Here is a 57,671-nt window from a genome sequence, read left to right as displayed (position 1 = left end):
CCCCGCCGGCCACCTCCGACGTCTCGCAGGTGGACCTGTCGGCCAAGGGCGCCACCACCACCACCGAGCCGGCGGCACCCGAGGGCTACCGGGTGGTCGGCGAGGAGCAGTTCGCGCACTGGCGACGGACCGGGGAGGCGCCACCCGAAGCGGCGGACCAGGTCGACGCCGGCTCGCCGACCGTCACGGACCGGCCGGACGACGACGCGGGTTCCCCGACCGGCACGGACCGGGCGGACGACGCGGGTTCCCCGACCGTCACCGACCGGGCGGACGACGAGGCGGCGACCGCCCGACCGCAGGGTGAGCGCTCCGAAGGGTCGGCTGGCGAGCGCGCCGGGTCGGGCGGTGGGTCCGCCGACGGCGAGCAGGCCGGCTCGGCGGCGGGTTCATCGGCCGGCGGCACCACCACGGAGTCCGCCGCTGCTCGTCCCGCCGACCGCGACAGCTGAGGCCGGGACGGTCATGCGTACCGCGGTGGTGGTTGGCGGCGGGCTCGGCGGCCTGGCGGTCTCCGGTGCGCTCGCCCGTTCGGGCTGGCAGGTGACGCTTCTGGAGCGGGCCGACCGGATCCGCCCCGAGCCGGCCGCCGTGGTGCTCTGGCCCAACGGGGTCCGGGCGTTGCGCGCCCTGGGGCTCGGCGCCGGTCTGGACGCCATCGCCACCACCCTGTCCGACGGCGGTGTACGCCGTCCGGACGGGCACTGGCTGGTGCAGCCCCGACCGACGCCGGCCGAGCGTCTCCCGGTGGTGGTGCACCGGGAGGACCTGCACGACGCGCTGATCGCGGGCCTGGGCGAGCGGGTCGAGCTGCGTACCGGGGTGACGGTGCGGACGGTGCGCGCCGCCGCCGGTGAACGGCCCGCGGTCGGCGACGGCCGGCACACGTACGAGGCGGATCTGGTCGTCGCCGCCGATGGCACGGACAGCGTGGTCCGGCGCCAACTGGCCCCCTCCTCAGGGGTGGTCAGCTCCGGCTGCGCCGCCTGGCGGGCGGTGATCCCCTGGTACCGCGCGCCGAGCCTGCCCGATACGGTCGGCGGTGAGATCCTCGGTGCCGGTTACCGTTTCGTGTCCGCCTCGCTGGGCGAGCGCGGCTCCTCCGGCGCCTCCAGCCGTGGCGGCATCTACTGGATGGCCACCGCGGCGGGCGCGGCCCGTCCCGAGCCGCCGGAGACCCAGTTGGCGCTGCTGCGCCGCTGGTACGCCGGCTGGCCCGCGCCGGTCGACGAACTGCTGGCCGCGACCGACCCGGCCGACCTGGTGCAGCGGGAGATCCGGGAGCTGCGTCCGCTGCCCCGGACGTTCGGCTTCCCGGCCGGGCCGGGCGGGGTGGTGCTGCTCGGCGATGCCGCGCACGCCATGCCGCCGCACCTCGGGCAGGGTGCCTGCCTGGCCTTCGAGGACGCCGCGACCCTCTCCGTGCTGCTCCGCGAGTCGACCCTGCCCGACGCGGTGTTGGCGTACGACCGGGCGCGGCGACCCCGCGCGGCGGCCGTGGTCCGGCAGACCCGCCGGATGTCCGCCGTGCTGCGCACCCGGGGCCGCCTGGCCCTGCGCGCCCGCGACGCGGCCCTGGGCACCATCACCCCCCGCCTGCTCGGCACCGCCGCCACCATCGCCGCCCAATGGCGCCCCCCAACCTGACCCCCACCCCACCCCACGCGACCATTGCTCCGTTGATCATGAGGTTAACGGTCGAAATGATCTCCAAAAGTCCGCCAACCTCATGATCAACGGCAAAGGGTGGGGTGGGGTTTCAGGGGTGCGCGGGGGTGGGGGAGGCGATGCAGGCGGTGCCGATGCGGCGGAAGCCGACGCGCAGGTAGATGCGGGCGATCTCCTCGCTGCCGGCGGAGAGGAACACCAGGTCGGTGCCGGTGTCCAGCAGGGTACGGGCCAGGGTGGCGGTGACTGCCGCGCCGAACCCTCGACGGCGGGCGGTGGGCAGCGTGGCCACCCCGGCGATCTCGGCGACGTCGCCGACCCGCAGGGCCATCCCGCTGGCCAAGGGGCCCTCGGTCGGGGTGCCGGCCAGCGCGGACAGCCGGCTGCCGTCGGCGATGCGGGACCGTTCCTCGTCGACCGCCGCCGCGTCCAGCCCGATCATGGCGGCGTCGCGGTCGGCCGGTCCGGCCTCGCCGCGTCCGGTGCCGGGGGCGGCGAATCCGACCGCCGCCACGGCCCGGCGGGCGGCTACCGCCGAGTCGAAGTCCTCGTCCGCCGGGTCGAGCAACCGCACCGGTGCGCCCAGCTCCGCCGGTTTCGGCAGGGCGGCCGGGTCGAGCACCATCAGCGGCGCTTCGAGGACGCACAGGCCGCCCGAGCGGGCCACCGCCAGCAGCGCGGGGGTGGTGTCGTGCACCCATTCGAGGGCCTCGGGCAGACCGAGTTCGCGCTGGCGCTTCCGTACCGCCGCCACGTCGGCGAGGCTCGGTGACGCGGTGCTGTCCCGCCGTGGCCGGGCGTAGAACGGCCATCCCGGGCCTTCCCGGACGAACAACACCAGACCGCCGTGATCTTCCACACGGGCCGCGTCCCGGGGCACCGCGTCGTAGAACCGTTCCAACCGGTCGAGGAGGTCGGTACGCTCGGAATCCACGGCGCGAGACTACATGTCCCAGACTCTGGACGGTGTGATCAATCTGCACTGGCCTTGCGTGCCGGGCCCTAACGTAGACTCAATAGTCCGATACAGGGCCGACGTCGTCCCGACCATGATCCAGCCTGAGCGACGACAGGAGGCCCGGTGGCCCTTGCGTACCCACACCGCCCCCAGCCGGCGCCGCGAGAAGGCCAGGTAGCGTCCCCTGCCGGCCTCCATGACCCCGCGTACGAGCATGACGCGTGCGGCGTGGCCTTCGTGGCGGACCTGCACGGCCGGCGCTCGCACACGGTGGTCGCCAACGGCCTCGGCGCGCTGTGCCGGCTGGACCACCGTGGTGCCCGGGGCGCCGAACCGAACACCGGTGACGGCGCCGGCATCATGATCCAGGTGCCGGACGCGTTCCTGCGCGCGGTGGTCGAGTTTCCGCTGCCCCCGGCCGGCGAGTACGCCACCGGTCTGGTCTTCCTGCCCGACGACGACGCCGCCGAGGCCCGTGCCCGGCAAGTGGTCGAGAAGTACGCCCTGGTCGAGGGGGCCGAGGTGCTGGGTTGGCGGGACGTCCCGGTCGACCCGAGCGACCTCGGTGAGACGGCGCTGGCGGCGATGCCCCGCATCCGTCAGGTCTTCCTCGCCGCGAAGCGGCTCACCGACACCCCCGCCGGTCCGGCCGGTGCCCCGCTGGCCGGTGTCGAGCTGGAGCGGGTCGCCTTCTGCGTACGCAAGCAGGCCGAACGGGAGACCGCTGAGCGGGGTGTGCCGGCGTACTTCCCGTCGCTGTCCGGCCGGACCATGGTCTACAAGGGGATGCTCACCCCGGACCAGCTGCCCGCGTACTACCCGGATCTCACCGACGAGCGGGTGGCCAGTGCCATCGCCCTGGTGCACTCCCGGTTCTCCACCAACACCTTCCCGTCGTGGCCGCTGGCGCACCCGTACCGCTTCATCGCCCACAACGGCGAGATCAACACCATCCGGGGCAACCGGAACTGGATGCAGGCCCGCGAGGCGCTGCTGCGTACCCCGGATCTGCCCGGCAACATCCGGCGGGTCTTCCCGATCTGCACTCCGGCCGCCTCCGACTCGGCCAACTTCGACGAGGTCCTCGAACTGCTGCACCTGGCCGGGCGCAGCCTGCCGCACGCGGTGCTGATGATGATTCCGGAGGCGTGGGAGAACGACCCGGACATGCGCGCCGACAAGCGTGCCTTCTACCGGTTCCACGCCAGCCTCATGGAGCCGTGGGACGGCCCGGCCTCGGTCGCCTTCACCGACGGTGAGATCGTCGGCGCGGTGCTCGACCGTAATGGTCTGCGTCCGGGCCGCTGGTGGCAGACCACTGACGGTCTGGTGGTGCTGGGCAGCGAGGCGGGCGTCCTCGACCTCGACCCGGCCGCCGTGGTGGCCAAGGGTCGGCTCCAGCCGGGCAGGATGTTCCTGGTCGACACCGTCGCCGGCCGGATCGTGCACGACGACGAGATCAAGACCGAGTTGGCCGCCGCCCAGCCGTACGCCGACTGGCTGCACGCCGGGCTGATCGAGATGGACGACCTGCCGGCCCGCGAGCACGTCGTCTACACCCACGACTCGGTACGCCGCCGCCAGCAGACCTTCGGCTACACCGAGGAGGAGCTGAAGATCCTGCTCGCGCCGATGGCGCGGACCGGCGCGGAACCGATCGGCTCGATGGGCACCGACACCCCGATCTCCCCGTTGTCCACCCGGCCACGGCTGCTCTACGACTACTTCCATCAGTTGTTCGCACAGGTCACCAACCCTCCGCTGGACGCCATCCGGGAGGAGCTGGTGACCAGCCTGGCCACCACCATCGGCCCGGAGGGCAACCTGCTCGATCCCGGCCCGGCGAGCTGCCGGCAGATCGTGCTGCCCTATCCGGTGATCGACAACGACGAGCTGGCGAAGATCCTCTGTATCGACGAGGACGGTGACCTGCCCGGCTTCAAGGCGGTACGGGTCTCCGGGCTCTACCGCATCCGCGACGGTGGGGCCGGGATCCGAGCCCGGCTGACCGAGATCTGCCGGCACGTCTCCGAGGCGATCGAGGACGGCGTACGGATCCTGGTGCTCTCCGACCGGGACTCCAACGCCGACCTCGCCCCGATCCCGTCGCTGCTGCTCACCGCGGCGGTGCACCAGCACCTGGTGCGGGAGCAGACCCGGACCCAGGTCGCGCTGATCGTCGAGTCGGGCGACTGCCGCGAGGTGCACCACGCGGCGGTGCTGATCGGCTACGGGGCGGCGGCGGTCAACCCGTACCTCGCCTTCGAGTCGGTGGAGGACATGATTTCCACGGGCGCGCTGGCCGGGGTCGAGCCGCGGGCCGCGATCCGCAACTACGTCAAGGCGCTCGGCAAGGGCGTCCTGAAGATCATGTCCAAGATGGGCATCTCGACGGTGTCGTCGTACTGCGGCGCACAGGTCTTCGAGGCGGTCGGGCTGGACACCCGACTGGTCGAGCGGTATTTCCGGGGCACACCGAGCACGATCAGCGGCGTCGGCCTCGACGGCATCCACACCGAGGTGGCCGCCCGGCACGCGCTGGCCTGGCCGGCGGCCGGCGCCGAGGCGGTCGACCTGCTGCCGGTGGGCGGCGAGTACCAGTGGCGCCGCGAGGGTGAACTGCACCTGTTCAACCCGGAGACGGTCTTCCTGCTCCAGCACGCCACCCGCAGCCGCCAGTACGACGTCTTCCGCCAGTACACCGCCAAGGTCGACGAGCTGGCCGCGCGGGCCGGTTCGCTGCGCGGGCTGTTCCGGCTTCGTGACGGTGTGCTGCCGCCGGTGCCGATCGAGGAGGTGGAGCCGGCCAGCGAGATCGTCAAGCGGTTCGCCACCGGCGCCATGTCGTACGGGTCGATCTCGGCCGAGTCGCACGAGACCCTCGCCATCGCGATGAACCGGCTCGGTGGCAAGTCCAACACCGGCGAGGGCGGGGAGGACGTCGAGCGGCTGCACGACCCCGCCCGCCGTTCCGCGGTCAAGCAGATCGCCAGCGGCCGGTTCGGTGTCACAAGCGAATATCTGGTCAACGCCGACGATCTCCAGATCAAGATGGCGCAGGGGGCCAAGCCCGGCGAGGGTGGTCAGCTGCCCGGCAACAAGGTCTGGCCGTGGATCGCCCGTACCCGGCACGCCACCCCCGGCGTCGGCCTGATCTCGCCCCCGCCGCACCACGACATCTACTCCATCGAGGACCTCGCCCAGCTGGTGCACGACCTCAAGTGCGTCAACCCGGCCGCCCGGGTGCACGTCAAGCTGGTCAGCGAGGTCGGGGTCGGCACCGTCGCCGCCGGGGTGGCCAAGCTCAAGGCCGACGTGATCCTGATCTCCGGCCACGACGGCGGCACCGGCGCGTCTCCGCTGAACTCGCTCAAGCACGCCGGTACGCCGTGGGAGCTGGGCCTGGCCGAGGCACAGCAGACGCTGCTGCTCAACAAGCTGCGTGACCGGGTGACCGTCCAGGTCGACGGGCAGCTCAAGACCGGCCGGGACGTGATCGTCGCGGCGCTGCTCGGGGCCGAGGAGTTCGGCTTCGCCACCGCCCCGCTGATCGTCTCCGGCTGCATCATGATGCGCGTCTGCCACCTGGACACCTGCCCGGTGGGCATCGCCACCCAGAACCCGGTGCTGCGCGAGCGTTACACCGGCAAGCCCGAGTTCGTGGAGAACTTCTTCCTGTTCCTCGCCGAGGAGATCCGTGGCTACCTGGCCGAGCTGGGTCTGCGCAGCATCGACGAGGCGATCGGGCGTACCGAGCTGCTCGACGTGGCGCCGGCGGTCGAGCACTGGAAGGCCGGTGGGCTCGACCTCGGTCGGGTGCTGCATCTGCCGGAGCTGCCCGAGGGCGCGGCCCGACGCGGCGTACGCGCTCAGGACCACGGCCTTGAGCTGGCCCTGGACAACGAGCTGATCGCCCTCGCCGAGCCGGCGCTGGGCGCCACCGGTTCCGACGAGTCGGTGCCGTTGGTGCGGGCCGAGGTGGCGATCCGCAACGAGCACCGCAGTGTCGGCGCGATGCTCGGCGGTGCGGTCACCCGCCGCCACGGTGGTGCCGGCCTGCCGGCCGACACCATCGAGTTCACCCTGCGCGGCACCGCCGGGCAGTCCTTCGGCGCGTTCCTGCCGCGCGGGGTGACCCTGCGCCTGCACGGCGACGCCAACGACTACGTCGGCAAGGGACTCTCCGGGGGCCGGCTGGTCGTCCGGCCGGACGCGGCGGCACCGTTCGTCTCCGCCGACGCCGAGGCGGGCGGCCGCGCCGAGGATCAGATCATCGCCGGCAACACCATCCTGTACGGCGCCACCGCCGGTGAGGTCTTCCTGCGGGGGCGGGTGGGGGAGCGGTTCGCGGTCCGCAACTCGGGCGCGGTGACGGTCGTCGAGGGTGTCGGTGACCACGGCTGCGAGTACATGACCGGCGGCACCGTGGTGGTGCTCGGTCCGACCGGCCGCAACTTCGCCGCCGGCATGTCCGGCGGGACGGCGTTCGTCTGGAACCTCGACCGACGCCGGGTCAACACCGAGCTGGTCGACCTGTCCGCGCCGAGCGAGGCGGAACGGACCCGCCTGCACGAGCTGGTGCAGCGGCACTTCGCCGAGACCGACTCGGCGATCGCCGAACAGCTGCTCAAGCGTTGGCCGGAGGCGGTGGAGGAGTTCACCGCCGTGGTTCCCCGGGACTACCGCCGGGTGATGGAGATCATGCGGGCCGCCGAAGCCGCCGGCCAGGACGTCGACGACGCGGTGATGAGCGCACTGGCGGCACCGGGGCAGCCGGCCGCCGGCTCGTCCGCGCCGGTAGCCCCCGCCCCGCGGGCGGTCGCCCAGGAGGTGGCTCGTGCCTGACCCGAACGGTTTCCTGCGCTACGGCCGGCGACTGCCGGCCCGCCGGCCGGTGCCGGTGCGCATCAGCGACTGGCGGGAGGTCTACCCGCCGGCCGGCGAGGGGCTGATCCGCGAGCAGGCCACCCGCTGCATGGACTGCGGCATCCCGTTCTGCCACGACGGCTGCCCGTTGGGCAACCGCATCCCGGACTGGAACGACCTGGTCCGCACCGGCAACTGGGACGCGGCCGTGGAGTCGCTGCACGCCACCAACAACTTCCCCGAGTTCACCGGCCGGCTCTGCCCGGCGCCCTGCGAGGCCGCGTGTGTGCTCGGCATCGCCGGTGGCGCGCCGGTCACCATCAAGCAGGTCGAGGTGGAGATCGCCGACGCGGCCGCGGCCCGGGGACTGCCCCCGCGGCCGGCGCCGGCATCCTCCGGCCGGTCGGTCGCCGTGGTCGGATCCGGGCCGGCCGGGCTCGCCGCCGCGCAGCAACTGGCCCGCGCGGGTCACGCGGTGACCGTGTACGAGCGCGACGACGCGATCGGTGGCCTGCTGCGGTACGGCATCCCCGACTTCAAGCTGGAGAAGCGGCACATCGACCTCCGGATGGCGCAACTGCGCGCCGAGGGGGTCGACTTCCGGACCGGGGTGAACGTCGGGGTCGACGTCACCGCCGAGCAGCTGCGCGCCCGACACGACGCGGTGCTGCTGGCCTGTGGCGCGTTGCAGGGCCGGGACACCGACACACCGGGCCGGCAGCTGCGCGGCGTGCACCAGGCGATGGCGCATCTGGTGGCGGCCAACCGGGTGGTCGCGGCGGCCGGCGAGGGCCAGCCGGCGCTGGCCACCCTGGCGGACGGTACGCCGATCGACGCGGCCGGCAAGCACGTGGTCATCATCGGCGGTGGCGACACCGCGGCGGACTGCCTGGGTGTGGCGCACCGGCAGGGCGCGGCCGGCGTGCACCAGCTCGACCTGTATCCGCAGCCGCCGCGCGCCCGGGACGAGGACCGCGACCCGTGGCCGACGTGGCCGTGGGTCCTGCGGGAGTACCCGGCCCACGAGGAGGGCGGCGAGCGGGTCTTCGCGGTGGCGGTGCAGGAGTTCGTCGACGACGGCACCGGTGCGGTGCGGGCGGTGCGGATCGCCGAGGTGACCGTGGAGAAGCGCGACGGCCGACGGATCGTCACGGTGGTGCCGGGCACCGAGCGGGAGCTCCCCGCCGACCTGGTGTTGCTGGCGATCGGCTTCGAGGGCACCGAGGAGCAGCCGTTGCTGGCGCAGCTCGGGGTGGCCCGTAACGCGCGGGGCGCGGTCGACTCCCGGGCGGACTGGCAGACCGAGGCCGACGGGGTCTTCGTCGCCGGTGACATGCACCGGGGTGCGTCGCTGATCGTCTGGGCGATCGCGGAGGGGCGGGCCGCCGCCGCGGCGATCCACACGTACCTCGACGGTGTCGGCGCCCTTCCGGCCCCGGTCCACCCGGCCAGCCAGCCCTTGGCGGCGCGCTGACGGCCAGCTGCCGGAGAGGTCTCCACGAGGCCGCGTCCACGCGGGACGACCGCGCGGACGCGGCCTCGCCTTAACGGCTATTCACTTTATCCAGATGTTTCGATAGCATTACCGACCAGTAACAACCCTTGGCCACGCGCGCGGCTCTCGGGCTCCACCACCACCCCCGTGGAGGTCCGTCATGCCACACCGTCCGTTGGCCCGCGCCCTGACCGCGCTGGTCGCCCTCCTCACCGCCGCCGTCGGCGCGCTGGCCGTCCCCGGCGTCGCCCAGGCCGCCGCCCCGATCCACTACGTCGCCCTGGGCGACTCGTACTCCTCCGGCGTCGGCGCTGGACCGTACGACCTGTCCACCTGCCTGCGCAGCCAGAAGTCGTACGCCCCGCTGTGGGCCGCGGCCAACAACGTGGCCAGCTTCCGGTTCCCCGCCTGCGGCGGTGCGGTCACCGCCGACGTGCTCGACAACCAACTGGGCGCGCTGTCCGCCACCACCACCATGGTCACCATCACCATCGGCGGCAACGACGCCGGTTTCGCCGACGTGATGACCGACTGCCGATTCGGCAGCACCTCCACCTGCACCAACGCCGTCAACGCCGCGAAGGCGTTCGCCACCGGCACGCTGCCGGCCCGGCTGGACCGCACCTACGCCGCCATCCGGGAACGGGCCCCCAACGCCCGACTGATCGTGCTCGGCTATCCACGGCTGTTCGAGACCCGCTACTGCGGACTGCTGGCCATGAGCACCTACAAGCGCACCATCCTCAACGAGGCGGCCGACGTCCTCGCCACCGTGACCGCCGACCGGGCCGCCGCGGCCGGCGCCACCTTCGCCGACACCCGACCCACCTTCGCCGGTCACGGCGTCTGCGGCGCCCAGCCCTGGATCCGGGACGTCACCGGGATCATCGAGGCGTACCACCCGAACGCCGACGGCTACCGCTACGGCTACCTGCCGGCGCTCAACGCGGTCACCGGCTGACCGTGCGCTGCGGCCGACGGTCCGGTTCGGGCCGTCGGCCGCCGTGCGTCCGCACCCGGCTGAGGCAGCGGTCCGACACGTCCGGTTCGGACACGTGCCGGTGTCGCCGCCGTCCGTTAGGGTTTCTGCGACCAGGCGGCGCTCGGCGGCGAAGGGCAGGGGTGTGGGCAGGCTCGCGTCGGCGTACGAGCAGGCGGTCGCCGCTCACCGGGCGGCCCGCGCCCACCTCGAATCCGCCCGCACCGCGCTGAGCGCCACCCCACCATCGGCCACAGTGGTCGACGCCGATCTGCTGGCCCGGCTGGCCCGGGTCGGTGCCGCGCTGGCCACCCCGACGCCGGGCACCCCACTGGCCCGCCGACCCGTTCCGGTACGCGTCGGGGAGGCGGTCACTGCCGGCGGTGGCTTTCCGGTGCTGCTGCCCCTGGGGGCCGGGCACCACCTGGCCATCGACGGCGACGCCCGCCAGCCGACGGTCGCCGGCCTGTTACGCGCCCTGGTGCTGCGGCTGCTGGCGACCGCCGCGCCCGGCGGTGTCCGGGTCGCCGCGCTGGACACCGCCGCCCTCGGCGCCACCTTCGGACCGCTGCGACCGCTGCTCGACGCCGGAGTCGTCGACCCGCCGGCCACCACCGAGGCGGAGGTCGCCGCGCTGCTCGACGCCGCCGAACGGCACGCCCGGGCCGCGCGGCAGGCCGACCGGCCGGACCAGGACCTGCTGCTGCTGGTCGCCGCGTCCATCCCCTCGCCCCGTGAGGCCGCCCGACTGGCCGCGCTCACCCACGCCGGCCCCGCCGCCGCCGTCTGCGTGCTGCTCGCCGGCTGGCCGCCGGCCGGGCCGGGCGAGTCCGCCCCACCGCTGGGCGCCACGACCTCGCTGCGCCTGACCGACGGGTACGCCCGGGTCGGCGACCCGCCCGACACGCCGTTCAGCGCCGACGGCAGCGGACTGGCCGCGCCGGTCGTCCTCGACGGCGACCCCCCGCCGGCCTCCGTCGCCGCGCTCGCCACCCATCTGGGCGAGGCGGCCCGACGCGGCGAGGCGGTCGGCTTCGCCGACCTGCTGCCCGGGCAGCGGTGGGGGCTCTCCGGCCGGGCGGGTCTGCGTACCGTGGTGGGCCGCGCCGGACGCGACCCGTTCCCGATGGCCTTCGACGATGCCACCCCGCACTGGCTGGTCGGTGGGCGTACGGGCGCCGGCAAGACGGTCTTCCTGCTCGACGTCCTGTACGGCCTGGCCGCCCGCTACTCGCCCGCCGAGTTGCAGCTCTACCTCCTGGACTTCAAGGAGGGGGTCAGCTTCACCGAGTTCGTGCCCACCGAACGTGACCCGTCGTGGCTGCCGCACGCCCGCGCCGTCGGCATCGAGAGCGACCGGGAGTACGGCGTGGCGGTGCTGCGCGAGCTGCGCCGCGAACTGAACCGGCGGGCCACCGCACTCAAGCGGCACGGCGTCACCAAACTCGCCGACCTGCCCGCCGACACCCCGGTGCCGCGGATCGTCGCCGTGATCGACGAGTTCCACGTGCTGCTCGCCGGCAACGATCCGCTGGCCCGCGAGTCGGTGGACCTGCTGGAGGAGTTGGCCCGCAAGGGCCGCTCGTACGGCGTACACCTGGTGCTGGCCAGCCAGAGCACCACCGGGATCGAGGCGCTCTACGGCCGCGCCGAGGCGGTCTTCGGGCAGTTCGCCCTGCGGGTGGCGCTGCCCGGCGGCGGGGGAGTGCTCGACCACCTCAACGACGCCGCGGCGACGCTGCCGGTCGGCTCGGCCGTGGTGAACACCGCTGCCGGTGCGCCCGGCGCGAACACCGTGATCCGGTTCCCCGACGCGCACGCCGCAGCCGACGAGTTGACCCGGCTGCGTCACGAGCTGTGGCAGGCCCGCCCGGCGGGGGCCCGCCCACCGTCGGTGTTCCGCGGCTACGACACCGCCCGCGTCGAGGAGGACGCCACCTTCACCGGGTTGCGCCCCGGCGGCCGGCGTCCCCTGGCGTTGGTCGGCCGGACGGTCGACGTGGACGGCACCACCGCCCTGTTCATCATGGACACCGCGCCCGGTCGGCACCTGGCCGTGGTCGGCACCTCGCCCGCCGGGGCCGAGGTGCTGCGGGCAGCCACCCTGAGCCTGGCCCGACAGCATGCCCCCGGCGAGGCGGTGTTCGTGCTTGCTCCGCTGGTCGCCGCCGCCGACCCGGCGGCCGACGACACGGCCGCCACGTTGGCCGCCGCCGGGCACCGGGTCGAGCGGCTCGACGCCACCGCCCTGCGCGAGCGGATCCGCGCCCTCGCTGCCGGCGGAAGCGGTGACCGACCGGAGCGCGCCTACCTGGTGGTGTTCGGGATGGACGCCGCCGCCGGCCTGCTCGGCGAGAGCGACCCCACCACGTTCCGCTCGGGCCACGACGACCTGCGGGTGCTGCTGCGGCAGGGGCCCGGCCACGGGGTGCACCTGCTCGGCTGGTGGCGCGGCCTGCGCCGGCTCGCCGACGACCTCGGCGGTACGCAGAACCGCGACGACGTCGCCTGCCTGGTCGCGCTGAACGTGACCGGCTCGGATCTCGGCCTGCACCTCGGCGTGCACGACCTCGCGTACGTCCCCCGCCCGGATCGGGCGCTGCTGGTGGACCGGCACGACCAGCGGGTCCGGTTGATCGTGCCGTTCATCCGCGACGGTCACCCGTCCGACGGGCAGGAGTGAGGCGTGTCCACCTTCGACGAGTACGCGGCGCTGGCCCGCCACCTCGCCGTGCAGCAGCGCGCCGGGGAGCAGGGTGCCGCCGCCGAAGCCGAACGGCAGCGGGATCTCGGCGCCGCCGTGGAGTACCTGGACCGGCGGCTGATCGCCCAGGGGCAGCGCCTCGACCACCTCGGCCGCACCATCGGCGTCGCACCGGGCGGCCCGAGCGGCACCGCACCGACCGGTGCCACGCCAGGCGGAGTCATGCCCGGTGGCCCGCCTCCCGGTCGGCCACCGGGACCGCCCGGGTACCCGGGCGGCGGACGGGGACCGGGGACGGGGTCGGACGGCGGCGCAGCCGCCGCCCCGGGGCGGCCGGATGTCGGGGCGTACTCCCCGGTCGGGGTGGGCCAGGCGGGCCCGGCGCTGCCGGTGGCGGTGAGCGCGACGGCGGCGGGGGTGCCGGCCCCGCGTGCCGGTGAGGTCGATCCGGCGACGGAGCTGGAGCTGGCCCGGCGCTGGGCCGACGAGGCCGACCGGCACGGACAGCAGGCGGAGCTGCTCGCCCAGCAACCGGCGCTGCTGCCGACCTGGTCGCCGATGGCCCGGGCGGTAGCCGTCTACCTCGGCTTCGCGGGCGTCGCCGTGCTGCTCATGCTGGTGATGGTGCTCGCCTCCGGTGTCGGCGTGGTCGGCACCAGCACTCTGGTCGCCTGGATGTGCGCCGGCCTGCCCGCGGTGGCGCTGATCGGCGGCTGGCTGGTGCTCGGTCGCTGGGGCCGGCCCGCCGTCGGTGCGGCCACCCCACCCCGCTATCCGGTGCTCGGTTTCGTGCTCTGCTTCCTCGCGGTCCCTCTCGCCTACTGCGGCTACCTGCTGCTCTTTCGAGCCATGCGCTGACCCGACGCGGTCGAGTCTCCGCTGCACCGTCGAGCGGGATTCACGGCGGCGCGGCGGGCGGCCGTGGTTCGGGTGCTGTCGAGCTGAGAGCGTGCAGGATCTCACCGGTGCCGGGCACGCGGTCGGGTGGTCGCGGCGGGTGTGTGGATCTCGTACGCTCCTCTGTGGTCGCTCGGGCGTACGAGGCGACGACGGGGTGGCGCGATCGTGGGGAGGGCGTGTGAGCGCAGCGGAGATGATCGCCAGACTGGCGGCGGCAGCTCAGAAGCTGGACGAGGCGAAGGCGAAGACAGCGGCGGCGGCGCAGGACGCGGCCGAGGCCCGTCAACTCGTCGCCGGGGCCCTGCAGGGCGTGGCCGCCGGGCCGTTGATCAACATGATCGACTCGTACCGACAGGCGCTCGCCCAGGCGGCCCAGGGGCACGAGCCCGCCCGGCAGCACGTCCAGGAGACGATCGCCAAGGTGCGGGCGCTGGGCAACTGAGTCGGAAACCGATCGAGGCGGTGGGATGAGCAGCGGCGAGACGCGCGACGGTGGAGTGCTCGACGGTTTCCACATCGGGCAGGTGCCGGCCGGTGTCGGCGACGAGGTGTCGGACTTCGCCACCGAGTGGGACGACGTACGCTTCGCCAGCCGGGTCTGGGAGCGGCAGACGCCCGAGGGACATCGCGTGGACCTGCGGGTCCACGTGCTGCGCGGCGACCGGCTGGTCGACCTGACCGCGCTACGGGACTTCCTGCGGGATTATCACGAGCGCGACCCCGCCGAGTGGCACCTGAGTGAGTTCCCACAGGGGGACACCGTCGGTCTGCGCGACGGCGTCCAGGCGTTCTGGCTGGTCGAGCCCGGTGTCGCGATCAACGTGCTGACCCTCCCGGAATTCAGCGATGCGCTGCTGCCGACCGCCCGGTCCATTCAGGCCGGTGACAGCGGCGCAGAGGAGTGACGAGGCCGGCTGCTCAGCGCAGCCACCGTACGCGTTTCTCGACGGCCCGGATCACCCTGCGCCACGCGGTGGTCGCCGGCCCCGCATTCATGGCGTCGAGCCGACGCCGTGCGCCCCATCCGGCGAATGGTCGGTCGGCGACCCGTATCAGATCGTCGAGCGTGTCGATCGCCGAGCCGGCGCGCAACAGGTCCAACGCCTCGGCGATCTCGAACGCCAACGCGATGTCCACCATGAGATCGCGGTTGGTGATGAAGAGCCGGGGAACCCAGTCGGTGACCGGGCGCCTGATGCTGTAGAGGATCAGCCCGAAGTCGTACGACCGATCGTCGTCGACGCTGATTCCGGCCTTGAGGATCGAGTTCATGAACTCGTCCCAACCGGGAACGGCGGCCAACCCGTGACTGTTGGTCTCGGTCAGGTACCGGTGCAGCGTCTCCTTGGCGCGGAACAGGAGCAGCTCGCCGTCGGCGCCGGGAAAGAAGACCACAGACCCCTCGCCTTCGGATCGAGCCAACAGCGTGTAACCCTCGGCGCCATCCGACAACGAGATGGTTATCGGTTCGATGGTCAGCGGTTCCGGTAGGTTCGCCGGCTCGTACCGGGGATGCGTCCACCGGGCGTGGGGATGCTGATGCTCGCGTGCCTCCCGCTCGCGTATCCGCGCCAGACGTTCGGCTTCCGCCCGCTCGCGTACCTCGCGTTCGCGGGCTTCCTGCTCCCGGGCCTCGCGCGCCGCGCGCTCGCGGGCGCGCCGTTCCTGTGCCGCACGCTCCCGCGCCTCCTGTTCACGCGCCTCGCGTTGCTGTGCTGCCCAGTCGCTGGCCCGCTGCCCACTGCCCGCCCGCTGGTGCGTCGCGCGTTCGTCGGTTTGGCGCTTCGCGCGTTCCTGTGTCTCGGCCTGGCGTTCGCGCGTCTCGCGTTCCCGAACGTCGGTGAGCAGTTTGTACGCGTGGTTGATCTGCTGCATCTGCCGGGTGGCTTCGGCGCGCACATTCTCCGGGCTTGATTGATGCTTGTCCGGGTGCCAGACCTGCACCAGGATCAGGTAGCGCTCACGAATCTGCGCCGGTGACGCATCCCGACTGACGCCGAGAAGCACATACGGATCCTGCTCGTTCCGAGACATCGATTCGCCGGATCCTCAAGAGTGCTGGCCGCGTCCGCCGGTGATGCTAACAGCACCCGTCGATGCGGTGGATCAGGCCGCCGCCGCAAGAGTGAGGCGCTCCATCATGGACCAAAGCCAAAGGATCACAGAGGCTGACGTCTGTGGAAACACCGGTTGATGAGGCGTCCAGATCAACGCTGTAGTGCGGCGACAAGCTCACCAACTGAGGTGGAGGGATTTCCAGCGGGTGGTGGATCGAGTCGCGCTGCCCGGCGGCATGCGTCGGTGACGCCGCTGCGGAAGCTGTCGAAGTCGAGCAGCGTCTTGTCCCAGTGGGGGAGGTGCTTACGGAGCAGGTCCCGGGCCTTCTTGGCGTTCTCGACATAGCCGGCGTGGTGACACAGATGAAGTAGCAGCCACACCTCGAAGCAGGGGTTGGACCAGGCAAGCCGTACCCCCGACCGCTGTGCCTCGGCTGAGGCTTCCTCGGGTGGGTAGTGGTCGACGTCGCACACGGCCCATGCCTCGTCGTAGTCGTTGTCCCGCTGCCGGCGGCCCGCGCCGCGTACCAGGTCGGTGGGGGAGCCGCGCTCGACGGCGACTGCCACTTTGGCGCTGATCCACGGTTCGCGCTTCAGCGCGTCGAAGTACGTCCGCTCGGTCGATTCACCGTTCGTGGTGATCAGCACGGTTCGCCGTTGTTCCCGGGAAGCCGGCTGCCTGCGTAGGTCGGTTTCCCGCCGGCCGGTGTCGACCGTGCGGCCTGTTCGGTGTTCAACGCGTCGAGGTGTCATCCACGTCTCCACGGGTGGCGAGTGCCTGCTCGAACAAGTGGCTGGACAGGTCGGGGACCGCCCCGTAGTTGCCGTTGAGGTAGCGGCGTTGGCGGTTCTCACCCTCCTTGCGGGGTTTGAAGTCGGTCAGCGGGTAGAGCGAGGACGTTCCCTGGTCATCCTTTTCCACAAACCAGATCTCATCGCGGCGCAGGATCTCCTCAGCGTCGATGGTGCCGAGCAGCGCCGCGTCGTGGCTGGTAAAGATGAGTTGGCTGCCCAGGGGGTTGGCCTGCGGGCTGCGGAACAGGCTGATGAGCTTGGCGGTCAGGATCGGATGCAGGCTGGCGTCGATCTCATCGATCAACATCGTGGCACCGGTGCGGAGCATCGCAGCGGCGTGCAGCCCCAGGGTGAGCAACTGCCGGGTGCCGCTGGACTGGTCGTGAAGATCGAGCAGCGCGGTGCCGTTGGGGCCTTGGTGCGCGAACTGGATCCGGGGGAGGCGCATCGAGGCCACCGCTGTTCTCAGCCACTTCCTGAGCGCATTCTGCGCGGGTTGCTCCTCGGGGTCTGCGTCAGGTCGGACCACGATGTCGACGATGCCCACGTCAGCGGCCTGCAACAGGTCGACGACGAGTTGGCGTACCTTCTCCGCGTCCGAACTGCCGGCACGCATCAGGGCGGAGAGCCCGGAGGCAGGATCGGTGCGCTGGCTCATCAGGTAGAACCATCGGTAGGTGTCGTGCAGCGGCTGTGGGTTTGCCGGATCCGGCTCCGAGCGGCTGTGGCCGAAACGGGCGACGGTGCTGAGGAAGAGCGCGGTCGGGGCGGTGATTTCGGCGATCTGCTCCAAGGGACGGCGGCCCGACTCTTCGCCCCAGGAGAATTCGCTTCCATCTCGTTCGAAGATGCGCCGCCTGCGACCCAGCGGATAGTGGTAGAGCCATTCGTCGAGCACCCGGTCGTCATCGATCGTGAACCCGTAGGTGTGCCGGACCCCGCCGAGCATGAGGTCCACGACGTACTGCGAGGGCTGCGTGGCGATGTCGGGATCCAGCCGGAATTGCTCCCGAGACAGTCCCACCCCGGGCTCGACCGCCCGGTCTGACTCCACGACCATCTGTCGCATGAAACCCAGGGCACCCAGACAGTTGGACTTGCCGGATGCGTTGGCTCCGAAAATGCCAACGACCTGGACCGCCTGCGGAGCTAGCTCGTCCGCCTCGGCACCGTCGCCGTAGACGGGCATGAGGTTGAGCTGACGCTCGTCGCGAAACGAACGATGGTTGGCGAAGCGGAAACTTAGCAACATCGGCGGTGTGCCCCTACCCAGTAGGCGGTTACGAGCCCATCCTTGCGAGTAAACCACGGGAACGACACCCAAGCCCGTGAATGGGTCGTCCTGTTTCCGTGTCGGAGCTGACTGCATCATCCGCAGGACCCGCCCCCGGACGCGGCAGGGGATTACCGCGCTCCGGGGCGGGTGGCCTTCAGCGGGAGCGGGCCGGTATCCAGTCGGTGAAGCGCCGGTGCAGGTCCGGCAGGCGGGTACCGGGATCGCGTGCGGCGAGCTGGGCGATGGCCTCCTCGCGCAAGGTCACGAGGTAGATCATGAGGCCGGGGATGTTGCCCCGGTACTCGGCGAGTAGGCGCAGCTTCGCCGCAGAGCAGGGCCAGGCGATCCCGCAGGCCCGACAGCGCCACGTCGGGCGGGACGGTGCGTGCTCACGGGCGGGCGTGCTCATCCAGCGGCCCTCGCCGCAGCACGTCGGGCCGGTGGGCTGTGTGGGTGCGGCGGCGCGGGGCGCATCCCGTCGGGGCGTACGTACAACTCGCGGCGGTCGGTCGCCTCGCCACGGGGATCGAGCTGATACACCTCGATCCACGCCCAGCCGTCGTAGGTGCTCCGGTCGGTCCGCTCGCGGATCACCCGCACTGTGATCGGTGTGGCGAACTGCGGGGATGCCTCGCGGGTCAGCAGGTACACGCCGGCAGCGACCAGGGGCGTCCCATCCTCGCGGGTGCCGTCCGGCGCGATGGCGGTGCGGGCGGCGCGGCGGGTCGACCAGCGTGATGTCGGAACGGCGTTGGCGTGCCTCGTCACGGACACGACGCACCTCCTTCGTCGGTGGCTGGGGGCGGGGGTCGCTGCGGTTGCTCGCCCGGCAGCGACCCCCGGCACGGTCGCGCCGACCGGTCCGGGGGATGGACCGTCACCAGGTGCGCCGTGCTCCTTCCACCCTGGACGTACGCCCCCTACGCTCGGAACTGTCATCGCCCAATCGCGGAACGTGACGACCGGTTTCGAGGTGGCACGGAACGGTGTGGACCGTCCTGGAAGGGTGTGGAAGCCGTGGGAATCTCGCCGTCGGAGTACCTGCTTCGCGAACTGAGGCGACGTCGGGCGACCGCCGGGCTGACCCAGGCCCAACTCGGCGAGCGGGTCTTCTGCTCGGACTCGCAGGTAAGCGCGATCGAGACCGGCACCAAGCCGCCGACGCTGCCGTACCTGACCGCCGTCGACAAGGCGCTTGACACGGGTGGCTACTTCGCGACGCTCTGGAACGAGCTGGTCAAGGGCGAGGCCGCGCCGATCTGGCTGCGCGAGTTGATCCAGATCGAGCGGGAGGCGACGGCGCTGCGCTGGTACGAGCACTCCTTCGTGCCGGGATTGCTCCAGACGGAGGCGTATGCCCGCGCGGTCTTCCGGGCGGCCGGTACGCCGCTCACCGAGCTGGACCAGCGAGTCGCGGCGCGGCTGGAGCGGCAGGCGGTGCTCGCACGTGACCCGGCCCCGCAGCTCTTCGTGGTGCTTGACGAGATGGTCCTGCGCCGGGCATGCGGTGGCCCCGACGTGATGGGTGAGCAGGTTGAGCACCTGTTGAGCTGCGCTGAGCAGCCGCATATCCGGTTGCAGGTCGTGCCGCTGTCCGCTGGCATCTACCCAGGTCTGGCCGGCGCGTTCATCTTGGCCGACCTGCCGGACGGGATGCGGGCCGGCTATGTGGACAATCAGTTGGCGGCACAGATTGCAGGGGAGCCGGATTCGCTGGCTAGCTTGGGATTGGCATGGGACGCGGTCCGAGGCGAAGCCCTTCCGCTGGGGCAGACCCTCGACCTGCTCAAGGAGGCGGCGAAGACATGGACCACCTGACCGACGCGCGGTGGCGCACGTCGTCCCGCTCGTCCACGAACGGCGGTGCCTGTGTCGAGGTCGCCGACAACCTGCCCGGCGTGGTCGGCGTGCGGGACTCGAAGGACCCCACCGGCCCGGTGCTTACCTTCCCCCCAACCGCCTGGCAAGCGTTCCTCACTCGACTCGCTGACCGGCCCTGACCCGGCGAGCCGTCGGAACGACGGTCACCGCCTGGCACACCTGACTCGGCCGGCTGCCACGGCGGTCGCGGGATGCGGCATGACGGCGTCTCCGGGGCACGTGATGCCGCTACATGCCGCAAGTCGCTTCCGTGCCGTCCCCGTAAACCTGAGGGGGCGCGGCGTGTCCGTTCCTGCTGGGGCTCGCGGGATGCGGCATGTCGGCCTTTCCGGAGCGCGTGATAGTGCGACATGCCGCAATTCGTGCCGGCGTCGGTCTGACAGGTGGCGGGGCTACGGGTCGGTGAGCAGGAGCCAGTCGGCGTCGAGGGGTTCGACCTGGGTGCCCTCGGGCCAGGTATGGGTCGCCGACGTGGTGGCGCGGGCCTGGTCGAACAGGGGGCGGTGGGCCGTGGTGACGCCCTCGAAGGTGACCGGGCCGTGGAAGCGGGCGCGGCCGAAGGTCGCTGCCCCGGCGAAGCGGGCGTCGGCGAACGAGACTTCGCCCGCGAACGTGGCCCAGCGGAACAGGGCCAGGTCGGCGAAGTGGGCCCGTCGGAAGCTGGCGTCCCCGCCGAACGTGGTGTGCTCCAGGGACAGGCCGCCCTGGAACGCGGCGTCGCGGAAGCTGGCGCTGCCGCCGAAGCTGGTGTGATCGAAGGTGACCGTCCGGCGGAATGTGGTGCTCCGCCAGGACGTCTCGCCGATGGTGGCCCGCTGGCAGGACAGCTGGCCGCCGATCTCGGCACCGTCCGCGCTGAACTCACCGGTCACCCGGGCGTCGTCCAAAACGATCGTGGCGTCGCCGCCGACACCGTCGAGCACCAGCGCGTCGAAGCTCGCCCCGAGGGCCAGCCGCCCGGTCAGCGTCGCACCGGTGAACCGGGTGGTGCCGGTGCAGGTGGCACCGGTGAGGTCGGCGTCGTCGAGGGAACAGCCGGTGGCGTCGAAGTCGTCCAGCCGCGCACCGGTGAGGTCCAGGCGCATGCCGGGCCAGAAGACGTCACCGTCCGCGCGCAGGTGCCGGGTCAGCATCCGCTGCGCGCTGCGGCGTACCTCCGTCTCTCGCGCGTCGTCCGGCGACGGCATCCGCAGGTACGCGCAGAGCACCCCCACGATCGTCGTACGCTGCGCCGGGTTGTCCTGAGCGAGCCGTTCCAGGGCGTGCAGGCCGCCGAGGCGTACGGCCGCGTTGTCGTTGCCGAGCAGTTCGACGGCCCGGGTGTACAGCTCGGTCAGCCGGCGTTCGGCGGCGTCGTGCGCGGCGGTCTCGGCCTGGTGTTCCTGGTGTCGCTGCCCGGCCTCGGCAACCGCCTCGACGTGCGCCTGCACCCGGTCACGGTGCGACTGGTCGGCGGCGGCGACGACCTCCTGGTGTCGCTGCGCCCGCTCGCTGATCCACTGTCGCCGGGCGGCGAGCAGCAGCGCCAACCCGCCGCCGGTGCCGGCGACCACTGTCAACCCGGTGCGAATGGCGTCGATGCGCAGCGTGGCCCGGGTGTCCGGCGCGGCGGCGCGGTCGGCCTCGCCGAGCAGCCAGTACAGCACCCACCAGCCGAGCAGGGCGGCCAGCAGCAGCCCGATGAGTACCAGCCACCACGGCATGACCCGCAGTCGTTCGTCGGGGGGTGAGGTGCCGGGCACGGCCACAGCATGCCATCGATCCGTCCGTGGCGGAGGGCCCGGGCTCGGCCGCCCGAAGGGGCTGCCGGCACCGCCGCCGTGGCGCGCGACCGAGACCGGCTGGGGCGCCGTGGCGGCGCGGGTTCGAGACCGGCCGGCGCGGTCTCGTGGCGCGCGGCGGCCGGAGGGCTGGCGGGGATGCTGTCGCGGGATGCGGCATGTCGCGGCTTCCCGGCTCCCGTGAAGGACCATGATGCCGCAAACGGTGCCGGTGGTCCGGTGCTGGGCCCGGGTGGGTGCCGGTGGTCCGGTGCTGGGCCCGGGTGGGTGCCGGTGGTCCGGTGGTGGGCCCGGGTGGGTGCCGGTGGTCCGGTGGTGGGCTCGGGCGTTGAGTGGTGGCCGGGAGCCTGTGGCGGCATCGCGGCCGGCACCTGCCGTGAAGCCTGTCGCGGGTTGCGGTATGTCGCGGGTTCCCGTCTGCGGGAGGGGCCAACATGCCGCAAGTCGTGCGACCGGTCCCATGCTGGCCGGGGGCGCTGTGAGGCGGGCGGGGTTGCGAAGCGGTTGGCGGCCCGGTAGGTCATCATGATGCAGATCAGCCGATGGTCCGGGTGCCGACCCGGCGGCCGGTCGTGAGAGTCGAGGATGGCATGGAGTTCCTGACCAGTCCCGAGCTGTGGATCGCGTTCGCGACCCTGCTCCTGCTGGAGATCGTGCTGGGCATCGACAACGTCGTGTTCATCTCGATCCTGTCCGGGCGGTTGCCCGAGCACCAGCAGGCCCGGGCGCGGACGATCGGCATCTCGCTCGCCCTGATCACCCGACTGCTGTTGCTGGCGTCGTTGTCCTGGATCATCGGTCTGACCGCGCCGCTGTTCACCGTGCTCGGACAGGAGATATCCGGGCGCGATCTGATCCTGCTGCTCGGCGGGATATTCCTGGTGGGCAAGGCGACGTACGAGATCCACGAGCATCTGGAGGGCTCCGACCACGAGCGCGAGGGCCGCAAGGTGGTCTCGTTCGGCGCGGTCATCGCGCAGATCCTGGTGCTGGACGTGGTCTTCTCGCTCGACTCGGTGATCACCGCGGTCGGCATGGTCGACGAACTCGCCATCATGGTCGCCGCCGTGATCATCGCCATGATCATCATGCTGGTCTCGGCCGGTGCGGTCAGCAGGTTCGTCAACCAGCACCCGACGGTCAAGATGCTGGCCCTGTCGTTCCTGCTGCTCATCGGGGCGAGCCTCATCGCGGAGAGCTTCGACCAGCACATCCCGAAGGGCTACGTGTACGGCCCGATCGCCTTCTCGATCTTCGTGGAGTTCCTCAACCTGCGGGTCCGGGCGCGGCAGCGCCGCCAGCAGGAGCGTCAGCCGGTGCAGCTGCACCCGACGTACGTGAAGCAGGGTCAGGCCCGTCCCGAGCCGGAGTCGGAGCCGGAGACGACGCCAGCCAGCTGAACAACGTCGAACTCGACGCCGCACGCACCCATCCGGTGCGTGCGGCGTTCGTCGTACGTGGACGGCTCTGCCGGCTCCGCTCACGGAACGCCCGGTGGGCCAATCGCTACCCGCGCGTAACTTTTCATTGACGTTTCTGGATCGTTACCCGCATCATCAGTGCACGGTCGATCGGACATCCCACCGCCTCCACCCGGTAACCCCGGGATCCCCTTGGGAGGTGCAGCGATGCTGCTCCGAAAGGCTGTCCCCGTCCTGACGCTCACGGTCGCCGCCGTCCTCACGGCTCCCGCCGCCACCGCCGCTCCGCCCGACAGGGCAGCGCCCACTCCCGTCGCCGCCACCGGCACCACCGCCACCACTGGCACTGCCTTCACGGGCGTCGGCACCACCGGCACCACCGGCACCGGCACCACCGGCACCGGCACCGGCACCGGCACCGGCACCGGCATCCCTACCACGAGTGGTGCGACCGCAGCGGCCGGTGTGCTCCCTGCGCCCGGTACCGCCGCCGCGCCTGCCCGCGAGGCCGGGTCCGCCCGCAGGGCCGGGTCTGCCCACGTCACGACCACCGGCGAGGCCGCAGCCGACGACCTGCGGGCGCTGGCCGGCGCCAATCCGGTCATCGTGGTGGGTGGGCTCAGCGGTATCACCGCCGTCTACGAGCCACTCGCCGCCCGGCTGCGCGCCGACGGCTACCGGGTCTGGATCTACCAGCTGCCCAACCTCGGACTCGGCGACATCACCGCGTCCGCCGCCGGGCTGCGCGGGTACGTCGGGCAGGTCCGCGCCACCGCCGGAGGTGCCAAGGTCGACCTGGTCGCACACTCCGAAGGCGGCCTCGTCAGCCGCTACTACATCAAGAACCTCGGTGGCGGCGATTCCGTCGAGCGCTACGTCAGCCTGGGCACCCCGCAGTACGGCACGTACGTGGCCAACATCGTGTCGTTCCTCGGTCTGGGCAGCTGCGCCGGCGTGGTCGCCTGTCAGCAGATGACCATCGGGTCGTCGTTCCTCACCGCCCTCAACGCGGGCGACGACACCCCGGCCCCGGTGCGCTGGACCGCGGTGCGGACCTGGCAGGACGAACTGGTCCGACCGGTCGACAACGCGAAGCTGGCCGACGGCGCGACAAACGTACTGATCCAGTCCTGGTGTCCGTTGCGCGTGGTCGGCCACCTCGGCCTGGTGCTCGACGGCACCACCTACACCGTCATCCGGCAGGTTCTCCGCGACACCGCGATCAAACCCAACTGCCTCGCCCTGTGACCCACCCGGCCCGGCGGCTCCACGGAGTCGCCGGGCCGCAGCCCACCGCCAGCCCACCTGCCCGTTGACAAAGCCCGACCCAGACAACACCCTCGGTGCCAGGCGGGCCGCGCAGGCAGCAGCTTCCCCGAAGTTGTCGGGTCCAGGCGGGCGGAGGCTGCAGCTTCCCCGAAGTTGTCGGGTCCAGGCGGGCGGAGGCTGCAGTTTCCCCGAAGTTGCAGGCGCACGGCACGCACGGCGCACGGCACGCACGGCGCGCGGGGCACGGCGCACGGCACGCACGGGGCACGGCGCGCGGGGCACGGCGCGCGGGGCACGGCGCGCGGGGCACGGCGCGCGGGGCACGGCGCACGGCGCGCGGGGCACGGCGCGCGGGGCACGGCGCACGGCGCGGCGCGGGGCGCGGCGCGGGAGGCACGGCGCGGGGCGGGGCATGGCGCGGGGCGGGCCTCGGCGCGGCGCGCAGGGCATGGCGCGGGGGCGACGCGGCGTGGGCGGGAGGTGAAGTATCGCGTGGGGGTGTCAGGCGGTGGCGGCGGAGAGCCTTTCGTACTCGGCGTCGGTCAGCTTCACCTGGGCCGCGGCCACGTTCTCCTCCAGGTGCGCCACCGACGACGTACCGGGAATCGGCAGCATGACCGGCGACCGGCGCAGCAGCCAGGCGAGGGCCAGTTGCGCGGGCGTCGCGTCGTGCTCGGCGGCGACGGCGTCCAGCGGGCCGCCCGGCCGGGCCAGGTCACCGGTCGCGATCGGGAACCACGGGATGAACGCGAGATCGTGCCGTTCGCAGTGGTCGAGCACGTCCTCCGCGTCGCGGTTGGCCAGGTTGTACAGGTTCTGCACGGACACGATCGGCACGATGCGGCGGGCCGCCTCGATCTGGTCGACTGTCACCTCGGAGAGCCCGATGTGCCGGATCTTGCCCTCTTCCCGCAAGAGTGCCAGCTCACCGAGCTGGTCGGCCAGCGGCACCGCCGGATCGATGCGGTGCAGCTGGTAGAGGCCGATGGTTTCCAGCCCGAGATGGCGCAGGCTCAGCTCGCACTGCTGACGCAGGTACTCCGGCCGGCCCACCGGCCGCCAGTCACCCGGGCCGCTGCGGGTCAGCCCGGCCTTCGTCGCGATGAGCAGGTCGTCGGCGTACGGGTGCAGCGCCTCGCGGATCAGCAGTTCGGAGACGAACGGACCGTACGAGTCGGCGGTGTCGATGAACGTCACCCCCAGCTCGTACGCGCGACGCAGCACCCGGACCGCCTCGGCCGGGTCCTTCGGGTCACCCCAGACCCCGGGGCCGGTGATCTGCATCGCGCCGTAGCCGAGCCGGTCGATGCGAAGATCACCCCCGATGCGGTAGCTGCCGGACTCCTTCGCAGGCCGGGTGCCGGCTTCGAGCGCCATGGGCTCACCTTTCCGATCGTTGCCTGTCGGAGCCCCAAGTTACCCGGTCGGCTTTGGGACAGCGGCCGTTCACCGCAGCTGCTACCCCTGGGCGGACGGTGCCTGCGACGGGAGGGCTGGCATGTGGCAGCGATTCAGGTCCGACCCGGTGCGGCGGCTGCGGAAGCGGCTCGACGACTTCGGCACCACCATGGAGCCCCGGTGGGTGCTGGAACCCGCAGCCCTCCAGGAGGCCCGACCGGTGTACGAACTGCTCGACGGGGTGGCCGGGCGCGATTCACTCGCCGAGCACGAGGCTGAGGCCCTGTTCCTGCTGGCCTGCCTGCACTGGTACCGGTACCAGAGTCTGCCGGCCGGGCAGAACGCCGCCGATCTCGTGCAGGCGGTCGGGTTGACCCAGATGTTGCTGTACCTGGCACCGCAGCGGGTACCGCCGTCGTTGCTGGCCCTGCTCCACGCCCACGCGCCCACCAGCGCTGGTTCCGCCCAGACCGGTGGCCGGATCCCGGCGGCCCGCTCCGCGCCCGGCCGATCCGGCGGCGACGCGCCGGCCGAACTGTTCCGCCAGGCGGTCGCGCTGATGGGCGGGGCCGAACGTTCCGGGGACTACCGGGTGGCTGGTCAGGCGCAAGCCCTGCTGGAACGGGCGCTGGCCGGCACACCGTCGGGCGTACCCGAGCGCCTGCACTATCTTTCCGCCCTCGGACGGGTGCACCGCGATCAGTACCTGCACCTGGGTCGGCAGCGGTCGCTTCCGGCGGCGATCGACGCGCACCGGGAGAGTCTGGAGTCGACTTCGGCCGGTGACCCGGAGCGCCCCACTCGGCTGTTCAACCTCGGCAACGTTCTCGGCGACCGGTTCGAGCAGGCAGGTGACGTGGCGGCGCTGGACGAGTCGATCCGACTGCTCGGCGACGCGGCCCGGGCCGCGTCCGCCGACTCGCCGGTCTGGATGATCGCCCGCGTCAACCTCGGCGAACGGCTGCGTGAACGCTGGCAGCGACGCGGTGAGCCGGCCGACCTCGACCGGGCGGTCGACGCGCTGGCGCAGGCGGTGTCGGCCCGGGCTGATCCGCTGGTGGTCTTCACGTACGCCACGCTGGCCAGTAGGCGGTTCGTGGTCAGCGGCACCGACGGCGACCTGGACACGGCGATCGCCGCCAACCGTGCCGCGCTGGCGGCCGGGCTCGGCGAGCAACGGGAAGGTCTGGCCCGGGCCACCCTGGCCGGGCTGGTCGGTGAGCGTCACCAGCGGCGACAGACCTCGGCCGACCTGGACGCGGCGATCGAGGCGTATCGGACGGCGGCGGCCGGACCTCGGCTCGACGGGCTGGACATTGGCGGGCTGTGGCAGGCCGAGGGCAAGCTGCGGGAGGCGCGCTACGCGCGGCACCGCCGGGCTGAGGATCTCCACGAGGCGGAGCGACTGCTGCGGGCGGCGGCCGACGGGACGAGCGACCCGGCGGAGCGGGCCCAACGGCTCGGCGACCTCGGTCACGCGCTGGGCCGCTGGTACGCCGACCTGGCCGGGTTGGCGACCCTGCGGGAGGCCCGCGACGTGCTCACCGAGGGGGAGCGGCTGCTGCCGGCGGATCATCCGGATCGGCCCGACCTGCTCAACAACCTGGGCACCACCCTGCGTGAGCTGACCAACCTGGCGGGAGAACCCGACCTGCTGGAACCGGCCGTGGCGCGGCTGCGGGAGGCGGTCGCCGCCACCGCGAGTTCCGCGAAACTGCCGCTCCGCCTGTCGAATCTGGGTCTGGTCCTCCAGGAACTCTTCGGCCGCACCCAGGACCTGGGCATCCTCACCGAGGCGATCGACGTGCTGCGGCGGTCGGTGGCGGCTGCCCCACCCGGGCACCCGGACCGGATGCTCGGCCTGCTCAACCTGGGCTCGGCGTTGAACCGGCGCACCGAACTGGTCGTCAACGCCGCGCTGCCGGCCGATGGCCGCACCGCGCCGGAGCAGGCCCGGGCCGCCGCGCTGACCGACGCCGAACAGGCGGTCGCGCTGCTGCGGGAGGCGGCGGAGCTGGCGCAGCGGGAGGCCGAGCCCGTCGACCGCGTACGGATCGCCGGCACGCTCGCCCTCAGTCACCTGCTGCGGCACCAACTCTCCGAGGATCCCGCCGCGCTCGACGAGGCGGTCACGCTGCTGCGCCAGATCGACCAGGCGAGCCCCGCGTCGGCCCCGGAACGGCACCAGCTGCTGACCAACCTCGGTAACGCGTTGCTGATCAGGTTCCGGGCCGGCCGGGCCGGCCGCGACGCCCACGAGATGCTGACCGTGTACCGGGCGGCGGTCGCGGCCCTGCCCGTCGACCATCCAGAGCGGACGATGTGCCTGAACAACCTGGCCGCCGCCATCGAGACGATCGCGCACGCCAGCGGGGACGCCCCGTCCCCGCCGGGTGCCGCCGCGTCGGAGCCCGAGATCGCGCACGCTCCCGGGGACGCCTCGTCTCCGGTTGGGGATGCCGCCGCGCCGGACCCGGCCACCGGCGGCCCGGGCAGCACGGTGCCGCCCGCCGCGCCGACCGGCATCGCTCCGGCCGTCTCCGGCGACCTGCCGCCGGTCGACCTCTCCGAGGCGATCACCGCGTTACGTGAGTCCGCCGCGACCGAGGCGGCGCCCTCGCTGTTGCGGGCCGGCGCCGCCCGGACGTACGCCGGTCTCGCCGCCGAGGCCGGCGACCTGCCGGCGGCGTTGGAGGGCTACACCACGGCGATCGAGCTGCTCGACCTGGTGGCCTGGCACGGCATGGACCTCGACGATCAGGGTCGGCTGCTCGGGCAGTTCCCGGGCCTGGCCGGCGACGCCGCGGCGGTGGCGCTCGCGCTCGACCGGCCGGAGCGCGCGGTGGAGCTGCTGGAGTACGGCCGGGGGGTGCTGCTCACCCGGGCCCACGACGCCGGTGCCGACCTGGCCGCGCTGCGTGCGCGGGAACCCCGGTTGGCCGAGCGGTTGGCCGACACACAGGCCGCCCTCGACCGCCTCGATCCCCGGCCCGGCCCGTCGTCGATCGCCGGGCTGACGGCCCCGATGGTCGCCGGGACGCACGCCGACCAGGTGGGCTCGGAACGCCGGCACGAGCTGGCCCGCCAGCGACGCGAGGTGCTGGCGCAGATCCGACGGCTGCCCGGCTTCGACGGCTTCCTGCGCCCACCCCCCTTCGCCGACCTGGTCCAGGCGGCCGGCAACGGCCCGGTGGTGCTGGTAAACGTCGCCGCCCGGCGCTGCGACGCGCTGGTGGTCAACGAGGGGCGGGTGACGGTGGTGCCGCTGCCCGAGCTGACTCTCGGCGAACTGCACCTGCGGGCCGCGTACTTCCTGACCGGGCTGGCCGAGGTCACCGCGTCCGGTGGTGACCCGGGACCGGAGGCGCAGCGTCGCCGGGAGGCGTTCCGACGGCGGATCCCGGAGACCCTGGACTGGTTGTGGCGGGTGGTCGCCGCTCCGGTGCTCGACGCGCTGGGCTCGCCCGCCGGGCCACCGGACCCCGGCGTCGTCCCGGCCCGCCTGTGGTGGTGCCCCACGGGAGTGCTCACCCTGCTGCCGTTGCACGCCGCCGCCCCGCTGGGTGGGGGGACCGGCGTTCTCGACCGGGTCGTCCCGTCGTACACGGCCTCGTTGCGGGCGCTCATCCGGGCCCGGCGGGGGCCGGCGGGCAGGGCCCTGCCGGTCAGCTCGGCCCTGGTGGTCGGGATGCCGCGGACGCCGGGGTTGGCGGACCTGCCCGGCGCGGCGGGGGAGGAGGCCGTGGTGCGCCGGTACGTGACCGGCGTGACGTCGCTGACCGGGCCGGCGGCCACCCCGTCGGCGGTGCTCGGCGCACTGCCGGGAACGTCGGTGGTCCACCTGTGCTGTCACGGCACGCAGGATCTCGCCGCACCGGCCCGGGGGCGGCTCGCGTTGGCCGGCGGCCCGTTGCACGTCCGGGATCTGTGGCGGCCGGCGGGCACCACGGCCGCGCTCGCGGTGCTGTCCGCCTGCGACACGGTACGCGGCGGCGCGGCCCTGCCCGACGAGGCGCTGACCCTGGGCACCGCGTTCCAGTTGGCGGGTTTCCGACACGTCATCGGCGCGCTCTGGGCCATCTCCGACGCGTTGACCGTGCAGCTGTGCGAGGACCTGTACGCGGCGCTGGCGGTGCCCGGCGGGCTCGACCCGGAGCGGGCCGCGTCCGCCCTGCACCACGCCGTCCGGCAGGTGCGTGCCGCCCTGCCCGACCTGCCGGAACTCTGGGCCGGCTACGCCCATATCGGCCCCTGACCGGGAGCGTCCCGCCGGGCGCTGATCACCGGCGCGACCCGCAGCGAACCCGGCCCATGACGCCCGGCCGTGCGCCGAGCCCCGGTCCGGTACGGGGGCGGCGCTGGTCAGGGTTGGCCGGGCGCGTACCAGGTGACTCCCACGGCGGCGACCAGCAACGCGGTGCAGAGCAGCACCAGCAGCACCCCGAGGCGCAGTGCCCGGGCCGCGACGAGGGCCTCCCGGTGCTCTCCGAGCGGAGCCGGAGGCACCTCGGCGACCGGCGTCACCGACAGTGGCCCGTGCGCGGCCCGCAGCAACGCCAACGCCCCGGCGACCCCGGCGATGATCGCGGCCAGCAGCAGTACGCCGACCAGCGCGCCCCAGCCCGGGGCGAGAGTGCTGACGTCGGAGCGACCCCGGATCAGGCTGAAGCCGACCAGCGCGACGAGCAGGCCGCCCAGCCCGTTGCGCCAGGCCAGCGCGGCGGCCCGGACCCGGTCCAGTTCACCGCGCAGCAACGCGGCCAGCTCCTGCGCCCGGCGCAGGTCGGTGAGGGTCGCCGCCGGACCCGGCCGCACTCGGATCACGACTCGACCTCCAGCGTCACCGTCCAGTACGCGCCGCAACCGGCCAGCCCGTCCGGGCGGGCCGGGTGGTCGGCTGCGCAGCTGCACAGCAGCGTCCGGTAGCCAGGATCGACGGACGTCGGCGGCGCCTCCCGCCGATACACCTCGCCGACGATCGGGCAGGTGATCGGGTGCTGGCAGCGGGGGCAGTCACCGCTGAGCAACACCGCCGGACCGTACCGGCGCACCGAGAACGTCTCCGCGACCCGGCTGCCGTACCCCTCGTCGGTGACCTCCGCGTACGGCAGCGGCTGCGCCGCCGGCTCACCCTCCCGCACCGATGCACCCTCCCCACCGTCCCCGCACGACATCGACCACACGGTAGCGACCGCCCGCCCGCCGGTCACCCGGCGCGCGGGCGGACCCGGCGACGGGCACCGGGGGGAGCGGGAGCCCTCGGGAGGATCGGCGGAGCGCCGGTGCGGCCGGACCGTCCGTGGGAGGCTGGACGGTACCGCCGCGTGCACCGCCCGGCGTCGGCGGGCCGTGCGAAAGGGAAGCCATGTCAGGGGAGCCGCAGGTCGACTTCGCGCTCGACACGTACGAGTGCATCGTGCTGTATCCCGGCGTCGCCGGACGGGCGTTGCCGGCCGAGACCGTCCAGCGGTTGCAGGCGGAGCATGCCCGGCACATGCAGGCGATGCAGGAGCGGGGGATCATCCTCGTCGCCGGCGCGGTGGACGGCCAGGCCCGGGATCCGGACCCGCCGCTCGGCTTCGGGCTGGCGCGGACCGGCTCGGTCGACGATGTCCGCAGTGTGATGGAAGCCGACCCGGCGGTGCAGGCCGGCCTCTACCGGGTGGACGTGATGACCTTCCTCTGCCCGGCCGGATCGTTGGAGTTTCCGCTGGTCAAGACGGAGAGCTGAGCCCACCCGACCGCGCTCACTCCAGGTGGCCGAATGGTAGCGGACAGTTGTCGCCCCGGAGCGCCCCGACGTGCCCTGGCGCCGGGGGCGTACCATTCCGGCGCGCGGTCGCCGTTGCCCGCCATCGACGTCCGGAGCGGTGCACGCTCGCCGGCTACGTGCGTGAGCCGCGCGCCGTTGGACAACTGTTCCACATTGCGCAAGGGGTCGGCCGGTGGTCCGACCCGGAGGAGAGACTAGCCTGATGGGCGTGACACGCCGCGCGAAGATCGTCTGCACTCTTGGCCCCGCCACCTCGTCGCCCGAGCGCATCCGTGGGCTCGTCGAAGCCGGCATGAACGTGGCGAGGCTCAACTTCAGCCACGGCAGCCACGCCGACCACGAGTCGGTCTACCGGCTCGTCCGGGAGGCGGCTGAGGCGGCGGGCCAGCCGGTGGCGATTCTGGCCGACCTCCAGGGGCCCAAGATCCGACTCGGCAGGTTCGCCGACGGGCCGCACGAGTGGCGTACCGGTGACTCCGTGGTGATCACCGGCGACGACATCGTGGGCAGCAAGGAGCGGGTCTCCTGCACGTACCGCAAGCTTCCCCAGGAGGTCAAGCCCGGTGACCGGCTGCTGATCGACGACGGCCGGGTCGCCGTCGAGGTCACCGACGTCACCGGCAACGACATCCGGGTGCTGGTCACCGAGGGTGGGCCGGTCAGCAACAACAAGGGCGTCTCGCTGCCCAACGTGGCGGTCAGCGTGCCCGCCCTGTCGGAGAAGGACGCCGCTGACCTGCGCTTCGCGCTCGGCCTCGGTGTCGACCTGATCGCCCTGTCGTTCGTCCGCTCCGCCGACGACATCAAGCTGTGCCACGCGATCATGAGCGAGGTCGGCGTGCACCGCCCGGTGCTGGCCAAGGTCGAGAAGCCGGAGGCGGTCGATCACCTCGAAGCGATCGTGCTGGCCTTCGACGGCGTGATGGTGGCCCGCGGCGACCTCGGCGTGGAACTGCCGCTCGACGAGGTGCCGCTGGTGCAGAAGCGCGCGGTGCAGTTGTGCCGGGAGAACGCCAAGCCGGTCATCGTGGCCACCCAGATGCTCGACTCCATGATCGAGAATTCCCGGCCCACCCGCGCCGAGGCCTCCGACGTCGCCAACGCGGTGCTCGACGGCGCCGACGCCGTGATGCTCTCCGGTGAGACCAGCGTCGGCAAGTATCCGGTGCTCACCGTCAGCACCATGTCCAAGATCGTGAGTACCACCGAGGCCGGATCCATCCTGGTGCCCCGCCTCCAGCACGACCCGCGTACGCACGGCGGGGCGCTCACCGTGGCCGCCTCCTCGATCGCCCGGGCCATCGGCGCCAAGGCGCTCGTCGCGTTCTCGCAGACCGGTGACACCGTGCGTCGGCTCAGCCGGCTGCACTGCGACCTGCCGCTGCTGGCCTTCACCCCGGTGCCCGAGGTGCGCGCGCAGCTCGCCCTCTCCTGGGGGGTGGAGACCTTCCTGATGCCGTTCGTGCAACACACCGACGACATGTTCCGCCAGGTCGACCAGGCACTGCTCGGGCTGAACCGGGGCAACCCCGGCGACTACGTGGTGATCGTGGCGGGCAGCCCGCCCGGCAGCCCCGGCTCGACCAACACGCTGCGGGTACACCAGCTTGGTTCGCTTGTCGACGCCGCCACCGCGCGGGCGTTGCAGTGACCGACGGCTCGCTCGTCGGTCAGGCCGCCGTCGACCAGCTGTTGGAGGTCCTGGACCTCGCGCCGACCGGCACCATGTCGTTCCGCGGGATGAGCCCGCCGGTCGGTCCGCAGCGGGTGTACGGCGGCCAGGTCGCCGGCCAGGCCCTGGTCGCCGCCGGCCGCACCGTCGACCCGGAGCGGGTGGTCCACTCGCTGCACGGCTACTTCGTGCGTGCCGGCGACCCGGTGGAGCCGATCGAGTACGAGGTGGAGAACATCCGGGACGGCCGCTCGTTCTCGGTGCGCCGCTCGGTCGCGCTCCAACACGGCAAGCCCATCTTCTTCATGTCCGCCTCGTTCCAGCGGCCGGAGGAGGGGCTGGACCACCACGCCCCGCTGCCGCCGGACGTGCCCGGGCCGGAGTCGGTCCCGACCATGACCGACCGGCTTTCCCGCTACCCGGAGCGGCTGGGCATCTGGGGGCAGATTCCCCGCCCGATCGACGTGCGCTACGTCGGCGAGCCGGGTTGGGTCCGGCCGGGCGACCGGCCGGCCGACCCGCACCAGCGGGTGTGGATGCGCATCGACGGCAAGCTGCCCGACGATCCGCTGTTGCACGCCTGCGCCCTGACGTACGCCTCCGACCTGACCCTGCTCGACTCGGTGCTCTCGGTGCACGGCGAGGTGTGGGGGCCGGGTGGCGTGGTGGGTGCGAGCCTCGACCACGCCCTGTGGTTCCACCGGCCGTTCCGGGCCGACGAGTGGTTCCTCTACGACTGCTGGAGCCCGTCGGCCTCCGGTGCGCGCGGGCTGGCCACCGGCCGCATGTTCACCGTGGCCGGCAGCCAGATCGCCAGCGCCGTGCAGGAGGGCCTGCTGCGCCGGGTCGGCGGCTGAGACACCGTTCGGCGTCCTCGGTCAGCGACCGACGGTGACCACCGTACGACGTGCCGGACCTTGGTCGGCCGTTGGTCGGGCCGCCGGGCAATGTCCAGGTACCCGACAGTTAACCTTTCCGACATGCGTCTCTCAGCCCGGGTGGACTACGCCCTTCGAGCGGTCGCCGAACTGGCCTCGGTGACCGGGGCTGGACGTGGTCGCCCGGTCACCGCCGATCAGATCGCGCGGGCCCAGCAGATCCCACCGAAGTTCCTGGAGAGCATCCTGCTGCAACTGCGCCGTGCCGGCGTGGTGCAGGCCCAACGCGGGCCCGAGGGTGGCTACTGGCTGGCCCGGCCGGCGGAGGAGATCTGCCTCGCCGACGTGATCCGGGTGATCGACGGGCCGTTGGCCCACGTTCGAGGCCAACGCCCCGAGCATCTCGGATACCAGGGTGCCGCCCGGGCGTTGCAGGAGGTCTGGATCGCGTTGCGGGCCAGCGAGCGGCAGATCCTCGAACTGGTCACCGTCGCCGACGTGGCGCGGGGCACCCTGCCCGAGCCGGTCACCAAGTTGGTCGCCGACCCCGGCGCCTGGACCTGACCACCCGCGCCACCGCCCGACGGCCGCCACGCGTCGGCGTGTCGTCTCACTGACTGATTCCAGGGTTGACCGGAGGCCGACCATGCCGCATTCTCGACCAAGCCGATAGGAGATATCGAATAGCCAGGAGGCGTCGTGCGCAAGCTGCTCGTCATCGCGTTGGTGGGGCTCGCCGCGCAACTGGTCGATGGTTCACTCGGCATGGCGTACGGGCTGACCTCCTCCACGCTGTTGCTCCTGGCCGGCGTCGCACCGGCCGCCGCGTCCGCCTCGGTGCACCTGGCCGAGATCGGCACCACGCTCGCCGCAGGCACGGCGCACTGGCGGTTCGGCAATGTCGACTGGCCTGTGGTGCGCCGCATCGCGCTGCCGGGCGCGCTCGGCGCCTTCGCCGGCGCCACCTTCCTCAGCGCGCTCTCCACCGAGTCGGCCGCACCCTGGATGGCCGCGATCCTGTTCACGCTCGGCGCGTACCTGCTCATCCGGTTCTCCCGGCCGCTGCGCCGAAACCCGGCCGCCGGTCGGCTGCGCGGGCGTTTCCTCGGCCCGCTCGGCCTCGTCGCCGGCTTCGTCGACGCCACCGGCGGCGGTGGCTGGGGCCCGGTGGCCACCCCGGCCCTGCTGGTCAGCGGCCGGATGGAGCCCCGCAAGGTGATCGGCTCGGTGGACACCTCCGAGTTCGTCGTGGCCGCCGCCGCCAGCCTCGGCTTCCTGATCGGTCTGGGCACCGAGGGCTTCCTGCTGCCGATCGTGCTCGCGCTGCTCGCCGGTGGCCTGATCGCCGCACCGATCGCGGCCTGGCTGGTGCGCATCGTGCCGGCCCAACTGCTCGGCGCGGCCGTCGGTGGCGTGATCGTGCTGACCAACGCCCGCGTCCTGATCCGCGCCGGTGACCTGGGTGGTCCCCTGCCGGTGCTCGTCTACCTGCTGCTGGCCGCGGGCTGGATCACGGCCCTGACGCTGGCGGTCCGGGTGCTGCTGCGGACCCGCCGTGAGCGGGCCCTCGCCGCGACCCACGCCACCGACGTGGCGCCCCCCACCGCCGAGCCGGTCGGCGCAGGCGCACCCGCTCACCCCGATCCCCGTTGACCATCAGGTTGTTGTCGCGCCACGCCGGACGGGACGACAACAACCTCATGATCAACGAGGTGGTCGTGCGGGGGTCAGGTCGGGAGGGCCTCCGCCGTGTGGGAGATCAGCTCCCAGGCCTCGTCGACGTGCGTCTGCGTGGTCTGCGGGGCGCCGACGGCCAGGCGTAGCGTGTGTCGACCGGCGACCCGGGTGTGGGTCAGGTACACCTTGCCGGTGGCGTTCACCGCCGCCAGCAGCCGCTCGTTCGGCCCGTCCGGGCCGCGCAGCCGGAAACACACCAGAGCGTACGGGTGGTCGGCGACCAGTTCGAACCGGTCGTCGGCGCGGACCCGGTCGGCGAACCCGGCGGCCAGCGCCACCCCTCGTCGGATGTGCTCGCGCAGGCCCTCGACGCCGTACCAGCGCAGCACGAACCACAGCTTCAAGGCTCGGAACCGCCGACCCAGCGGCACCTGCCAATCCCGGTAGTCGATCACCGCGCCGGACTCGGTGGCGGCGTTGCGCAGGTACTCCGGCAGTACGGTCAGTGCCTCGACCAACTCGCCCGCGTCGGCGACCCAGAACGCGTCGCAGTCGAAGCCGGTGAGCAGCCACTTGTGCGGGTCGAAGCAGTACGAGTCGGCGTACTCCAGACCCGCGTGGCCGAACCGCAACTCCGGGCAGACCGCCGCCGCGCCCGCGTACGCGGCGTCGACGTGCAGGAAGACACCGTGCTCGGCGCAGATCGGGCCGATGGCCGGCAGCGGATCCACCGCCGTGGTGCTGGTGGTGCCGACGGTCGCCACCACCAGGGCGGGCGTCACCCCGGCGGCCCGGTCCGCCTCGATCGCGGCGCGCAGCGCCACCGGCGACATCGCCCGGGTCGCCGGGTCAACCTCGATCAGGCGTACGCCGTCGGCGCCCAGCCCGGCGATCCGGGCGGCTTTCTCCACCGACGAATGCGCCTCCGTCGAGGCGTACACCCGATAGCGGCGGTCGACGCCGGCCTGACGCCACCGCCCGCCGGCGGCCCGGTGCAGCGCGACCAGGGTGGCCACCAGGGTGGCCGAGGAGGCCGAGTCCTGGATGACCCCGCCGCCGCTGCCGGTGGAGCGGAACCGGGCCGGCAGGTCCAGCAGGTCGGCCAGCCAGTCGAGCAGCACCGTCTCCAACTCGGTGCAGGCCGGACCGGTGGCCCAGAGCATCCCCTGCACGCCCAGCCCGGCGCTGACCAGGTCACCGAGCACGCTGGGACCCGAGGTGTTGGCCGGGAAGTACCCGAAGAAGCCCGGATGCTGCCAGTGGGTGAGCCCGGGTGCGACCAGCTTGTCCAGGTCGGCGAGGACCGCCTCGACCGGTTCACCGTGGGCCGGTGGCCCGGCCGGCAGCCCGGCGGCCACCGTGCCGGGCGGGTCCTGGGAGGTCACCGGGCGCTGCGGCAGGGTCGCCCAGTAGTCGGCGATCCAGTCGACCACCGCGTACCCGGCCCGGCGGAACTCCTCGGGCGTCATGTGTGCAGCCACCCGGCGAGTGGATCAAAGGAGCGGCTCCGGAGCAAGGCGACGGATCGATTGTGCGCAGAAAACGCTTGTCCTAGCATCGCAGATGCGCGGGAACCCAATCACTGCCATCGATCAGGTGGACTCTTTCCGCTAGCGCGGCACGGCCGCCGGCCCGGGCACGGCCGGTGGACGAACACTCGTCGGCCCTGGGCACGGCCGGCGGATCACCGGACGTCGCGCGCCCGACCTCCATCGGAGGAACCATGCTTCGCACCGCCCCCCGGGCGGCCCTGCTCGCCGCGGCCACCGCCACCGCGGTCGCCGCCGCCGGCGCGCTGACCACCCTGACCGCCTCGGCCGCCGCCGCCGGATGCCGCGTCGACTACCGCGTCACCAACCAGTGGACCGGCGGCTTCGGCGCCGACGTCACCGTCACCAACCTCGGCGACCCGGTCAACGGCTGGACGCTCGTCTGGTCCTACGCCGCCGGGCAGCAGGTCACCCAGGCCTGGAACACCACAGTCAACCAGTCCGGCGCCCAGGTGAGCGCCCGCAACGTCGACTACAACGCCGCCATCGGCACCAACGGCAGCGTCAACTTCGGTTTCAACGGCTCGTGGAACGGCAGCAACCCGGCCCCCACCAGCTTCGCGCTGAACGGCACCACCTGCACCGGCGCCACCACCCCGACCGCCACCCCGACCACCGCATCACCCAGCCCGCCGCGCCCGTCACCCACCGTGGCGCCGTCGACGACTCCATCGCCGCCCACCCCACCGCCCACCCCACCGCCCGGGGCGATGCAGGCGGAGAACCTCGAACGTGGCCTGATCAGCGTCCGCTCCGGGTCGGCCAACCTGGTCTCCTGGCGGCTGCTGGGCACCGAGACCAGCGGCGTCGCGTTCAACCTCTACCGGGGCACGAACCGGGTGAACGCCAGCCCGATCACCGGCGCGACCAACTACCTGGACAGTGGCGCGCCAGCCGGAGCGAACTACACCGTGCGGGCCGTGGTGGGCGGCGTCGAACAGACCCAATCCGTGCAGGCCCTGCAGTTCCCCGCCGGTTACCTCGACGTGCCGTTGCAGGTCCCGCCGGGCGGCACCACACCCAGCGGCGAGGCGTACACCTACTCGGCGAACGACGCCAGCGTCGCCGACCTCGACGGTGACGGCGACTACGACTTCGTGGTCAAGTGGGAGCCGTCCAACGCCAAGGACAACTCGCAGTCCGGCTACACCGGCAACGTCTACATCGACGCGTACACCCTGCCCGGCTACCGGCTGTGGCGCATCGACCTGGGCCGCAACATCCGGGCCGGTGCCCACTACACCCAGTTCCAGGTGTACGACTACGACGGTGACGGCCGTGCCGAGGTGGCCATGAAGACCGCCGACGGCACCCGCTCCGGCACCGGCCAGGTGATCGGCAACGCCAACGCCGACCACCGCAACTCCGCCGGCTACGTCCTCGCCGGCCCGGAGTACCTGACCATGTTCGACGGCGGCACCGGTGCCGCCCTCTCCACCGTCAACTACGACCCGCCGCGCGGCACCGTCTCCTCCTGGGGCGACAACTACGGCAACCGGGTCGACCGGTTCCTCGCCGGCACCGCCTACCTCGACGGACAACGCCCGTCACTGATCATGGCCCGTGGCTACTACACCCGCGCGGTCATCGCCGCCTGGGACTTCCGCAACGGCGCGCTCACCAGGCGGTGGACCTTCGACTCCAACGCCGCCGGCAACGGCGCCGCCGCCGGGCAGGGCAACCACAGCCTCTCCGTCGCCGACGTCGACGGCGACGGCCGGCAGGAGATCGTCTACGGTGCGGCCACCATCGACGACAACGGCCGCCTGCTGTGGTCCACCGGCCACGGCCACGGCGACGCCGGGCACGTCGGCGACCTCGACCCGTCCCGCCCGGGTCTGGAGTACTTCAAGGTGAGCGAGGACGGCAGCAAGCCCAGCTCCTGGTTCGCCGACGCCCGTACCGGCCAGATCCTTTGGTCCACCCCGACCGGCGGCGACAACGGCCGGGGTGTCTCGGGCGACATCTGGGCCGGCAGCCCCGGTGCCGAATCCTGGTCGTCCGCGGTGAGCGGCCTGGCCAACACCCGGGGCCAGAACATCGGCCGCAAGCCGTCCTCGACGAACTTCCTGATCTGGTGGGACGGCGACCCGGTCCGCGAACTGCTCGACGCCACCCGCATCGACAAGTACGGCACGGGTGGCGACACCCGCCTGCTCACCGGCAGTGGCGTCGCGTCCAACAACGGCACCAAGGCCACCCCCGCGCTTTCGGCCGACCTGTTCGGTGACTGGCGGGAGGAGGTGGTGTGGCGCACCACCGACAGCCGGGCGTTGCGCATCTACAGCACCCCGACCCCGACCAGCATCCGGCTCCACACCCTGATGCACGACCTGCAGTACCGGGTCGCCGTCGCCTGGCAGAACACCGCCTACAACCAGCCCCCGCACCCGAGCTTCTTCATCGGCGACGGCATGACCACGCCACCCGCGCCCGACATCTACCTGCGTTGACCGCCGGGGTGCACAAGCGGTAGAAGAAACGGGAGAAGGCACCGGGCCGCAATCGCGGAATCCGCACAACTGCGGCCCGGTGCCCCACACCGCGGCACCCCCGACCCGTCCCGACCGGGGAGTGCCGTACCACCACCGGATACAAAGTTAGGCGGGCTCCGCGTCGCGAGGGTGACGCTGTCGTGAAGATCGTGTTTCGCGGCCCCGGAAACGCTGTGACCTGGGCCACCATGCCGATCCGGCCAGCGAAGCCGGCCGGGCGGTTTCCATCGCGTCAGCGGCGCAGGCCGCCGGCCACCTCGGTCGCAATCAGCTCGAACGAACGCACCCGGTCGGCGACGTCGTACACCATCGTGGTCAGCATCAGCTCGTCCGCGCCGGTGCTGGCCAGCAGCTCACCCAACTGTCGGCGTACCGTCTCCGGAGAACCGCTCGCCTGACCCTGCCGGCGCTGCGCCAGGAACTCCCGCTCGAACTCGGTGTACGGGTACGCCGCCGCCTCGTCGGGCGTCGCCAGCGGCTGCGGCCGACCCGACCGCAGCCGCAGGAACGACAACCCGGCCGGCCCGGCCAACCACTCGGCGCGCTCGTCGGACTCCGCACAGACGGCGTTCACCGCCACCATCGCGTACGGCCGCTCCAGCCACCGCGACGGGCGGAAACTCTGCCGGTACAGCGCCAACGCCGGCAACGTGTTCTGCGCGCTGAAGTGGTGCGCGAAGGAGAACGGCAGACCCAGCGCGCCGGCCAGCTGGGCGCTGAAACCACTGGAACCCAACAACCACACCGCCGGCCGCTGCCCACGCCCCGGAGTGGCGGTGATCCGGCCCGACCCGTCCTCGTCGAAATAGCCCATCAGGTCGTTCAGCTCGCGGGGAAAACCCTCGGCCGACAGGCCCTCCATGGTCCGGCGCAGCGCCAACGCGGTCACCTGATCCGTGCCCGGAGCACGGCCGATGCCCAGGTCGATCCGCCCCGGATGCAACGCGTCGAGGGTGCCGAACTGCTCGGCGACCACCAGCGGCGGGTGGTTGGGCAACATCACCCCACCCGAACCGACCCGGATGTCGGTGGTGTGCGCGGCCAGGTGCGCGATCAGCACCGCCGGCGCCGAGGACGCGATGGCCGGCATGTTGTGGTGCTCGGCCACCCAGAACCGGTGGTAGCCCAACTCGTCGGCGCGTCGCGCCAACTCGGTGGTGTGCCGCAACGCCTCACCGGCGGAGGCGCCGGCGGCGACGGGAGCGAGGTCAAGGACAGACAACGGTACGTCGATCACGCGCCTGGCCAACCCGGCGCCCACCCGTTCTGTTCCCGAACCGCACGACGACGTGATCAACCTGACCCGCGGGCCTGCTCGAAGATCAGGCTGGTCTGCGTGTGCTGCACCGCCGGATCCACCGCCAGATGGTCCAGCACGAAATCGCGCAGCGCCTCCGCCGAGGCCGCCCGCACGTGCAGCACGTAATCCTCCGCCCCGGCCACGTGGAACACCGACACCACACCCGGCAGACGCACCGAGCGGGCCCGGAACGCGTCCACCGCCGCCCGCGCGTGCTCGGTCAGCCGCACCGACACCAGCGCCTGCAACGGCAGCCCCAACGCCGCCGGATGCACCTCGGCGTGGAAACCCCGGATAGCCCCGCACTCCCGCAGTGCCCGGGTGCGCGCCAGGCAGGTCGACGGCGCCACCCCCACCCGTTCGGCCAGGGCATTGTTCGGCAACCGGCCGTCGCCGGCCAGCTCGGTCAGGATGGCGCGGTCGGTGTCGTCGAGGGCCACGAACGGCCGAACATCGTTCGATACGGGGGGCATGCCGCCATCCTCCATCGAACAGCACCGGCTTCGAAAGCGATTATGACGAATAATATTCGGAACTATTGCCCCAGATGGGCGAGATGTTCGATCCTCTCGACATGACGACCGTGGACACCCGAGCCGTGCACGCCGGCCGCGACGACCTCGCCGCGCTCGGCGTCCACGTGCCGCCGATCGACCTGTCCACCACCAACCCCCTGCCCTCGGTGGACGCCGGCGGCGACGCCTACGAAACCCTCGCCACCGGCGGCACCCTCCCCGCCGACGCCAGCGCCGTCTACCAACGGCTGTGGAACCCGACCGTCGCCCGCTTCGAAACCGCCCTCGCCGAACTGGAAGGCACCGCCGAGGCCGTCGCCTACGCCAGCGGCATGGCCGCGCTCACGGCAGCCCTGCTCGCCGCCACCCGCGACGGCCGACGACACCTGGTCGCCGTCCGCCCCCTCTACGGCGGCACCGACCACGTCCTCGCCACCGGCCTGCTCGGCACCGACGTCACCTGGGCCCGCCCCGACACCGTCGCCGCCGCCATCCGCCCCGACACCGCGCTCGTGATCGCCGAAACCCCCGCCAACCCCACCCTCGACCTGATCGACATCGCCGCCCTCGCCGACGCCGCCGGCCAGGTGCCCCTGCTGATCGACAACACCGTCGCCACCCCGGTCCTTCAGCAACCCACCCGACACGGTGCCCAGCTGGTGCTGCACAGCGCCACCAAGAGCATCGGCGGCCACGGCGACGTCCTCGCCGGAGTGATCGCCTGCGACGCCGAGTGGGCCACCCGGCTGCGTCAGGTCCGCGCCCTCACCGGCGCGATCCTGCACCCACTCGGGGCTTACCTGCTGCACCGCGGCCTGCAAACGTTGCCGCTGCGGGTCCGCGCCCAGCAGGCCGGCGCGGAGAAACTCGCCCTCTGGCTCGCCGCGCACCCGGCGGTCGCGCGGGTCCACCACCCCGGCGCCAACGACCCGGCCGGGCTCGTCGGCCGGCAGATGTCCGGCCCCGGCAGCCTCCTCGCCTTCGAGGTACGCGGCGGCGCGCCCGCCGCCGCCACGGTCGCCGGCGCCTGCCGGCTGATCACCCACGCCGTCTCCCTCGGTGGCGTCGACACGCTCATCCAACACCCGGCGTCCCTCACCCATCGCCCCGTCGAGGCGGCGGCCAAACCCGACGGCGGACTGCTGCGCCTCTCCGTCGGTTTGGAGGACCCGGAGGACCTGCGCGCCGACCTGGAGAACGCGCTCGCCACGAGCTGACCCGGTCGAACCTTCGGCGTGCGGACAGTCGTCGGTCGGTGGTGTCCGCGTGATTCACGACTTCGGGCCGACGTGGCGATCGAGCGCGGCCACCGCCTCCCGGCGCGCGACCGAGAGGCTGTTGGGACGGTTCATCCGCCAGGCGATGTCGAGCAGGTCCAGGCCCCATTGGCAGAGCCCCATGATGTCGGTGGACTCGTTGACGAACATGTAACGCGGGTAGACGTACGTCTTTGCGCGCACGGTGACGCGGTTCGCGATCCGGCAGCCGTCGGAGTGGAAGAGGCCGCGCAGAAAGTCACCGGGGACCGTCCGGACAATGCGCTCCTGCCAGTCGGCGAGAACTATCCGCCGCTCGTGCTTCTTGCCGGGCCCGTGTTGCGGCAGCAGGCAGGGCCAGTGTGTGCCGTAGCTCTGCACGCTGACGCAACCTTGCTGCTGGACCCGTTGGACCTTGCCCGCGAGCACCGCTCGCATGGCAGCCTCGCATGCGTCGATCAGGGCGGGCCAGGCGTTGCTGCATGAGATCCGGAGCACCGGAACCCGCGCGGAGGTCACCAGATGCCCGTCGCCGAGGTAGAGACCGAGCAGGTAGGCGTAGGCGGCACCGATTGTCGGGTTGTCGACGTCGGTGCGACATCGGAAGCAGCGAAAGGCGGTGGTCCGCATCTTTGGCATCGGCCGATCCCTGCACCAGTGGCGCACGGTCGCATAGGGCAGGCCGATGCGCCTGGCAACCTCTGCGACAGTCGCACCAGCCAGGTACAAGCTTCGTGCGCGTTCCCGCACCTCGGGTGGATGCATGGCAGTATCGTCGAACGTCCGTACGACACTTTCGGTGTCCCCGGTGGGATTCGAACCCACACTGTCGGAGGTTTGAGCTCCGTTTCTCTACCGGTTGGAATACGGGGACTTTCTCGCTGAACGCCTGTCGCGTCGCTCCATAGGTTACCCACTACGCTAGGAGCGGCGACACCCGGTACCGCGGGTGTCACGGCACAGACTGGGTGGGAGTGGCTCGTGGCCGAGACGCAGACGGATGCCGCGCGCAGGCGGGTACTGATCGCCGAAGACGAGGCGCTGATCCGGCTGGACCTGGCCGAGATGCTGGCCGAGGAGGGCTACGAGGTGGTCGGCGAGGCCGGTGACGGGGAGACCGCCATCCGGCTGGCCGAGGAACTCAAGCCCGACCTGGTGATTCTCGACATCAAAATGCCGATCATGGATGGGCTGGCGGCCGCCGAGCGGATCGCCGGTGCCCGGATCGCGCCGGTGATCATTCTGACTGCCTTCAGCCAGCGTGATCTGGTGGAGCGGGCTCGCGCGGCGGGTGCGATGGCGTACCTGGTCAAGCCCTTCCAGAAGAGCGACCTGGTGCCGGCGGTGGAGATCGCCCTCTCCCGCTACTCGGAGATTGCCGCGCTCGAGGCCGAGGTGGCCGGGCTGACCGATCGGCTGGAGGTCCGCAAGACCGTCGAGCGGGCCAAGGGCGCGCTGATGACCACGTACAACATGAGCGAGCCGCAGGCGTTCAAGTGGATCCAGCGCACCGCGATGGACCACCGGATGACCATGAAGGAGGTCTCCGAGCGGATCCTCGCCGAGACCGCCGGCGGTGAGGTGGCCGAGCCGGCCTCCTGACCGGTTGTCGACCGGGTCGCCGTAACCGGTGGCCACAACGGGGCTGTCGTGGTTGCGCCCCATCGCCGAGGCTCGTAGTCACCGCTAGCATCTGGCCGTATGGGCGTTCGGTGCTTCGCGCGTACCCGGCGCTCTGGTGGTCGTCGCTTCTTCCTCGTGGTGTGCGGCCTGCTCGCGGCGCTGCTGGCTGGCTGTCCCGCACCCGGGGGCGAGACCGACGAACCGGAGCCGGCGTCGTTGGTGTGGCAGCGGGTCCAACTGCCGTCGCCCGACGGGCCGGGGCGCATCGTGGTGCGGGATCTGGCTGTCTGCGCGGACCAGTGGTATGCGGCGGGTGCGGTTGCCGACGGGGCCGGCGGCGCCCGACCGGCAGCATGGTCCAGCCGGGACGGTGCGCTGTGGACGCCGGTGCCGGTGGTTGCCGACTCCTATTACGGGCAGCGGAGCGTGTTGTTCTCGATCGCCTGCCGCGACGGGCGCGCGGCTGCCGTCGGGGGCAAGGTGGGTGGCGCGCACGGCAATCCGCGGGTGGGCACCTGGTGGCAGCGGGGGGACGGCACGCTGGTCGAGGTGGCGGCGTCGTTCGAGCTGTACGGCGGGCCGAAGGCGGTGAACGTGTCCCGGTTGACCGCCGGTCCCGCCGGTTGGCTGATCGTCGGCAACCGGGCCAGCGGTGCGGCGGCCTGGGTCTCGCCGGACGCTGCGGAGTTCACGCTGATCGAGGGCGCGCCGGAGCTGTCCACCGACGAGCAGGGCGTGACCTGGGCGTTCGACGCGGTGGCCGGGTCGTCGGGGTGGTTGGCGGTGGGGGGACTGTTGGTCCCGGGCCGCATCGACCGGGATCCGGCGGCGTGGACGTCGGCGGACGGGCGTGACTGGCGTCGCACCGTGCTGGCGGGCACCGAGGCGTACGAGGAGATGCAGCGGGTGGTCCTGGTCGACGGCGCGCCGGTGGGGGTGGGGCTGCGGGGCCGGGGGTTCGGCGCGTGGCGTCAGGAGCCGACGGGTTGGACGGCGGCCGGTGGGTTCGGTGGGGTGGCCGGCGGGGTGCCCTCGGTCGGTGGGCTGGCCGCCGCGGCCGGCCGGATCGTGGCGGTGGTTTCCGACGGGGAGCGGTACGGCGGGTGGCTGTCGGACGATCGGGGCGACCGTTGGCGGGTGGTCGAGTTGCCGGTGGCGGCGCCGGTGGGGGCGGACCGGAGCGTCAGCCTGGCGGCGGACGGCCAACGGTGGTTGCTGGCGGTGGACGACGGCTCGGCCACGTCGCTCTGGGTCGCTCGGTTTCCGGCGACGCCGCAGTGAGTCCATTCGGCTACTTTCTGTAGCTGCTTCGGTTGATCGTACGGCGACGTCCGATTGTGGTGCCCGGCGATCGGTGCAGGTCCGTTTGGGTGATCGATCATGTCCCGAGTGGCGGACGGGCAGCCGCTCAACGACCGGTCAGCGGATTGACCTGTTACGGGAGTGGCGGCATTCGGGGTCGTCTTCGTAACGGTTTCGCAGACCCCGCCCCTGACTCTTCCGAGACCGTAGGAGTGTGGGTACGCTCCGCCATCACGAGCCGTAATGCAGGGGGTGTCCTTGCTGGGCCGGTGGTGCCGCGCCACAGCCGTCGCCGCCGCCCGGATCAGGTACCTGTCCTGCTTCTGGAGGAGGTCAGGAAGCCGTGAGGCGAAGCTATTCAAGGGCGCTGGGTACTGCCGCGCTCGCCGCGGTGCTGGTGGCCGCCGCGGGTTGCCAGGACACCGGTGGCAGCAACGGCGATGACACCGCGTCCGGGGACTGCGGTGGCAAGATCGCCATTTTCGGCGCGTTCAGTGGTGACAACGCGGGTCTGGTGCTGCCGTCGCTGAACGGCGCCAAGCTCGCGATCAAGCAGCACAACGACGCGAACGCCGACTGCCAGATCGAGATGGTCGAGTTCGACACGCAGGGTGACCCGGCGCAGGCCACTCCGGTGGCGAACCAGGTTGCGGGTGACGCCTCGTTCCTCGGTGTCATCGGCGGTCACTTCTCCGGTGAGTCGGACGCCACGATGCCGGTCTACGAGGCCGCCGGTCTGGTGATGGTCGCCCCGTCGGCGACCCGGACCGACCTGACCCAGAAGGGCAACAAGTCCTTCTTCCGGGTGGTCGGCAACGACGGCACCCAGGCGGGCGCCGTGGCGACCTACCTGAAGTCGCAGAACGCGCAGCGGGTCTTCCTGATCGACGACGCCAGCGCCTACGGTGCCGGCATCACCGCCGAGCTGACCAAGAACCTGGGCGCCACGGTCGCCGCCAGCGACAAGATCCAGGAGCGGCAGGCGCAGTTCGACGCCACCATCTCGAAGATCAGGGCGGCGAACGCCGACTTCGTCTTCTACGGCGGGTACACCCGTGAGGCCGCGCCGCTGGTCCGCCAGATGCGTGCCGCCGGTGTCGAGGCGAAGTTCATCGGCCCGGACGGTCTCTACGACCCGGCCTTCCCGGCTGGTGCCTCCGGCGGTGCCGAGGGCTCCATCATCACCTGCCCGTGCCTCCCGGCCGACAAGGCCGGCGGTACCTTCACCGCCGACTACCAGGCCGCGTACGGCCAGGCGCCGGGTTCCTACGGTGCTGAGGGCTTCGACGCCGCGCAGATCTTCGTGGACGCCTTCAAGGACGGCAAGAAGAGCCGCGCCGAGATCCTGGAGTACGTGAAGAACTACGACAAGCAGGGCGTGTCGAAGTACATCAAGTTCGACGCCAACGGTGACGTTGACCCGTCGCGGGTTGTCATCTGGTCGTACGAGATCAAGGGCACGGCGTTCGAGCCGCTGCAGGAGCTCAAGCTCAGCTGACGACCGGCACCGAGTGCGGCCGGGGTTGTTCGTTGCCCCGGCCGCGCTCCATGCAAGGAGACCTTGGTGAATTTCGACGATCTCTTCGGCCACATCGGCCAGCACACCGTCGATGGGTTGTCCAAGGGGGCGATCTATGCCCTGATCGCCCTGGGCTACACCCTGGTGTACGGCGTCCTGCGTCTGATCAACTTTGCTCACTCCGAGGTGTTCATGGTCGGCACCTTCGCGGTGCTCGGCCTGTGGACCGCCTTCGGGGTGGAGAACAACCCGCCGATCGGCCAGGCGGTGCTGCTCCTGGTGCTCGGCCTGATAGTCGCGGCGCTCGCCTCCGGCGGCACCGCGCTGGCGATCGAGCGGATCGCCTACCGCCCGCTGCGGCGCAAGAACGCGCCGCCACTGATCTTCCTGATCACCGCCATCGGCCTGTCGCTGGTGCTGGTGGAGATCTTCGGCCTGGTGCTGCCGAAGCTGCTGGGCGAGGCGGTGCCCTCGATCTTCGGTCGGGCCCGGATCATCCTCGGCATGCCGACGATCATCGAGCAGAAGACGCTCTTCACGATCTTCGGCACGTCGATCACCAACATCCAGATGATCGTGTTCGTTTCCGCCGTGGTGATGATGGCGCTGCTGGACTGGTTCATCAACCGCACCCGGTACGGCCGGGGCGTGCGGGCGGTGGCGCAGAACCCGGAGACGGCGGCGCTGATGGGCGTCAACCAGGAGCGCGTGATCATGCTGATCTTCGTGCTGGGCGGCATCATGGCCGGCGCGGCGGCGCTGTTGTGGAGCATGCGATTCGGCTTCACGCAGAACAGCATCGGGTTCGTGCTCGGTCTCAAGGCGTTCACCGCGGCCGTGCTCGGTGGCATCGGTAACCTGCGTGGCGCGCTGGTGGGCGGGCTGTTCCTCGGCATCGTCGAGGTCTACGGCGCCACCCTCTTCCAGTCCAGCTGGGAGGACGTCATCGCCTTCGTGGTGCTGGTGGTGGTGCTGATGTTCCGGCCCACCGGCATTCTGGGCGAATCGCTGGGGAGGGCCCGAGCATGATCAACAAGATGCGAGAGCTGGACCGCAGCCGGGTCAACGCCCTGCACGCGGTCGGCGACCGGTGGCGCGCGCTGCCGAAGTGGCAGCGGTCCCTGGCGTTCGTCGCCTTCGTGGTGTTCCTCTACTACCTGCCGCTGCTCGGCATCCCCGGCCTCACCTGGTTGCGTACCGACTCGATCTCGGGCGGCAGCAACTGGGCGGGTGTGCTCTTCACCTGCGCCGTCTACGTGCTGGTGGCGATCGGCCTCAACGTGGTCATCGGCCTGGCCGGTCTGCTCGACCTCGGCTACATCGGCTTCTTCGCCATCGGCGCGTACGCGGTGGCGTTGTTCGGCTCGGTGAACTCGCCGGTGGTGCAGTGGTTCCAGCGGGAGTTCGACCTGCCGCCCACCTGGGCGGTGACCTGGGCGATCTGTGCCTTCATCGCACTGGTGCTGGCGCTGATCTCCGGGGTGCTGCTGGGCTGGCCGACGCTGCGGCTGCGCGGTGACTACCTGGCCATCGTGACGCTCGGCTTCGGTGAGATCATCCGCATCGTGGCCCGCAACCTGGAGGGCGTCACCCGGGGCCCGCAGGGCATCTCGGCGATTCCCGGGCCGGAGGGTCCGCCCTCGCCGGACAACCAGATCTTCGGCCTGATCGACATCAAGCCGTGGTACTGGCTGGCGATCACCGTCGTGCTTCTCATGGTCTTCGCGGTGCGGCGGCTGGAGCACAGCCGGGTCGGTCGTTCCTGGCTGGCCATCCGGGAGGACGAGGACGCCGCCGCGGTGATGGGCGTCTACCCGTTCAAGTTCAAGCTCTGGGCCTTCGCCATCGGCGCGGCGCTCGGCGGCTTCGCCGGGTTCCTGTTCGCCAGCCGGTACGCCTTCATCGACCCGACCCAGTTCAACGTGAACCTCTCCATCCTGTTCGTGGCGATGGTGGTGGTCGGCGGCTCGGGCAACATGGTCGGCGTGTCGGTGGGTGCGGTGCTGCTGGCGTACCTGCCGGAGCGGTTCCGGGAGATCGCCGACTACCGCTGGCTGGCCTTCGGTCTGGCCATGGTGCTGGTGATGATCCTGCGTCCGCAGGGCCTGATCCCGAGCCGGCGGCGGGCCCGTGAGCTGAAGGACCGCGCGGCGGAGGCAGAGGAGGCGCCCGCTCATGTCTGATGAGACGAAGACCCCGGCGGCGCCGAAGATCCCGGCCCAACCGAAACCGGCCAGGAACCTGCTGGAGGTCGACAACGTCACGCTCCGGTTCGGTGGCGTGGTCGCGCTCAACGAGGTCAACTTCGAGATCAAGGAAGGCGAGATCCTCGGCCTGATCGGGCCCAACGGTGCCGGCAAGACCACCTGCTTCAACGTGATGACAGGGGTCTACAAGCCGACCTCGGGTGCGGTCCGGTTCGGCGGCGAGCGGGTCACCGGTCGCAAGCCGCACCAGATCAGCCGGCTGGGCATCTCCCGGACGTTCCAGAACATCCGGCTGTTCCCGGAGATGTCGGCGCTGGAGAACGTCATGGTCGGGACGGACTCCCGGCACAAGACGAGCGTGCCCGGCGCGCTGTTCCGGCTCTACCGGGTGCGGCCCACGCCGGAGCAGTTGCCGGAGGTCACCGCCGCCGGCGGTGTCGCACGTACCTGGCAGCAGTTGCGGCGGTCCTTCGCCAAGACCTTCGGCCTGTCCCGCTACGTTCTGGAGGAGCGGGAGGCCGAGGAGAAAGCGATGGAGTTGCTGCGCTTCGTCGGCATCGCCGACCGGGCCAACGACGCGGCGCGCAACCTCCCGTACGGCTACCAGCGGCGGCTGGAGATCGCCCGGGCGCTCGGCACCGAGCCGAAGCTGCTCTGCCTGGACGAGCCGGCGGCCGGGTTCAACCCGGCCGAGAAGGAGGAACTGCTGGGGCTGATCCGCCGGATCCGCGACAACGGCGTCACCGTGCTGCTGATCGAGCACGACATGCGGCTGGTGATGGGTGTCACCGACCGGATCGTGGTGCTGGAGTTCGGCAGCAAGATCGCCGACGGCCTGCCGGACGAGGTCAGCCGAGACCCGCGGGTGATCGCGGCATACCTGGGGGAGTCCGCCGATGCTGCTTGAGTTGGACAACGTCAGCGTCTCGTACGGCCGGATCGAGGCATTGCACGGCATCAGCCTCACCGTCAACGAGGGGGAGGTGGTGGCCCTGATCGGTGCCAACGGCGCCGGCAAGACCACCACCATGCGGGCGATCTCCGGGATCAGGTCGCTGTCCGGCGGCCGGATCACCTTCAACGGTGAGGACATCAGCAAGCTCCGCGCCGACCTGCGGGTGGTCCGGGGCCTGTGCCAGTCGCCCGAGGGTCGGCAGATCTTCCCCGGCATGACCGTGCTGGAAAATCTGGACATGGGGGCGTACACCCGGCGCGACCACGCCGGCATCGCCGCCGACCTGGAGCGGGTGCTGGAGATGTTCCCCCGGCTGCGCGAGCGGCGTAAGCAGGCCGGTGGCACCCTCTCCGGCGGTGAGCAGCAGATGCTCGCCGTCGGCCGGGCGCTGATGAGCCGGCCGAAACTGCTGCTGCTGGACGAGCCGTCGATGGGTCTCGCCCCGATGATCATCCAGCAGATCTTCGACATCATCGTGGAGATCAACCAGCAGGGCACCACGGTGCTGCTGGTGGAGCAGAACGCCCAGCAGGCGCTCTCCCGGGCCCACCGGGCCTACGTGCTGGAGACCGGTCGGATCGTCAAGGAGGGCACCGGTCAGGAACTCCTGCACGACCCGTCGATCAAGGAGGCGTACCTGGGCGTGGCCTGAGGTGTGTCGTACCGGCGTCGGCCGTCCGTCCCTCGTGGGTGGGCGGCCGGCGGCGTTCCGGTGCTGCCGCGCCAGCCTTGTCGGCGGTACGGACTAGAGTCGCAGCCGTGACAGCTACGACCCCGCGCCTGCTCCTCGTCGACGGACACTCCCTGGCCTACCGGGCGTTCTTCGCCCTGCCGGTGGAAAACTTCTCCACCACGACCGGGCAGCCGACGAACGCGGTCTACGGCTTCACCTCAATGTTGATCAACGTGTTGCGCGACGAGCAACCGACCCACATCGTTGTCGCCTTCGACGTCTCCCGCCGGTCCTTCCGCACCGACCGCTACGCGGAGTACAAGGCGGGCCGCAGCGAGACCCCGACCGACTTCAAGGGCCAGGTCAGCCTGGTGAAGGAGATCCTGGCGGCGCTGCGCGTCCCGGTGGTGGAGAAGGAGGGCTACGAGGCTGACGACGTCATCGCCACGCTGGCCTGCCAGGCCCGCGACCAGGGCATGCCGGTGCTGATCTGCACCGGCGACCGGGACGCCTTTCAACTCGTCGACGAGCAGATCACTGTGCTCTACCCGCGTAAGGGCGTCTCCGACCTGGCGCGGATGGACCCGGCTGCGGTCGAGGCGAAGTACGGCGTCACCCCCGGCCGCTACCGCGACCTGGCCGCACTCGTCGGCGAGACCAGCGACAACCTTCCCGGCATCCCCGGCGTCGGCCCGAAGACGGCCGCGAAGTGGATCAACGCGTACGGCGGGGTGGAGGGCGTCATCGCCCGCGCCGACGAGATCAAGGGCAAGGCGGGCGACAGTCTCCGGGAACGGCTTGCCGATGTGATCCGCAACTACGAGATCAACCAGCTGGTCGCCGACCTGGAGTTGCCGCTGCGGCCCGAGGACACCCGCTGGCAGGGATGGGACCGCGAGGCGGTGCACCAGGTCTTCGACACTCTTCAGTTCCGCATCCTGCGCGACCGTCTCTATCAGTACCTCGAAGCGGTCGAGCCGGAGGCTGAGTCGGGCTTCGACCTGGTCGGCGAGGTGCTGGCCGCGCCCGGGGCGCTGGTGGGCTGGTTGGAATCGCACGCGCCGGCCGGCACCGGCGTCGGCGTCGCGGTAAAGCTCGACACCGGTCCGAACCGCCGGCACACCGCCACCGTCACCGGCATGGCGCTGGCCACCGCCGACGGCGCGGCGGCCTGGTTCGACCCGGGCCAGCTGGAGGCCGGCGACGAGGCGGCGCTGGCGGCGTGGCTGGCCGACGAGACCCGCCCCAAGGTGCTGCACGACAGCAAGCCGGCCGTGCTCGCCTTCGCCGCGCACGGCTGGGCGCTGGCCGGCATCGCGCGTGACACCCAGATCGCCGCGTACCTGGCGCGCCCGGACCAGCGCTCCTACGACCTCACCGATCTGGCGCTGCGCTACCTGCACCGGGAGTTGCGGGTCGACGCCCCGGAGACCGGGCAGCTGACCCTCGACGGGCTCGGCGGCGACAGCGAGGCCGAGCAGAACCTGATGCTGCACGCCCGGGCCACCCTCGACCTGGCCGACGCGATCGACGCGGAGCTGTCCCGCGACGGGGAGCAGTCGGCCCGGCTGATGGCCGGGGTGGAGCTGCCGCTGATGCGGGTGCTGGCGCAGCTGGAGCGCACCGGCATCGCCGCCGACACGGATTACCTGACCGAGTTGGAGGCGCACTTCGCCGCCGAGGTGAAGGCCGCCGCGCAGGGCGCGTACGAGGCGGTGGGGCGGGAGTTCAACCTCGGCTCACCCAAGCAGTTGCAGGAGATCCTCTTCGGCGAGCTGAACCTGCCCAAGACCAAGCGGATCAAGACGGGTTACACCACCGACGCGGACGCGTTGCAGTGGCTCTACGCGCAGAACCCGCACCCGGTGCTGGCCCACCTGCTGCGGCACCGCGACGTGGCAAAGCTCAAGTCGACGGTGGACGGGCTGCTCAAGTCGGTCTCCGACGACGGGCGCATCCACACCACCTTCAACCAGACGGTGGCCGCCACCGGCCGGCTCTCCTCCACCGAACCCAACCTGCAGAACATCCCCATCCGCACCGAGGAGGGGCGACGGATCCGCCGCGCCTTCGTGGTGGGGGAGGGCTTCGAGTGCCTGCTCACCGCCGACTACAGCCAGATCGAAATGCGGATCATGGCGCACCTGTCGGCAGACGACGCGCTGATCCAGGCGTTCAACTCCGGCGCCGACTTCCACGCCGCGACGGCCTCGTCGGTCTTCACGGTGCCGCTCGCCGAGGTCACCCCGGACCAGCGGCGCAAGATCAAGGCGATGAACTACGGCCTGGCGTACGGGCTCAGCGCCTTCGGCCTTTCCCAGCAGCTCGGCATCAGCGCCGAGGAAGCACGCGGGTTGATGGAGAACTACTTCGCCGGTTTCGGCGGGGTACGCGACTACCTGCAGGAGGTGGTTGCCCGGGCTCGCCAGGACGGCTACACCTCCACCATCCTCGGCCGTCGGCGTTACCTGCCCGACCTGGTCAGCGACAACCGGCAGCGGCGGGAGATGGCCGAGCGGATGGCGCTCAACGCCCCGATCCAGGGCTCCGCGGCGGACATCATCAAGGTCGCCATGCTGCACGTCGACACCGCGTTGCGGGACGCCGGCCTGCGCTCCCGGATGCTGTTGCAGGTGCATGACGAGCTGGTCTTCGAGGTCGCGCCGGGAGAACGGACGGTGCTTGAGGAACTGGTCCGGCGCGAGATGGGTGGGGCGTACCCGCTGTCGGTGCCGTTGGAGGTGTCGGTGGGCGACGGCCGCGACTGGAACAGCGCCGACCACTGACCCGTTTCCTTGGGAGTTTCGGGGAAGTTGCTGCCTCGCGGGCCGGCTGACACAGCAACTTCGCCGAAGTTGTCGCCTGCTGGGGGCGCGTCCGCAGTCCGGCGCGGATCTCAGCGGCCGGGGCCTCGGCGGGACTTGGGTGGGGTGCCGTGCCGGTCGAGGGCCTTGCGGGAGGGGCCGCCGGGCGGTGGCAGCGGCGCCTTGACCGGGTCGTGGCCCCAGTTCATCAGCGAGTACCGCCACCGGGTGTCGCGGACGTCGCCGCTGGGACGCTGCGCCATGTGTCGTCGGACGTACCCGACGACCTTGCGCATGTGCTTGTAGTCGGCCTCGGTCAGCTGGCCGCGTTTGCGACGCAACAGGTCGATGATCTTTCGGCCGGACTCGTGGCCGACCGTCTCGCCGCCCCCGCTGCCCTTTCTCCGCCAGCCGACATGCTTGGACTCTTCGGTGTTCAGCCACTTCGACAACTCGCCGGGCTTCATGTTCACCGCCTCGGTGAACTCCCGGTAGGTCTGATCCGGATCGTCACGACTGCTCACGGCGCAGCACCTCCGGACGGTGGGCCACATCACGACCCGAGTCGTCGTTGCGGATGCGGTACTGCGGCTGCTCCGGTGACGCGTTCACGGCGTGCCCGCGTACGTGGGTCCGTTCGGTCAGCTTCTCCTTGACCACACCGTGGGCCCGGCCGCTGTGGCTGGCCCAGGAGACGTGGTCGCCCTTGCGGAACTCCTGGTCGGCCATGGGGTTCGGGTACCCGGGGGCCGTCGGTGAAAACGCCGCCGCCCGGTTACGGGCCGGCCGGAGCTATGGAGTGAGGTCGTGGACCGGAAGTTTGATCTCGAAAGGTTCGGTCAGCTCCGCGCTGTCGGCGACACGTTCGTACTGCCGCTCCCCGCCCGGCCCGATCCGGTCGCCGAGGCGGTACGCGTACACGTGCACCGGGTCCTGCTCGACGCGCCAGGAGAAGGGGATGCCGGCGGCGGCGTACTCGCCCGGCTTGGCGAACCGGTCGACGCGGCGGGTGCCCGGCGAGACGACCTCGACGGCCAGCACCACGTCTGCCGGTCGCAGCCGGGACCGGTCGGCGGGCAGTCCGGCGCGGCAGAGCAGCACGTCCGGTTGCCGGCGTAACGCCACCCGGGGACGGTGGCGTCGCACTGACCGTCCGGCACGGCGCCGTCGCGGACAGCAGGCTCAGTGGTCCGGTTTCTCGGTGACGAAGATGGCGGTGCCGGGGAAGAGTCGGCCGCGCAACGGGCTCCACTGCCCCCAGATCCCCTCGTGTCCCTCGGGCCACTCCGGTTCCACCAGGTCCAGCAGTCGGAACCCGGCACCTACCAGCTCGCGTACCCGGTCGCCGAGGGTGCGGTGCTGCTCGACGTAGCTGGCTCGCCCGTGTTCGTCCAGTTCCACGTACGGCCGGGTGTCGAAGTACGAGTGCACAGCGGTCAACCCGCCCTCCCCGGGATCGTCCAGGAAGATCCAGCGCATCGGGTGGGTGACCGAGAAGACCCACCGGCCGCCGGGACGCAGCACCCGGTGTACCTGGCGCATCAGTGCCGCCGAGTCCTCGACGAACGGGACCGCGCCGAACGCCGTGCAGGCGATGTCGAAGGTCTGGTCGGCGAAGGGCAACGCGAGCGCGTCGGCCTGCGCCAGCGGCACGCGTACCCCGCTGCGGGCGTTGGCCTGTGTCGCGTGCCGCAACATGCCGGCGGACAGGTCCACCGCCACCGGCCGGGCCCCCTGGGCGGCCAGCCAACGGGAGCAGGAGGCGGCGCCGCAGCCGACCTCCAGCACCTGCCGCCCGGTCACCTCGCCGAGCAGCCGGGCGTCGGCCTCGCGCAGCCCCTCCGGGCACCAGACGAAGTCCACGTCGCCCAGGAAGCTGCCGTGTTCGGCCTGGTACGCGTCGGCGTCGGCGTCCCACCAGCGCCGGTTGGCGGTGCGCGCCTCGGCGTCACCGACCCGACGCCGGGTCACCCGGTCCTCGTCGTCCACCAGGCCACGCTAGGCCCTCACGACGGTGGGGTCGGCGGCGGCCCGTCGCGCCCGCGGCACCTCTGGTCGAAATCTCCGCTTTCGCGGCTGGTGCGTCGATGAGTAGACGGGAGGGCTTGCACGCTGTGGTAATGCAGCAGGTAGGGTAGACGATGCGCTCGCGGATCGTGTGCCTCGGCAGGGAGCAGGTGCGCGGTCGACGGAGTCACATCAAGATCTCGTTCAGCGATTTCCAGGTGGGCCCGCCGACGGATCCGTTGGCGCGTACAGGTCACCGCGACACCAGCCTGCTGTGACACACCATCCGACCGGAGCAACCGCCCACATGACGAGCAGCATCGAGGCCCCCTCGAGCGCCACCAAGGTCACCGTCGACGATCTCGGCTCAGAGGAGGCTTTCCTCGCCGCGATCGACGAGACCATCAAGTACTTCAACGACGGCGACATTGTCGAAGGCACCGTCGTCAAGGTCGATCGGGACGAGGTCCTGCTCGACATCGGCTACAAGACCGAGGGTGTCATCCCCTCTCGGGAGTTGTCGATCAAGCACGACGTGGACCCGGCAGAGGTCGTCTCGGTGGGCGACCACATCGAGGCCCTTGTCCTCCAGAAGGAGGACAAGGAGGGCCGGCTGATCCTCTCCAAGAAGCGGGCGCAGTACGAGCGGGCCTGGGGCACGATCGAGAAGATCAAGGACGAGGACGGCGTCGTCCGCGGTTCCGTCATCGAGGTGGTCAAGGGTGGCCTCATCCTCGACATCGGGCTGCGCGGCTTCCTGCCGGCCTCCCTGGTCGAGATGCGGCGGGTGCGCGACCTGCAGCCGTACGTCGGCCGCGAGCTCGAAGCCAAGATCATCGAGCTGGACAAGAACCGCAACAACGTGGTGCTGTCCCGCCGGGCCTGGCTGGAGCAGACGCAGTCCGAGGTGCGTACCGAGTTCCTCAACAAGCTCCAGAAGGGGCAGGTCCGCAAGGGCGTCGTCTCCTCGATCGTCAACTTCGGCGCCTTCGTCGACCTGGGCGGCGTGGACGGCCTGGTGCACGTCTCCGAGCTGTCCTGGAAGCACATCGACCACCCGTCCGAGGTCGTCGAGGTGGGCCAGGAGGTCGAGGTCGAGGTCCTGGACGTCGACCTGGACCGCGAGCGGGTCTCGCTGTCGCTGAAGGCGACCCAGGAAGACCCGTGGCGGCAGTTCGCCCGCACCCACGCCATCCAGCAGATCGTGCCCGGTAAGGTCACCAAGCTGGTGCCGTTCGGTGCCTTCGTCCGGGTGGACGACGGCATCGAGGGCCTGGTCCACATCTCCGAGCTGGCCGAGCGGCACGTGGAGATCCCCGAGCAGGTCGTCCAGGTCGGCTCCGAGGTCATGGTCAAGGTCATCGACATCGACCTGGAGCGCCGCCGGATCTCGCTGTCGCTCAAGCAGGCCAACGAGGGCTTCGTCGAGGGCGAGGAGCACTTCGACCCGACCCTCTACGGCATGGCCGCGACCTACGACACCGAGGGCAACTACATCTACCCGGAGGGCTTCGACCCGGAGACGGGCGAGTGGCTCGAGGGGTACGACAAGCAGCGCGAGACCTGGGAGAACCAGTACGCCGAGGCGCGGCAGCGTTGGGAGGCGCACCAGAAGCAGGTGCAGACCTCCCGGGCCGCCGAGGCCGAGGCCGCTGCCAACCCGCAGCCCGCCCCCACGGGTGGCGGCACCACCACCTCGACCAGCAGCGCGGCCCCGAGCCGGCAGGCCGAGGAGCCGGCGGGCACGCTGGCCACCGACGAGGCGCTCGCCGCACTGCGGGAGAAGCTCGCCGGCGGCAAGTGAATCTGCGGCACGTCCAGTCGCGGGGTGTCTGACGCCACGCCGCGACCTGGATCTGTCGGTTTGACAACGGAGGGCCCCGTCCCGACCCGGAACACCCGGGCCGCGACGGGGCCCTCCCTCCTCCCCAACCCCCTCTCCCTCCCCGCCCCTCATCCCGTTGATCATGAAGTTAGCGGCACTTTGAAGATCAACAACTGCCGTCAACCTCATGAT

At 71.6% G+C, this 57,671-nt stretch carries 48 protein-coding genes and 1 tRNA gene (1 of these 49 running past the window's edge); 30 read left to right on the top strand and 19 right to left on the bottom strand.

Going from position 1 to position 57,671, the window contains the following annotated elements; all coding sequences use genetic code 11:
- Together lgt and KBX50_RS17785 are read left to right on the top strand one after the other, a co-directional pair.
- Positions 1-452, top strand: the end of a protein-coding gene (lgt, locus tag KBX50_RS17790) for a prolipoprotein diacylglyceryl transferase (protein WP_307870997.1). Its footprint begins 871 nt before the window's first position; 452 of the gene's 1,323 nt are visible here — the last part of the coding sequence; its start codon lies off the left edge, out of view; the stop codon is at positions 450-452.
- A gap of 13 nt (positions 453-465) precedes the next feature.
- Entirely contained in the window at positions 466-1,647 is a 1,182-nt protein-coding gene (locus KBX50_RS17785; RefSeq protein ID WP_210938169.1) for an NAD(P)/FAD-dependent oxidoreductase, read from the top strand.
- Between the two features lie 112 nt (positions 1,648-1,759).
- On the opposite strand, the gene KBX50_RS17780 is transcribed toward KBX50_RS17785, so the two are convergent.
- Positions 1,760-2,602, bottom strand: a complete 843-nt coding sequence (locus KBX50_RS17780) for a GNAT family N-acetyltransferase (RefSeq protein WP_210938167.1) — start codon at positions 2,600-2,602, stop codon at positions 1,760-1,762.
- Between the two features lie 147 nt (positions 2,603-2,749).
- Between KBX50_RS17780 and gltB the strand changes: the two genes are divergently transcribed.
- The 7 genes from gltB to KBX50_RS17745 all read left to right on the top strand — a co-directional run bounded on the left by gltB (position 2,750) and on the right by KBX50_RS17745 (position 14,475).
- Positions 2,750-7,471: a glutamate synthase large subunit gene (gene gltB / locus KBX50_RS17775; protein ID WP_210938165.1), complete on the top strand. Its 4,722-nt coding sequence runs from the start codon at positions 2,750-2,752 to the stop codon at positions 7,469-7,471.
- Positions 7,464-8,966: a glutamate synthase subunit beta gene (locus KBX50_RS17770; protein ID WP_210938163.1), complete on the top strand. Its 1,503-nt coding sequence runs from the start codon at positions 7,464-7,466 to the stop codon at positions 8,964-8,966. Before gltB ends, KBX50_RS17770 begins: the two co-directional genes overlap by 8 nt.
- A gap of 181 nt (positions 8,967-9,147) precedes the next feature.
- Positions 9,148-9,948 carry an SGNH/GDSL hydrolase family protein gene (locus KBX50_RS17765; protein WP_210938161.1) on the top strand — a complete coding sequence of 267 codons (801 nt, stop codon included), beginning with the start codon at positions 9,148-9,150 and terminating at the stop codon, positions 9,946-9,948.
- A 163-nt stretch (positions 9,949-10,111) separates the two neighbouring features.
- A complete protein-coding gene (locus tag KBX50_RS17760; protein WP_210938159.1) occupies positions 10,112-12,649 on the top strand; it encodes an FtsK/SpoIIIE domain-containing protein in 2,538 nt (845 codons plus the stop codon).
- Positions 12,650-12,652: 3 nt separating this feature from the next.
- The gene (locus tag KBX50_RS17755) at positions 12,653-13,528 is read left to right on the top strand and encodes a hypothetical protein (protein ID WP_210938157.1); all 876 of its coding nucleotides are present in this window, start codon (positions 12,653-12,655) and stop codon (positions 13,526-13,528) included.
- Positions 13,529-13,748: 220 nt separating this feature from the next.
- On the top strand, positions 13,749-14,012 hold the full coding sequence (locus KBX50_RS17750) for a DUF6244 family protein (protein WP_204014823.1): 264 nt from the start codon (positions 13,749-13,751) through the stop codon (positions 14,010-14,012).
- A gap of 25 nt (positions 14,013-14,037) precedes the next feature.
- Positions 14,038-14,475: a hypothetical protein gene (locus KBX50_RS17745; protein WP_210938155.1), complete on the top strand. Its 438-nt coding sequence runs from the start codon at positions 14,038-14,040 to the stop codon at positions 14,473-14,475.
- 13 nt (positions 14,476-14,488) lie between these two features.
- On the opposite strand, the gene KBX50_RS17740 is transcribed toward KBX50_RS17745, so the two are convergent.
- The 5 genes from KBX50_RS17740 to KBX50_RS17720 all read right to left on the bottom strand — a co-directional run bounded on the left by KBX50_RS17740 (position 14,489) and on the right by KBX50_RS17720 (position 18,472).
- On the bottom strand, positions 14,489-15,604 hold the full coding sequence (locus KBX50_RS17740; RefSeq protein WP_210938153.1) for a J domain-containing protein: 1,116 nt from the start codon (positions 15,602-15,604) through the stop codon (positions 14,489-14,491).
- A 173-nt stretch (positions 15,605-15,777) separates the two neighbouring features.
- Positions 15,778-16,275 carry an RloB family protein gene (locus KBX50_RS17735; RefSeq protein ID WP_170863272.1) on the bottom strand — a complete coding sequence of 166 codons (498 nt, stop codon included), beginning with the start codon at positions 16,273-16,275 and terminating at the stop codon, positions 15,778-15,780.
- A gap of 85 nt (positions 16,276-16,360) precedes the next feature.
- Positions 16,361-17,746 (bottom strand): ATP/GTP-binding protein, encoded by a 1,386-nt coding sequence (locus KBX50_RS17730; protein WP_210938151.1) that lies wholly within the window; start codon positions 17,744-17,746, stop codon positions 16,361-16,363.
- A gap of 106 nt (positions 17,747-17,852) precedes the next feature.
- Positions 17,853-18,107, bottom strand: coding sequence for a flavin reductase (locus KBX50_RS17725; RefSeq protein WP_210938149.1), 255 nt, complete (start codon positions 18,105-18,107; stop codon positions 17,853-17,855).
- A complete protein-coding gene (locus tag KBX50_RS17720) occupies positions 18,104-18,472 on the bottom strand; it encodes a hypothetical protein (protein ID WP_307870996.1) in 369 nt (122 codons plus the stop codon). Before KBX50_RS17720 ends, KBX50_RS17725 begins: the two co-directional genes overlap by 4 nt.
- A gap of 234 nt (positions 18,473-18,706) precedes the next feature.
- Between KBX50_RS17720 and KBX50_RS17715 the strand changes: the two genes are divergently transcribed.
- The gene (locus KBX50_RS17715; RefSeq protein WP_374224659.1) at positions 18,707-19,516 is read left to right on the top strand and encodes a helix-turn-helix transcriptional regulator; all 810 of its coding nucleotides are present in this window, start codon (positions 18,707-18,709) and stop codon (positions 19,514-19,516) included.
- Positions 19,504-19,698 carry a DUF397 domain-containing protein gene (locus KBX50_RS17710; RefSeq protein ID WP_210938144.1) on the top strand — a complete coding sequence of 65 codons (195 nt, stop codon included), beginning with the start codon at positions 19,504-19,506 and terminating at the stop codon, positions 19,696-19,698. Before KBX50_RS17715 ends, KBX50_RS17710 begins: the two co-directional genes overlap by 13 nt.
- Positions 19,699-19,971: 273 nt before the next feature.
- Here KBX50_RS17710 and KBX50_RS33625 read toward each other — a convergent pair whose 3' ends face one another.
- On the bottom strand, positions 19,972-21,321 hold the full coding sequence (locus tag KBX50_RS33625) for a pentapeptide repeat-containing protein (RefSeq protein ID WP_210938142.1): 1,350 nt from the start codon (positions 21,319-21,321) through the stop codon (positions 19,972-19,974).
- A gap of 611 nt (positions 21,322-21,932) precedes the next feature.
- Between KBX50_RS33625 and KBX50_RS17700 the strand changes: the two genes are divergently transcribed.
- Complete coding sequence (locus KBX50_RS17700; protein ID WP_307870995.1) at positions 21,933-22,760, top strand: TerC family protein; 828 nt, start codon at positions 21,933-21,935, stop codon at positions 22,758-22,760.
- A 450-nt stretch (positions 22,761-23,210) separates the two neighbouring features.
- Positions 23,211-24,029, top strand: a complete 819-nt coding sequence (locus tag KBX50_RS17695; protein WP_210938243.1) for an alpha/beta fold hydrolase — start codon at positions 23,211-23,213, stop codon at positions 24,027-24,029.
- 522 nt (positions 24,030-24,551) lie between these two features.
- On the opposite strand, the gene KBX50_RS17690 is transcribed toward KBX50_RS17695, so the two are convergent.
- Positions 24,552-25,427, bottom strand: a complete 876-nt coding sequence (locus KBX50_RS17690) for an aldo/keto reductase (protein ID WP_210938140.1) — start codon at positions 25,425-25,427, stop codon at positions 24,552-24,554.
- 121 nt (positions 25,428-25,548) lie between these two features.
- On the opposite strand from KBX50_RS17690, the gene KBX50_RS17685 reads away from it, so the two are divergent.
- Positions 25,549-29,703, top strand: a complete 4,155-nt coding sequence (locus tag KBX50_RS17685; protein ID WP_210938138.1) for a CHAT domain-containing protein — start codon at positions 25,549-25,551, stop codon at positions 29,701-29,703.
- 107 nt (positions 29,704-29,810) lie between these two features.
- Here KBX50_RS17685 and KBX50_RS17680 read toward each other — a convergent pair whose 3' ends face one another.
- Positions 29,811-30,272, bottom strand: coding sequence for a hypothetical protein (locus KBX50_RS17680; protein ID WP_093401505.1), 462 nt, complete (start codon positions 30,270-30,272; stop codon positions 29,811-29,813).
- Positions 30,269-30,622, bottom strand: coding sequence for a hypothetical protein (locus KBX50_RS17675; RefSeq protein WP_210938136.1), 354 nt, complete (start codon positions 30,620-30,622; stop codon positions 30,269-30,271). The genes KBX50_RS17680 and KBX50_RS17675 overlap by 4 nt, the downstream gene beginning before the upstream one ends.
- A gap of 191 nt (positions 30,623-30,813) precedes the next feature.
- On the opposite strand from KBX50_RS17675, the gene KBX50_RS17670 reads away from it, so the two are divergent.
- The 5 genes from KBX50_RS17670 (at position 30,814) to KBX50_RS17650 (ending at position 35,424) form a co-directional block, all read left to right on the top strand.
- Entirely contained in the window at positions 30,814-31,179 is a 366-nt protein-coding gene (locus KBX50_RS17670) for a YciI family protein (RefSeq protein WP_210938134.1), read from the top strand.
- A gap of 244 nt (positions 31,180-31,423) precedes the next feature.
- Positions 31,424-32,872, top strand: a complete 1,449-nt coding sequence (gene pyk, locus KBX50_RS17665; RefSeq protein WP_210938132.1) for a pyruvate kinase — start codon at positions 31,424-31,426, stop codon at positions 32,870-32,872.
- Positions 32,869-33,750: an acyl-CoA thioesterase II gene (locus tag KBX50_RS17660; protein ID WP_093401501.1), complete on the top strand. Its 882-nt coding sequence runs from the start codon at positions 32,869-32,871 to the stop codon at positions 33,748-33,750. The genes pyk and KBX50_RS17660 overlap by 4 nt, the downstream gene beginning before the upstream one ends.
- 123 nt (positions 33,751-33,873) lie before the next feature.
- Positions 33,874-34,335: an Rrf2 family transcriptional regulator gene (locus KBX50_RS17655; RefSeq protein ID WP_093401500.1), complete on the top strand. Its 462-nt coding sequence runs from the start codon at positions 33,874-33,876 to the stop codon at positions 34,333-34,335.
- Positions 34,336-34,470: 135 nt separating this feature from the next.
- On the top strand, positions 34,471-35,424 hold the full coding sequence (locus KBX50_RS17650) for a sulfite exporter TauE/SafE family protein (protein ID WP_210938130.1): 954 nt from the start codon (positions 34,471-34,473) through the stop codon (positions 35,422-35,424).
- A gap of 74 nt (positions 35,425-35,498) precedes the next feature.
- Here the strand turns inward: KBX50_RS17650 and KBX50_RS17645 are convergent, their stop codons facing one another.
- On the bottom strand, positions 35,499-36,929 hold the full coding sequence (locus KBX50_RS17645) for a pyridoxal-dependent decarboxylase (RefSeq protein WP_307870994.1): 1,431 nt from the start codon (positions 36,927-36,929) through the stop codon (positions 35,499-35,501).
- A gap of 242 nt (positions 36,930-37,171) precedes the next feature.
- On the opposite strand from KBX50_RS17645, the gene KBX50_RS17640 reads away from it, so the two are divergent.
- Positions 37,172-39,451 carry a cellulose binding domain-containing protein gene (locus KBX50_RS17640; protein WP_210938128.1) on the top strand — a complete coding sequence of 760 codons (2,280 nt, stop codon included), beginning with the start codon at positions 37,172-37,174 and terminating at the stop codon, positions 39,449-39,451.
- A 274-nt stretch (positions 39,452-39,725) separates the two neighbouring features.
- Here the strand turns inward: KBX50_RS17640 and KBX50_RS17635 are convergent, their stop codons facing one another.
- Entirely contained in the window at positions 39,726-40,730 is a 1,005-nt protein-coding gene (locus KBX50_RS17635) for an LLM class flavin-dependent oxidoreductase (RefSeq protein ID WP_374224656.1), read from the bottom strand.
- A gap of 56 nt (positions 40,731-40,786) precedes the next feature.
- The gene (locus tag KBX50_RS17630) at positions 40,787-41,266 is read right to left on the bottom strand and encodes an Lrp/AsnC family transcriptional regulator (RefSeq protein WP_210938124.1); all 480 of its coding nucleotides are present in this window, start codon (positions 41,264-41,266) and stop codon (positions 40,787-40,789) included.
- Positions 41,267-41,349: 83 nt separating this feature from the next.
- Here KBX50_RS17630 and KBX50_RS17625 point away from each other — a divergent pair, with 83 nt between their 5' ends.
- Positions 41,350-42,525, top strand: coding sequence for a PLP-dependent aspartate aminotransferase family protein (locus KBX50_RS17625; protein WP_210938239.1), 1,176 nt, complete (start codon positions 41,350-41,352; stop codon positions 42,523-42,525).
- A 54-nt stretch (positions 42,526-42,579) separates the two neighbouring features.
- Here the strand turns inward: KBX50_RS17625 and KBX50_RS17620 are convergent, their stop codons facing one another.
- Positions 42,580-43,329 (bottom strand): transcriptional regulator, encoded by a 750-nt coding sequence (locus KBX50_RS17620; protein WP_210938122.1) that lies wholly within the window; start codon positions 43,327-43,329, stop codon positions 42,580-42,582.
- Between the two features lie 35 nt (positions 43,330-43,364).
- Positions 43,365-43,438, bottom strand: a tRNA-Leu gene (locus KBX50_RS17615).
- Positions 43,439-43,545: 107 nt separating this feature from the next.
- Here KBX50_RS17615 and KBX50_RS17610 point away from each other — a divergent pair.
- From KBX50_RS17610 to polA, 8 genes are all read left to right on the top strand, one after another.
- Positions 43,546-44,166, top strand: a complete 621-nt coding sequence (locus KBX50_RS17610) for an ANTAR domain-containing response regulator (protein WP_093401494.1) — start codon at positions 43,546-43,548, stop codon at positions 44,164-44,166.
- A gap of 99 nt (positions 44,167-44,265) precedes the next feature.
- Positions 44,266-45,468 carry a hypothetical protein gene (locus KBX50_RS17605; protein WP_210938121.1) on the top strand — a complete coding sequence of 401 codons (1,203 nt, stop codon included), beginning with the start codon at positions 44,266-44,268 and terminating at the stop codon, positions 45,466-45,468.
- 364 nt (positions 45,469-45,832) lie between these two features.
- Positions 45,833-46,987 (top strand): branched-chain amino acid ABC transporter substrate-binding protein, encoded by a 1,155-nt coding sequence (locus KBX50_RS17600; protein ID WP_210938120.1) that lies wholly within the window; start codon positions 45,833-45,835, stop codon positions 46,985-46,987.
- 66 nt (positions 46,988-47,053) lie between these two features.
- Positions 47,054-48,037, top strand: a complete 984-nt coding sequence (locus tag KBX50_RS17595; RefSeq protein WP_210938119.1) for a branched-chain amino acid ABC transporter permease — start codon at positions 47,054-47,056, stop codon at positions 48,035-48,037.
- A gap of 8 nt (positions 48,038-48,045) precedes the next feature.
- Positions 48,046-49,191: a branched-chain amino acid ABC transporter permease gene (locus KBX50_RS17590; RefSeq protein ID WP_247673922.1), complete on the top strand. Its 1,146-nt coding sequence runs from the start codon at positions 48,046-48,048 to the stop codon at positions 49,189-49,191.
- A complete protein-coding gene (locus KBX50_RS17585; protein WP_210938117.1) occupies positions 49,184-50,122 on the top strand; it encodes an ABC transporter ATP-binding protein in 939 nt (312 codons plus the stop codon). The genes KBX50_RS17590 and KBX50_RS17585 overlap by 8 nt, the downstream gene beginning before the upstream one ends.
- Positions 50,112-50,822: an ABC transporter ATP-binding protein gene (locus KBX50_RS17580; protein WP_093401488.1), complete on the top strand. Its 711-nt coding sequence runs from the start codon at positions 50,112-50,114 to the stop codon at positions 50,820-50,822. The genes KBX50_RS17585 and KBX50_RS17580 overlap by 11 nt, the downstream gene beginning before the upstream one ends.
- A gap of 107 nt (positions 50,823-50,929) precedes the next feature.
- Positions 50,930-53,629 carry a DNA polymerase I gene (gene polA, locus KBX50_RS17575; RefSeq protein ID WP_210938116.1) on the top strand — a complete coding sequence of 900 codons (2,700 nt, stop codon included), beginning with the start codon at positions 50,930-50,932 and terminating at the stop codon, positions 53,627-53,629.
- Positions 53,630-53,739: 110 nt separating this feature from the next.
- Here the strand turns inward: polA and KBX50_RS17570 are convergent, their stop codons facing one another.
- The 4 genes from KBX50_RS17570 to KBX50_RS17555 all read right to left on the bottom strand — a co-directional run bounded on the left by KBX50_RS17570 (position 53,740) and on the right by KBX50_RS17555 (position 55,636).
- Complete coding sequence (locus tag KBX50_RS17570; protein WP_210938115.1) at positions 53,740-54,171, bottom strand: DUF3140 domain-containing protein; 432 nt, start codon at positions 54,169-54,171, stop codon at positions 53,740-53,742.
- A complete protein-coding gene (locus KBX50_RS17565) occupies positions 54,158-54,376 on the bottom strand; it encodes a DUF2945 domain-containing protein (RefSeq protein WP_210938113.1) in 219 nt (72 codons plus the stop codon). Before KBX50_RS17565 ends, KBX50_RS17570 begins: the two co-directional genes overlap by 14 nt.
- 63 nt (positions 54,377-54,439) lie before the next feature.
- A complete protein-coding gene (locus KBX50_RS17560; RefSeq protein WP_307870993.1) occupies positions 54,440-54,772 on the bottom strand; it encodes a Uma2 family endonuclease in 333 nt (110 codons plus the stop codon).
- Between the two features lie 57 nt (positions 54,773-54,829).
- On the bottom strand, positions 54,830-55,636 hold the full coding sequence (locus KBX50_RS17555) for a class I SAM-dependent methyltransferase (protein WP_210938109.1): 807 nt from the start codon (positions 55,634-55,636) through the stop codon (positions 54,830-54,832).
- Positions 55,637-55,961: 325 nt separating this feature from the next.
- On the opposite strand from KBX50_RS17555, the gene rpsA reads away from it, so the two are divergent.
- Positions 55,962-57,458 (top strand): 30S ribosomal protein S1, encoded by a 1,497-nt coding sequence (gene rpsA / locus KBX50_RS17550; RefSeq protein WP_210938107.1) that lies wholly within the window; start codon positions 55,962-55,964, stop codon positions 57,456-57,458.
- Positions 57,459-57,671: the final 213 nt, after the last annotated feature.

The sequence above is a fragment of the Micromonospora sp. C51 genome, from assembly GCF_018070435.1.
In the GTDB taxonomy this organism is placed as follows: Bacteria; Actinomycetota; Actinomycetes; order Mycobacteriales; family Micromonosporaceae; genus Micromonospora; species Micromonospora sediminimaris.
The sequence above is the reverse complement of the archived record's forward strand: the minus strand, read 5'-3'. Positions and strand labels throughout refer to the sequence as shown.

Bases quoted from the DNA above. Each gene is read 5' to 3' on its own strand.
- KBX50_RS17745 (WP_210938155.1), top strand. From the start codon at position 14,038: ATGAGCAGCGGCGAGACGCGCGACGGTGGAGTGCTCGACGGTTTCCAC.
- KBX50_RS17675 (WP_210938136.1), bottom strand. From the start codon at position 30,622: ATGTCGTGCGGGGACGGTGGGGAGGGTGCATCGGTGCGGGAGGGTGAG.
- KBX50_RS17620 (WP_210938122.1), bottom strand. From the start codon at position 43,329: ATGCATCCACCCGAGGTGCGGGAACGCGCACGAAGCTTGTACCTGGCT.
- KBX50_RS17690 (WP_210938140.1), bottom strand. From the start codon at position 25,427: ATGGCGCTCGAAGCCGGCACCCGGCCTGCGAAGGAGTCCGGCAGCTAC.
- KBX50_RS17785 (WP_210938169.1), top strand. From the start codon at position 466: ATGCGTACCGCGGTGGTGGTTGGCGGCGGGCTCGGCGGCCTGGCGGTC.
- KBX50_RS17765 (WP_210938161.1), top strand. From the start codon at position 9,148: ATGCCACACCGTCCGTTGGCCCGCGCCCTGACCGCGCTGGTCGCCCTC.
- KBX50_RS17725 (WP_210938149.1), bottom strand. From the start codon at position 18,107: ATGAGCACGCCCGCCCGTGAGCACGCACCGTCCCGCCCGACGTGGCGC.
- KBX50_RS17685 (WP_210938138.1), top strand. From the start codon at position 25,549: ATGTGGCAGCGATTCAGGTCCGACCCGGTGCGGCGGCTGCGGAAGCGG.
- pyk (WP_210938132.1), top strand. From the start codon at position 31,424: ATGGGCGTGACACGCCGCGCGAAGATCGTCTGCACTCTTGGCCCCGCC.
- KBX50_RS17630 (WP_210938124.1), bottom strand. From the start codon at position 41,266: ATGCCCCCCGTATCGAACGATGTTCGGCCGTTCGTGGCCCTCGACGAC.
- KBX50_RS17565 (WP_210938113.1), bottom strand. From the start codon at position 54,376: ATGGCCGACCAGGAGTTCCGCAAGGGCGACCACGTCTCCTGGGCCAGC.
- rpsA (WP_210938107.1), top strand. From the start codon at position 55,962: ATGACGAGCAGCATCGAGGCCCCCTCGAGCGCCACCAAGGTCACCGTC.
- KBX50_RS17605 (WP_210938121.1), top strand. From the start codon at position 44,266: ATGGGCGTTCGGTGCTTCGCGCGTACCCGGCGCTCTGGTGGTCGTCGC.
- KBX50_RS17580 (WP_093401488.1), top strand. From the start codon at position 50,112: ATGCTGCTTGAGTTGGACAACGTCAGCGTCTCGTACGGCCGGATCGAG.
- KBX50_RS17585 (WP_210938117.1), top strand. From the start codon at position 49,184: ATGTCTGATGAGACGAAGACCCCGGCGGCGCCGAAGATCCCGGCCCAA.
- KBX50_RS17670 (WP_210938134.1), top strand. From the start codon at position 30,814: ATGTCAGGGGAGCCGCAGGTCGACTTCGCGCTCGACACGTACGAGTGC.
- KBX50_RS17590 (WP_247673922.1), top strand. From the start codon at position 48,046: ATGCGAGAGCTGGACCGCAGCCGGGTCAACGCCCTGCACGCGGTCGGC.
- KBX50_RS17740 (WP_210938153.1), bottom strand. From the start codon at position 15,604: ATGTCTCGGAACGAGCAGGATCCGTATGTGCTTCTCGGCGTCAGTCGG.
- KBX50_RS17625 (WP_210938239.1), top strand. From the start codon at position 41,350: ATGTTCGATCCTCTCGACATGACGACCGTGGACACCCGAGCCGTGCAC.
- KBX50_RS17655 (WP_093401500.1), top strand. From the start codon at position 33,874: ATGCGTCTCTCAGCCCGGGTGGACTACGCCCTTCGAGCGGTCGCCGAA.
- KBX50_RS17640 (WP_210938128.1), top strand. From the start codon at position 37,172: ATGCTTCGCACCGCCCCCCGGGCGGCCCTGCTCGCCGCGGCCACCGCC.
- KBX50_RS17710 (WP_210938144.1), top strand. From the start codon at position 19,504: ATGGACCACCTGACCGACGCGCGGTGGCGCACGTCGTCCCGCTCGTCC.